The organism is Pinibacter soli (genome assembly GCF_029961145.1).
Taxonomy (GTDB): Bacteria; Bacteroidota; Bacteroidia; order Chitinophagales; family Chitinophagaceae; genus Pinibacter; species Pinibacter soli.
The window spans coordinates 403,701-461,371 of sequence record NZ_JASBRG010000003.1 but is presented as its reverse complement, the minus strand read 5'-3'; the positions used below and the strand labels follow the sequence as shown (position 1 = coordinate 461,371).

42 protein-coding genes (2 of these 42 cut by a window edge) are annotated in these 57,671 nt (G+C 41.0%); 26 read left to right on the top strand and 16 right to left on the bottom strand.

All coding sequences use genetic code 11. From position 1 onward, the window contains the following. From QJ048_RS06245 to QJ048_RS06235, 3 genes are all read left to right on the top strand, one after another. On the top strand, positions 1 to 258 hold the 3' portion of the coding sequence (locus QJ048_RS06245; protein WP_282333477.1) for a hypothetical protein. It extends 279 nt beyond the left edge of the window; only the last 258 of its 537 coding nucleotides appear in the window; its start codon lies beyond the left edge, outside the window; its stop codon occupies positions 256 to 258. A gap of 139 nt (positions 259 to 397) precedes the next feature. Next, a complete protein-coding gene (locus QJ048_RS06240; RefSeq protein WP_282333476.1) occupies positions 398 to 1,156 on the top strand; it encodes an oxygenase MpaB family protein in 759 nt (252 codons plus the stop codon). Positions 1,157 to 1,265: 109 nt separating this feature from the next. Next, the gene (locus tag QJ048_RS06235) at positions 1,266 to 2,315 is read left to right on the top strand and encodes a LacI family DNA-binding transcriptional regulator (RefSeq protein WP_282333475.1); all 1,050 of its coding nucleotides are present in this window, start codon (positions 1,266 to 1,268) and stop codon (positions 2,313 to 2,315) included. 124 nt (positions 2,316 to 2,439) lie between these two features. Here QJ048_RS06235 and QJ048_RS06230 read toward each other — a convergent pair whose 3' ends face one another. Further along, a complete protein-coding gene (locus tag QJ048_RS06230) occupies positions 2,440 to 5,427 on the bottom strand; it encodes a glycoside hydrolase domain-containing protein (protein ID WP_282333474.1) in 2,988 nt (995 codons plus the stop codon). A 495-nt stretch (positions 5,428 to 5,922) separates the two neighbouring features. Between QJ048_RS06230 and QJ048_RS06225 the strand changes: the two genes are divergently transcribed. The 4 genes from QJ048_RS06225 to QJ048_RS06210 all read left to right on the top strand — a co-directional run bounded on the left by QJ048_RS06225 (position 5,923) and on the right by QJ048_RS06210 (position 11,918). Next, entirely contained in the window at positions 5,923 to 7,278 is a 1,356-nt protein-coding gene (locus QJ048_RS06225) for a Gfo/Idh/MocA family protein (RefSeq protein WP_282333473.1), read from the top strand. Positions 7,279 to 7,291: 13 nt separating this feature from the next. Beyond that, complete coding sequence (locus QJ048_RS06220; RefSeq protein WP_282333472.1) at positions 7,292 to 8,392, top strand: phosphotransferase enzyme family protein; 1,101 nt, start codon at positions 7,292 to 7,294, stop codon at positions 8,390 to 8,392. A gap of 164 nt (positions 8,393 to 8,556) precedes the next feature. After that, positions 8,557 to 9,849: a DUF3472 domain-containing protein gene (locus QJ048_RS06215; protein WP_282333471.1), complete on the top strand. Its 1,293-nt coding sequence runs from the start codon at positions 8,557 to 8,559 to the stop codon at positions 9,847 to 9,849. A 167-nt stretch (positions 9,850 to 10,016) separates the two neighbouring features. After that, positions 10,017 to 11,918 (top strand): AAA domain-containing protein, encoded by a 1,902-nt coding sequence (locus tag QJ048_RS06210; protein ID WP_282333470.1) that lies wholly within the window; start codon positions 10,017 to 10,019, stop codon positions 11,916 to 11,918. 753 nt (positions 11,919 to 12,671) lie between these two features. Here the strand turns inward: QJ048_RS06210 and QJ048_RS06205 are convergent. Continuing rightward, positions 12,672 to 15,338 carry a putative LPS assembly protein LptD gene (locus QJ048_RS06205; RefSeq protein ID WP_282333469.1) on the bottom strand — a complete coding sequence of 889 codons (2,667 nt, stop codon included), beginning with the start codon at positions 15,336 to 15,338 and terminating at the stop codon, positions 12,672 to 12,674. A 167-nt stretch (positions 15,339 to 15,505) separates the two neighbouring features. Here QJ048_RS06205 and QJ048_RS06200 point away from each other — a divergent pair, with 167 nt between their 5' ends. The 6 genes from QJ048_RS06200 (at position 15,506) to argS (ending at position 23,466) form a co-directional block, all read left to right on the top strand. Beyond that, complete coding sequence (locus QJ048_RS06200; RefSeq protein WP_282333468.1) at positions 15,506 to 16,456, top strand: N-acetylmuramoyl-L-alanine amidase family protein; 951 nt, start codon at positions 15,506 to 15,508, stop codon at positions 16,454 to 16,456. Positions 16,457 to 16,647: 191 nt separating this feature from the next. Then, positions 16,648 to 17,634 carry an MlaD family protein gene (locus tag QJ048_RS06195; RefSeq protein WP_282333467.1) on the top strand — a complete coding sequence of 329 codons (987 nt, stop codon included), beginning with the start codon at positions 16,648 to 16,650 and terminating at the stop codon, positions 17,632 to 17,634. Then, on the top strand, positions 17,634 to 19,361 hold the full coding sequence (locus tag QJ048_RS06190; RefSeq protein WP_282333466.1) for an OstA-like protein: 1,728 nt from the start codon (positions 17,634 to 17,636) through the stop codon (positions 19,359 to 19,361). The genes QJ048_RS06195 and QJ048_RS06190 overlap by 1 nt, the downstream gene beginning before the upstream one ends. 94 nt (positions 19,362 to 19,455) lie before the next feature. Next, entirely contained in the window at positions 19,456 to 20,625 is a 1,170-nt protein-coding gene (gene nhaA / locus QJ048_RS06185) for a Na+/H+ antiporter NhaA (RefSeq protein WP_282333465.1), read from the top strand. A gap of 280 nt (positions 20,626 to 20,905) precedes the next feature. After that, the gene (msrA, locus tag QJ048_RS06180) at positions 20,906 to 21,508 is read left to right on the top strand and encodes a peptide-methionine (S)-S-oxide reductase MsrA (RefSeq protein ID WP_282333464.1); all 603 of its coding nucleotides are present in this window, start codon (positions 20,906 to 20,908) and stop codon (positions 21,506 to 21,508) included. A 179-nt stretch (positions 21,509 to 21,687) separates the two neighbouring features. Next, positions 21,688 to 23,466: an arginine--tRNA ligase gene (gene argS / locus QJ048_RS06175; RefSeq protein ID WP_282333463.1), complete on the top strand. Its 1,779-nt coding sequence runs from the start codon at positions 21,688 to 21,690 to the stop codon at positions 23,464 to 23,466. Between the two features lie 133 nt (positions 23,467 to 23,599). Here the strand turns inward: argS and QJ048_RS06170 are convergent, their stop codons facing one another. Beyond that, positions 23,600 to 24,784 carry a L,D-transpeptidase family protein gene (locus tag QJ048_RS06170; RefSeq protein ID WP_282333462.1) on the bottom strand — a complete coding sequence of 395 codons (1,185 nt, stop codon included), beginning with the start codon at positions 24,782 to 24,784 and terminating at the stop codon, positions 23,600 to 23,602. 314 nt (positions 24,785 to 25,098) lie between these two features. Here QJ048_RS06170 and QJ048_RS06165 point away from each other — a divergent pair, with 314 nt between their 5' ends. Then, complete coding sequence (locus QJ048_RS06165) at positions 25,099 to 25,485, top strand: BlaI/MecI/CopY family transcriptional regulator (protein WP_282333461.1); 387 nt, start codon at positions 25,099 to 25,101, stop codon at positions 25,483 to 25,485. Positions 25,486 to 25,490: 5 nt separating this feature from the next. Beyond that, on the top strand, positions 25,491 to 27,260 hold the full coding sequence (locus QJ048_RS06160; protein WP_282333460.1) for a M56 family metallopeptidase: 1,770 nt from the start codon (positions 25,491 to 25,493) through the stop codon (positions 27,258 to 27,260). Positions 27,261 to 27,452: 192 nt separating this feature from the next. Here the strand turns inward: QJ048_RS06160 and QJ048_RS06155 are convergent, their stop codons facing one another. The 3 genes from QJ048_RS06155 to QJ048_RS06145 all read right to left on the bottom strand — a co-directional run bounded on the left by QJ048_RS06155 (position 27,453) and on the right by QJ048_RS06145 (position 30,664). Beyond that, positions 27,453 to 29,003, bottom strand: a complete 1,551-nt coding sequence (locus QJ048_RS06155; RefSeq protein ID WP_282333459.1) for an FAD-dependent oxidoreductase — start codon at positions 29,001 to 29,003, stop codon at positions 27,453 to 27,455. A 112-nt stretch (positions 29,004 to 29,115) separates the two neighbouring features. After that, a complete protein-coding gene (locus tag QJ048_RS06150; RefSeq protein WP_282333458.1) occupies positions 29,116 to 29,772 on the bottom strand; it encodes a YgaP-like transmembrane domain in 657 nt (218 codons plus the stop codon). A 25-nt stretch (positions 29,773 to 29,797) separates the two neighbouring features. Next, positions 29,798 to 30,664, bottom strand: coding sequence for a glucose 1-dehydrogenase (locus QJ048_RS06145; RefSeq protein WP_282333457.1), 867 nt, complete (start codon positions 30,662 to 30,664; stop codon positions 29,798 to 29,800). Between the two features lie 257 nt (positions 30,665 to 30,921). Between QJ048_RS06145 and QJ048_RS06140 the strand changes: the two genes are divergently transcribed. Further along, positions 30,922 to 31,944 (top strand): hypothetical protein, encoded by a 1,023-nt coding sequence (locus QJ048_RS06140; protein WP_282333456.1) that lies wholly within the window; start codon positions 30,922 to 30,924, stop codon positions 31,942 to 31,944. 77 nt (positions 31,945 to 32,021) lie between these two features. Here the strand turns inward: QJ048_RS06140 and QJ048_RS06135 are convergent, their stop codons facing one another. After that, entirely contained in the window at positions 32,022 to 33,143 is a 1,122-nt protein-coding gene (locus tag QJ048_RS06135) for a 5-(carboxyamino)imidazole ribonucleotide synthase (protein WP_282333455.1), read from the bottom strand. Positions 33,144 to 33,336: 193 nt separating this feature from the next. Between QJ048_RS06135 and QJ048_RS06130 the strand changes: the two genes are divergently transcribed. Further along, positions 33,337 to 33,696: a carboxypeptidase-like regulatory domain-containing protein gene (locus QJ048_RS06130; RefSeq protein WP_282333454.1), complete on the top strand. Its 360-nt coding sequence runs from the start codon at positions 33,337 to 33,339 to the stop codon at positions 33,694 to 33,696. Between the two features lie 61 nt (positions 33,697 to 33,757). On the opposite strand, the gene pgi is transcribed toward QJ048_RS06130, so the two are convergent. The 3 genes from pgi to secDF all read right to left on the bottom strand — a co-directional run bounded on the left by pgi (position 33,758) and on the right by secDF (position 39,868). Continuing rightward, positions 33,758 to 35,413: a glucose-6-phosphate isomerase gene (gene pgi / locus QJ048_RS06125; protein WP_282333453.1), complete on the bottom strand. Its 1,656-nt coding sequence runs from the start codon at positions 35,411 to 35,413 to the stop codon at positions 33,758 to 33,760. 128 nt (positions 35,414 to 35,541) lie between these two features. Then, positions 35,542 to 36,561, bottom strand: a complete 1,020-nt coding sequence (gene ltaE, locus QJ048_RS06120) for a low-specificity L-threonine aldolase (RefSeq protein WP_282333452.1) — start codon at positions 36,559 to 36,561, stop codon at positions 35,542 to 35,544. A 193-nt stretch (positions 36,562 to 36,754) separates the two neighbouring features. Continuing rightward, the gene (secDF, locus tag QJ048_RS06115; protein ID WP_282333451.1) at positions 36,755 to 39,868 is read right to left on the bottom strand and encodes a protein translocase subunit SecDF; all 3,114 of its coding nucleotides are present in this window, start codon (positions 39,866 to 39,868) and stop codon (positions 36,755 to 36,757) included. Between the two features lie 161 nt (positions 39,869 to 40,029). On the opposite strand from secDF, the gene QJ048_RS06110 reads away from it, so the two are divergent. From QJ048_RS06110 to QJ048_RS06100, 3 genes are all read left to right on the top strand, one after another. Next, positions 40,030 to 41,358, top strand: coding sequence for a serine hydrolase (locus QJ048_RS06110; protein WP_282333450.1), 1,329 nt, complete (start codon positions 40,030 to 40,032; stop codon positions 41,356 to 41,358). Positions 41,359 to 41,627: 269 nt separating this feature from the next. Beyond that, entirely contained in the window at positions 41,628 to 42,419 is a 792-nt protein-coding gene (locus QJ048_RS06105; protein WP_282333449.1) for a hypothetical protein, read from the top strand. Positions 42,420 to 42,658: 239 nt separating this feature from the next. Then, positions 42,659 to 43,849, top strand: coding sequence for a pyridoxal phosphate-dependent aminotransferase (locus QJ048_RS06100; RefSeq protein ID WP_282333448.1), 1,191 nt, complete (start codon positions 42,659 to 42,661; stop codon positions 43,847 to 43,849). Positions 43,850 to 44,209: 360 nt separating this feature from the next. On the opposite strand, the gene trhO is transcribed toward QJ048_RS06100, so the two are convergent. The 4 genes from trhO to QJ048_RS06080 all read right to left on the bottom strand — a co-directional run bounded on the left by trhO (position 44,210) and on the right by QJ048_RS06080 (position 47,196). Next, positions 44,210 to 45,244, bottom strand: coding sequence for an oxygen-dependent tRNA uridine(34) hydroxylase TrhO (gene trhO, locus QJ048_RS06095; protein WP_282333447.1), 1,035 nt, complete (start codon positions 45,242 to 45,244; stop codon positions 44,210 to 44,212). Positions 45,245 to 45,538: 294 nt separating this feature from the next. Further along, entirely contained in the window at positions 45,539 to 45,748 is a 210-nt protein-coding gene (locus QJ048_RS06090; protein ID WP_282333446.1) for a hypothetical protein, read from the bottom strand. Between the two features lie 218 nt (positions 45,749 to 45,966). Further along, entirely contained in the window at positions 45,967 to 46,560 is a 594-nt protein-coding gene (locus tag QJ048_RS06085; protein WP_282333445.1) for a hypothetical protein, read from the bottom strand. A gap of 3 nt (positions 46,561 to 46,563) precedes the next feature. Next, positions 46,564 to 47,196, bottom strand: a complete 633-nt coding sequence (locus QJ048_RS06080) for a DUF4142 domain-containing protein (RefSeq protein ID WP_282333444.1) — start codon at positions 47,194 to 47,196, stop codon at positions 46,564 to 46,566. Positions 47,197 to 47,567: 371 nt separating this feature from the next. Between QJ048_RS06080 and QJ048_RS06075 the strand changes: the two genes are divergently transcribed. The 5 genes from QJ048_RS06075 to QJ048_RS06055 all read left to right on the top strand — a co-directional run bounded on the left by QJ048_RS06075 (position 47,568) and on the right by QJ048_RS06055 (position 55,083). After that, positions 47,568 to 47,885, top strand: coding sequence for a hypothetical protein (locus QJ048_RS06075; RefSeq protein ID WP_282333443.1), 318 nt, complete (start codon positions 47,568 to 47,570; stop codon positions 47,883 to 47,885). Positions 47,886 to 48,636: 751 nt separating this feature from the next. Next, positions 48,637 to 50,397, top strand: coding sequence for an ABC transporter ATP-binding protein (locus QJ048_RS06070; RefSeq protein WP_282333442.1), 1,761 nt, complete (start codon positions 48,637 to 48,639; stop codon positions 50,395 to 50,397). A 56-nt stretch (positions 50,398 to 50,453) separates the two neighbouring features. Further along, positions 50,454 to 52,220, top strand: coding sequence for an ABC transporter ATP-binding protein (locus QJ048_RS06065; protein ID WP_282333441.1), 1,767 nt, complete (start codon positions 50,454 to 50,456; stop codon positions 52,218 to 52,220). Positions 52,221 to 52,383: 163 nt separating this feature from the next. After that, a complete protein-coding gene (locus tag QJ048_RS06060; protein WP_282333440.1) occupies positions 52,384 to 52,776 on the top strand; it encodes an Hsp20/alpha crystallin family protein in 393 nt (130 codons plus the stop codon). A 276-nt stretch (positions 52,777 to 53,052) separates the two neighbouring features. Continuing rightward, on the top strand, positions 53,053 to 55,083 hold the full coding sequence (locus QJ048_RS06055) for a M13 family metallopeptidase (RefSeq protein ID WP_282333439.1): 2,031 nt from the start codon (positions 53,053 to 53,055) through the stop codon (positions 55,081 to 55,083). A 141-nt stretch (positions 55,084 to 55,224) separates the two neighbouring features. On the opposite strand, the gene QJ048_RS06050 is transcribed toward QJ048_RS06055, so the two are convergent. Then, positions 55,225 to 55,686 carry an Lrp/AsnC family transcriptional regulator gene (locus QJ048_RS06050; RefSeq protein ID WP_282333438.1) on the bottom strand — a complete coding sequence of 154 codons (462 nt, stop codon included), beginning with the start codon at positions 55,684 to 55,686 and terminating at the stop codon, positions 55,225 to 55,227. Between the two features lie 137 nt (positions 55,687 to 55,823). On the opposite strand from QJ048_RS06050, the gene QJ048_RS06045 reads away from it, so the two are divergent. Beyond that, the gene (locus QJ048_RS06045) at positions 55,824 to 56,972 is read left to right on the top strand and encodes a histidine decarboxylase (RefSeq protein WP_282333437.1); all 1,149 of its coding nucleotides are present in this window, start codon (positions 55,824 to 55,826) and stop codon (positions 56,970 to 56,972) included. Positions 56,973 to 57,152: 180 nt separating this feature from the next. On the opposite strand, the gene QJ048_RS06040 is transcribed toward QJ048_RS06045, so the two are convergent. Beyond that, a protein-coding gene (locus QJ048_RS06040) for an ABC transporter ATP-binding protein (protein WP_282333436.1) crosses the window boundary here: on the bottom strand, positions 57,153 to 57,671 show its 3' portion. The gene runs 1,236 nt beyond the window's last position; the window shows 519 of its 1,755 coding nt (coding positions 1,237–1,755); its start codon lies beyond the right edge, outside the window; it ends in the stop codon at positions 57,153 to 57,155.

Here is a 57,671-nt window from a genome sequence, read left to right as displayed (position 1 = left end):
GATCCTGTGAAAAATATATGGATCATACAATTTGGCTGTATCGCTTGTATTCTCATTTGGCCAACGGCTTTTATCGCAGGCTATGTAAGGCAAATTCCTTTCTACTGGAAGCTGATCGATTGTTCGTTTGGTGCGGTAGGTTTGATTCCTCTTTTAATTTGCTATAGAAAAATAAAACGTCTTGAAGTACTTGAGAACATCGAAAACCATGCGGCATTATACGAATATTCCAATAGAGAAATACAGGCCTTTAACTAAGTCAAAAGGAAGAAAGAAAAATTCAAAGGCTTTCGTGTTGATCTGCTTACAATTAGGCAATACCCGGCTTGTACGGCTTTTAACTTTTGACTTTCCCTTTTTGACTTAATACTCGTTATCGTTAACTTTAAAAGCAGTTATGGAATACTTTGTTGAACAAGATCATATTGTGCAAAAGATATGGGGCAAGGCAGATGTGATCCTGCTGATATTTGCCGGCGCTGCGGCTGAATTCGCCCTGAATAAGTCTGTTGACTGGCTTTACTTTACAGGTAAGCTCCCCTCCGATCCTTTGGGAAGATTATTTTCCACCGTGGGTTATGCACGACAAATCATTTTTTCGCCGAAAGAAAAAGCACATGCCGCTATTGATAAGATGCGCAAAATACACACAGGCGTTGAAACAGCTCGTGGGGCAGCAATTCCCGACTGGGCCTACCGCGATGTATTATACATGTTGATCCATTATTCGATTGCGTCGTTTGAAGTATTGGATAGAAAATTAACTGACCGGGAAAAAGATGATGTTGTGGAAGTATTTTATAGAATGGCGACACGTATGGGTTTAAGCAACATTCCTTCGAGCTATGCAACATGGCAAACGGAATATTCACAACAGCAGGCCAGCAATTTGCAATACAGCAAATACACCGCTGATCTTTTCAAACAATACAAAAAACATTTAGGCAGTTTCAGATATTTCATCTTGCTGGAATCACAAAAACTGGTGGCTAATGAAATTGTACTCGAAAACTTAAATCTAGGCAAAAGTTCGGTGATAAAGCCGATGGTTTATATCTACAAAATTGTCCGCAGAATGAATGCCGAATGGTTCATTCAATCCATTTTACTACCCGCACAGTATAAAACACAGATAAGACAAATGAATATGGTTTAAAAGTCTATTCAAAAAGCTTTTTGATATTACGCCGATAATTCCCAAATTGTCCGGCGAAAGGAAAAACTATAACCAAACTTTTGCTTACCTTGAGTGCTCTAAATTAGAGATGGAAAACAAACTGCCCACGATTAAAGAGATTGCCAAGCAACTCAATGTATCCGTGTCAACTGTATCCCGCGCCTTGAGCAATCACCCGAGTATAGGTTTGCGCACACGTACACGTGTTCAGGAATTGGCCAAAGAATTAAACTACGAGCCGAACACAAAAGCCATTTTTTTCAAGCAGCAAAAGACTTTCATCATCGGCGTGATTCTTCCTTATATTAAAGAAGAATTTTTTTCAGAGGCCGTTAGTGGCATTGAAACTGCAGCAATGGAGCATAATTATACCATTCTTTTCGGGCAAAGTTTTGATGGTACAGAACGTGAGAAAAAAGTATTGGAAGCAATGAAAAAACAACGCGTTGACGGCCTGATCATTTCTCTTTCAAAATACACCAACAACTATGATCACCTGGCAAGGTTGGAAAAATATGATATTCCGATTGTGTATTTTGATCGTGTACCGCCTTTTGACAATGCACACAAAGTTTACTGCAACCTATACAAGGGCACTATTGAAATGGTGAACTGGCTGTTCAGCCGGGGTTTTAAGAGAATCGGCTTTATTAACGGGCCCGATAAATTAATTGCGACACACGATCGTCTTAAAGGCTACATTGAAGGCATCTCGAAGAAAAAACTGAAGGTTGATATGCGATTACTTGAGCAAACAGACCTTTCCCGCGAGAGCACTTACAAGGCGATGGAAAAATTGCTTGCATTGAAAAATCCTCCAGAAGTTATTATCACTTTTAACGATTATGTGCATCTCGATGTGATGCAATATGCAAGACAACATAATCTGAAGATTAATGAGGACATTTTCTTTGCGAGTTATGCAAACCTGCCAATCACTAGCTACACAGCGTTTCCACCGATCGCTTCGATCGAGCAGTATCCTTATAAACAAGGAGAAAAAGCAATGGAGATTTTGATACGCATCATCAACGATAAACTACAGCGTACCGGTGTCACGGGGAACTATTATCAGGAGGAGATAGAAGGATTATTGATGATCAATAAAAGCTTCGAGTTGAATAAAGCCTCTTCATAGGCGCTTCGCGCCGGTTATTTTGCCACAGAGGCACAGAGGACACAGAAGAACTGAGTTTTTCAAATAAATCTTCTTTCCTCTGTGTCTTCAGTGCCTCTGTGGCAAAACAAGATGCGCAGCATCTTTATTCGATAATCAACAACCACCCTTTTCCCTTCTCAACACTTATCGCATCGCCTGCGGCAAATGTTTTAGCGGGTTGGAAATTGGTCACTTCCTTTGCGGTAATCGTCGCTTTTGACGGATCAATGCCAAGTGATTGCCAGTTAATTTTCAGATGAATATCCACATTATCTGCGGCCCAGCTCGCAACTGACACCAACGCTTTTCCCTTGCTTTTATAAACGGTTGCTTTTACTTTTTCATTGTCAGTTGTTACCGGGCAATTGGTACTCCAATAACCGATCATTTCAGCACCTTTGATGCCAAATTCATCCCACAATTTCCAGATTGGCCTTGGGTCGCTGTTGCTTGTCCACGGCATACGGTTGGTCATGCCATAGATCATTCCGCGCCACGGATTGCCTCCGCCTTCGAGCATTTCGCCCATTAAACCAAATGGGATACCACTTACTTCAGTTAAGAAAAAGTCCGGGGCATTTTTTTCGTAATCGAAATATTCACCAAACCACAAGCGATTGAGGTATGGAAAATGTTCCATGTACAAATTAGCGCTGTTATTAAATCCGTCGCTTTTGTTGTATTGATTGGCAGAATGCAAATCGATGATTCCGGGATGTCCGTCTTTTGTAAGCACTCGTTTGATGCGTTTCATCGTGATACGGTCAAATGCAACATCATCGAGATAGATGCCATCGATTCCAACATTTTGCGTGAGCCAGTTCATGCCTTCAACATAATAGTTGTGCCAACGGTTCATACCACTGTTGATGATGGCCGCATCTCTAATTTCAGGTACAAACCATGCAGCGATATAATCTTCTGCAGCATGCTCCTGCAGCCAGCTGTAGCCACCACCTTTACCAGGAGAATAAACTTCGTGTCCCAAACTTCTTAATGCAAATGTTTCGTATGCATGATTGGAAAGTTCGCGAACAGTATTGTAGATCTTCACCTTCATGCCTTTGCTATGCGCTTCATCAATATACGACTTCATTTTTTTCCACTCAATAAAAGGATAGTTGATCCATGGATTGATTGGCGTTGCGTGGTGAATATTGATCACTGTTGCACCCGTTCTTTTTATGCTGTCGATGTCATTGTATTGATGATAGAAGCGGGTGCTCCACTGAAACTCTGTATTGATGGGGTGAAACGGTGTTATGAGTAAATTGAAATTGTAATACAGCACCTCTCCTTTCTTCATGCGGCGTGCGCCGTTGTAAGCATTCACCAACATCGAAGAACCTTTAATGCCCACTTGTATACCTCCTTTGTTATCATTGCCCCAAGATGTAGGCAATTGCAATGGCTTTTGCAGATAGAAATTAGTATTGAGCGGTCGCACATATTTTTCATCTCTTAAAGAAAATTGCAAACCTGCGTTAACATTTCCTATCCATGCACCATCCTGATTTTTGTTTGCCACATCCCATTTCCAATCTACCAACTCAGGACGGTAACCGCCTTTTTGTCCCAATCCCATCATGTAAGTAGTCATATTTTTTTGGAAAGGAATATGCAGCACGATGTCCTTAAAATCCATGTCCTGTAAGGCAATTACTTTCACTGTATATGATAAGAAACCGTCAAACTCAAGTGATGCGTTTACATCCATTTGCAAAGAATCAGATGTATTTGTTGCCTGCCATTTTAGCGTGCCGGGTTTTATTTCTGTAAAGGAAAAACCGGCGCTTTTGAGGTCAATGTTTTTACCATTGCTTTGTCTGGTGAAATGAAAATGAATGCCTTCATACAGCAAAGAGTTCGGTGTTGTTGAAAGACCCGTCATTTCTTCTGTGAAAAAAGTTTGGATCTGTTTTGGAAAACCATCTTTATTAATGATGATTTTTCTGCCCAGCAAATTCACTGCTGTATCGCCAACAAGTTCAAGTGGTGTGTAAGGCGCGATAACGTCATTATCCTGTGCCAGTGTAGAATTTAACCATTGCAAACGTGTTTGTTTCCATGGCTCGTTAATGCCGCCATCTGCAAGGGTTTTGCTATTAACTGTCAGGTTGATATTTATGGTAACGGGCTTTGCATTGTTTGCAGTTACGGTTGCTTTCCCTGAATAAATTCCCGCATCAATATTTGCAGGCACTGCAATATCGCACCAAAGCGGCTGAATAGTATTTGCGGTAACATCTACATTTTGAGTAAAAGGTTTCGCATCGTATGAAACGCCTGTTGTGTTGATGCAAGTGATCTGTTTCGTGTTGATCGTTTTTCCGGCAGCATTTTTCAAATCACTAAAAGCTACCTTGACGTTTTGCAGATCTTTCAAAGCATATACACCTAACTGATAAGCATAGAATTCACCTTTTGCAGCTTCGCCCTGAAATGAACTTTGTGCTCCTTTTTGTATCCATCGGTAAGGCAAGTCATGCTTTATGCGAATACAGAACTGCCTATCTTCCGGAAACACAATGAACGGTTGTTTGGCATATTTTGCTTTCAGCACATTTGTTTCTTTTGCTGTCGCAATAACTTCCATCGGATAGAAAGTGTTGAAAGAATCAACCGCCTCAATCCTTGCCACGGTTGCGTTTGCAGCCGCCTTAGGGTTGATAGTTTTCAACCATTCTGCGGATGCAGTTTGTTCTGGCTTTAAATAAACGCCTTTGGGGTAATTGCTTTTACCTTCATTTCTGTAAGGTATGTAGTACACATTGTAAGTGCCTTTTCCGGAAACGGGTTCAAAATAAACGGTGCCATTTTCTCTTGAAATATCAACGGCATTTACATTTAATATTTTATTGCCTGTTTTGCTATCCTGCACTATGACTCGCTTGTCCTGCGGATTTTCGTCGTTTCTTCTCCACGGGATTATTGCTTTTGCAATTTTACCGGCGCCATTAAATTCTATGACCACTCTATGATTGCCGAGTGAATCACGGTTCCAGCAATCGTTGCAAACTGTATACTTTATTTGTTGAGCGATAGTTACCTGTGCAGATAGAATTAGGGCCGCAGCGAGAAGATGTTTCATTTTTGAAAGATATAAAAAAAACAAACTGAAGAACCGAATTATTGAATCATTGAATAATTAAGCTGCAAAACAATCTTGCGTTAAAACTCAATTATTCAATAATTCATTGATTCAACTACTCAGTTATTCAGTCATTCAATTATTTTGCTGTATTATTTTATCATCTTCATGGCAATCGCTATATTCAGCTGGCATTTTACTGAGTCAATCATTTAGTCATGATGATGGTTCGGATAAGAGCCTGCAAGGCTTTTCGTCGTTTCTAATTCTAAGCTACAACCCCCTTTTTTATAAAAATCACGCAACCGTTTGCGTGTATTTCGTAAAAAATATTGTTCTACTTTGATTCGCGAAAAAGACAGTTTTGAGTTTTGAGTAATGAGTTTTTGAGTAAGTTGGAAGATTCCTGCAACAATCAAAATATTCATTCTTAGACCTCGAAACTCACAACTTATAACTAATTACTCAAAACTTGTAACACATAACTTTCACTGCATGAACAGAAGAAACTTTGTACGCAACACCGGTTTGACTGCTGCCGGATTAGCATTGTTACCTTCCGCAAATTTATTTGCATCCGGTGTCGATGTAAAAGTTAAAATAGGACTTATTGGAACGGGGATGCGTGGTCTTGGCCATCTTGATCTGTTATTAAGAAGAGATGATGTTGATCTCGTCGCCATTTGCGATGTTGACGATCGTATGCTTGAGTTTGCTAAAAAAACAATTGCGAAGAGCGGAAAAAAATCTCCGGAAATTTTCACAGGTAATGATTACGCATGGAAAACAATGCTGGAGAAAAAACAACTTGATGGGGTTGTAATTGCTACTCCATGGGAATGGCACAAACCAATGATCATCGGTGCGCTTGAAAGGGGTATTAAATATGTGGGTACAGAAGTAATTCTTGGCATTACCCTACAGGACCACTGGGATGTTGTTAAGGCAGCAGAACAAAATAAAGCAAACGTGATGATGCTTGAAAACGTTTGCTACCGCAGAGATGTAATGGCTGTGTTAAATATGGTGAGGCAAGGATTGTTTGGAGAGCTGATCCATTTACAAGGCGGTTATCAGCACGATCTACGCGGCGTGAAATTCAATGACGGAAAAAGCGCATATGGCAATGGTGCTGAGTTTGGCGAGAAAGGATTTTCAGAGGCACACTGGCGCACAAACCACTCCTTGTTCCGCAATGGTGACCTGTACCCTACTCATGGCATCGGGCCAATCGCACATGCTATCAACATAAACAGGGGAAATAGATTTTTGTCGTTGTGTTCTTATGCTACAAAATCAAGAGGATTGCATGAACACATTGTGCAAGTTGGTGGTGAAAATCATCCGAATGCTAAAGTGAACTTTAAACTCGGCGATATTGTTACTACGATGATCGGTTGTTCAAATGGTGAAACGATCATTCTGCAACACGATACAAATCTTCCGCGTCCATACTCATTGGGCTTCCGCGTGCAGGGAACAAAGGGATTGTGGATGGATGTAAACAAGAGTGTTTATATCGAAGGTCAATCAAAACAAAACGATGTATGGGATGATGCAAAATCATGGCTCGACAAATATGATCACCCGTTGTGGCAGCGTTGGTCGAAAGAAACAGCCGGCGCGGGACATGGCGGAATGGACTTCTTCGTGATCCATTCATTCATTGAATCGATCAAGCGCAAAATACCTACCCCAATGGACGTGTATGATGCTGCAGCATGGAGTGCAATTACTCCTTTGAGCGAGCAGTCTATTGAACTTGGTCATCAAACAGTAGAATTCCCTGACTTTACAGGCGGTCAATGGATGTATAGAAAACCTGTATTCGCATTAAATGATGAATTCTAACAAACAGATTTTTATGCATCAACATGAAAAGCAGGCGATAAAGGATCGGCCTGCATCACTTGAAGAGTTCCTGCGCAGAATTTTCTTTGCTTACGGCATCGATCATGAAGTCACGCAAGCCCAACCTTTTGGAAACGGCCTTATTAATAAAACCTGGAAGGTGGAGTCTGGCCGCCGTAAGTTTATTTTGCAAAATGTAAACAGCGAAATTTTTAGTCAGCCTCAACTCATCGCCAACAATGTGAGAGCCATTGCTGATTTCATTCACGACCAACATCCTCACTATTTGTTTGTAACACCTGTACAAACGATTTGCGGCGAAGAAATGTTTTATGATGAAACGTTCGGCTATTTCCGCCTGATGCCTTTTATTCCTGATTCACACACGATTGATGTTGCTGAATCGCCGGAGCAGGCATACGAGGCTGCATTTCAATTTGGAAAATTTACAGGATCGCTTTCGGGTTTTGATGTAAACAAATTGAAAATCACTTTGCATGACTTTCATAATCTTTCGTTGCGTTATCAACAATTTCAAACTGCTCTAAAAAACGGCAATGCAGAAAGGATCAAACAGGCGCAGGAAAGCATTAAACTCATCAAGCAATTCGAAGCAATTGTAAAAGAGTTTGAGAGGATACATTCTGCCGATAGTTTCAGGCAACGTGTAACACATCACGACACAAAGATCAACAACGTGTTGTTCGACAAACAAGGTAAAGGCATATGCATTATTGATCTTGATACCATTATGCCGGGGCTTTTCATCAGCGATGTAGGAGACATGATGCGCACGTACCTGTCGCCTGTAAGCGAGGAAGAGAGCGACTTTAGCAAGATCCTTATTCGGGAAGATTTCTACCGGGCTATTGTGCAGGGTTATAATGAATATATGGCAAAGGAACTTACTGATGATGAAAAACAGCATTTTCTTTACGCAGGAAAATTTCTCATTTACATGCAGGCGATCCGCTTCTTAACGGATTACCTGAATAATGATAAATACTACGGCGCAAAATATCCTGAGCACAATTTCGTCCGGGCAAACAACCAGATCACGCTGCTGCAGAGGCTTACGGAGAAGGAAGATAAGCTTGGAGCAATCAGGAGCTAGTCAATAGATGCTTTGCATCTAAAGATTATAACTAAGTAACTAAGGCCACTAAACCACACTAAGGAAATTTCTTAGTGAACTTAGTGGCCTTAGTTACTTAGTGGTAAATAAATCTGCAACAATTTGAGTTCACTCTACAGTAAACAATTTCCAAATAACACTACATGAAAAAAACGCTTTCTTTATCACTACTTATCTGCTGTCTATTCAGCGTCATTTCGCTGCATTCATTTGCAACAGCAACCGACACATCAGTGGTTGTACCCGCTGGTGGTAACACTTTTACTAGCAATAACGAAAACATAGTAAAGAAAAATGGTGTTTCCGGATGGAACAATGAAAACACTGTACTTGAAATATATGTGCGTGTTACGCAACCAGGCACTCTCAAGTTGTTGTTAAATGCATCTACAGATGACAAAAGCACTATTACTGCTGCCATTGGCAATCAGTCGAAGAAAATAAAACTTACAAAGAACGATACACTTGTAAATGCAGGTGAATGGCGCGTGAAGGATACTGGCTATATAAAACTGGAATTGAAAGGAGTTGAGAAAAGCGGGAACGCCTTCGCGGATATCAGGAGCTATACTGTTTCCGGAACTGCCGTTAATTCAAAAACTGTTTTCGTAAAGAACAATGAAGGCAATTTCTTTTACTGGGGACGCCGCGGACCTTCTGTGCATCTTGGTTATACATTGAGCAACGATATTAAGGCCGAGTGGTTCTACAATGAGATCACAGTTCCGGTTGGTGAAGATGTAATAGGCTCTTATTACATGGCCAATGGATTTGCCGAAGGCTATTTCGGTATCCAGGTAAACTCAGCTACAGAAAGAAGAATTTTATTTTCTTTATGGAGCCCCTATTCTACCAATGATCCTAAACAAATTCCGGCTGATCAGCAAATAGTAATGCTTCGTAAAGGAGAAGGCGTTCATACGGGTGAGTTTGGCAATGAAGGCTCTGGCGGACAAAGTTATTTGCGTTATGACTGGAAAGCTGGTAACACCTATAAGTTCTTATTACACGCTCAACCCGATAACAGTAACAACACAACAACTTACACGGCTTATTTCTTTGCACCGGAAAAAAATGAATGGCAATTGGTTGCCTCATTTAAACGACCAAAAACAGCCACATATCTAAAGCACCTCCACTCCTTTCTGGAGAACTTTAATCCTGAGCAGGGTAATAAAACAAGAAAGGTTTTGTTTGGCAACCAGTGGGTATGTGATGCAAACGGCAAGTGGATCGAATTGACGGATGCGAAGTTCACAGGTGATAACACGGCACACAGCGGCTTTCGCATGGATTATGCAGGAGGCCTGGATAAAAGCGGTTTGTTCTATTTGCAAAACTGTGGCTTCTTCAGCAACTACACTCAGCTTAATGGCAATTATAAACGACCTGCGACGTCTAAACAACCGGTTGTGGATCTTTCGAAATTACCGTGATACAATTGAAAATTGAGAATGGAGAGTTGAGAGTTGTTGGAGCTATTTGATGGTAAGTTGGGGCTGCTAAAAACGAACAACCTTCATTTTCAATTCTCCACTCTCAACTCTCCATTCTCCCCTAACCGCACTGCAGGGCGAATGCGATTCGCCCCTACCTTTGCCGGATGGATTATTTCAAGAAGCTTCAGGACCTGCTGAAAATTGAAAGGCAACACGACAGTGATATATATAAAGAATTGATGGAACGCTCTTCTGTAAATGCACGAAGAGAGGAAGGCATTACATGGTATCCTATTGCCATCAGAGATACGGAATTGGGTCGAGGTGACTATTTGAATGTTGAGGTTGAGCGCACCACGCATCAGGATGTGATGCACCAGCTGAGAGCCGGCGTTCCGGCTGCGCTATTTTCCAATCATGATCCTAAGAATGACAGAGTAGAAGGCGTGATTACTTATCAGGGTGGTAACCGCTTAAAAATAAACCTGCGCACGGATGAACTTCCCGACTGGAGCCGCGATGGAAAGTTGGGCATTGATCTATTGTTTGATGACAACAGTTACGATGAAATGCAGAATGCCCTGAAACTGGCGGCAACACTGTATGACAAGGATCAGAACAATCTCGTACAAATTTTGACCGGTAAAAAATCTGCCACTTTTAATACTGGCGAAGGTTCATACCAAAACAGCAAACTCAATCCATCACAACAGGAAGCGGTCAACAAAATTCTCGACGCAAATGACGTTGCCATTGTACACGGCCCTCCCGGCACCGGTAAGACAACTACGCTTGTTCAGGCAATCAAAGCATTGAACAAAAAAGACCACCATCAAATTTTGGTGGTTGCTCCAAGCAATACAGCTGTTGATTTATTAAGTGAAAAATTATCGGAAGAAGGGCTGAATGTTTTACGTGTCGGTAACCCTGCACGCGTTTCACAGCGTTTGCAATCACTCACGCTCGACAACAAAATTTCGGAACACAGCAGCAACAAGGAAATTAAACGACTCAAGAAACAAGCGGCCGAGTTCAAAAACATGGCGCATAAATACAAGCGCAACTTTGGCAAAGCAGAACGTGACCAAAGAAAAGCTTTATTTGACGAGGCGAGAAAAATAATGAAGGAAGTTGAAAATACAGAACAGTATATCATCAACGATCTCATTGCAGGTGCAGATGTAATCACAGCCACGCTTGTTGGAGCAAACCATTATACCATCAGGGATTTGCGTTATGGCACCATAGTGATCGACGAAGCAGGACAATCCATAGAACCTGCCTGCTGGATCCCCATTCTGAAGGCACAAAAACTCATTATGGCGGGCGACCATTTGCAGTTGCCGCCCACTATAAAATCTGAAGAAGCAGCGAGAGGCGGATTGAGTACAACACTGTTAGAAAAATGTGTTGAGCTGCATCCGGAAGCAGTTATTCTGCTTCGTGAACAATACCGCATGCATGAAACGATCATGGGATTTTCTTCACAAGAATTTTATCACAACAAACTCATCGCGCATGAATCGGTTGCAAAACATGCCTTGCTTGCTGATGACAGCGCTTTACTATTTATTGATACAGCAGGATGCGGCTTTGATGAAAAAATTGAAGGCACCAGCGCCACCAATCCTGAGGAGGCTGCATTTGCATTCAAACATTTGACCAACTTCGTTACCAGATTAAGCAATCATTATACAACTGAAAATTTTCCTTCGATCGCTTTCATTTCTCCGTACAAACAACAGATTGAAATTTTGCGTGAGCAATTACAACATTCCGATCTATTGAAAAAATACGGTGACAAAATTTCTATTAATACCATCGATAGTTTCCAGGGGCAGGAACGTGATGTTGTATACATCAGCATGACAAGAAGCAATTCAGAAAATAAAATCGGTTTCCTTTCAGATGTCCGACGCATGAACGTTGCCATGACGCGTGCACGTAAAAAGCTCGTTGTTATTGGTGATAGCGCTACACTGGCACAATTTCCTTTTTATGCTGACTTCATTGGTTACTCGGAAAAACATGATGCGTATAAAAGTGCGTGGGAATTTATGGAATAATTGAAAATTGAAAGTTGAAAATGAATACTAGACGAAGAATGAAAAGAGACAATACATTTATCAAAGATTTTCAATTTTCAACTTTCAATTAACTCTCAACTAACTAAATGGGGGAAAAAGAAGGTAAGTAACAAACAGAAAAAGAAGGGGACGGATACGGAAGGAGAAAAATATACTTGATTCGAATTAGTGTTCATCGGGTAGATTAATAAAATCTCTTCGATACACCAGTACCTCTCAGCTATGGCTTTAAAAGGATTGTTGGATTTTTTACCTTAAAATTTAGATTTCACGCTAAATCCGTTCATAGTTTTCTCTTGTTCCGTATGTCAAAATTAGCGCAGGTGGCTATTAGTCTCCGTGAGGATTTACACTAAAATAATGTGACATACATCACGCCTTTTTTGCAACGCACTGATAGACAGGAATTAGGAGTAACGAATTAGGAATTTAGAAAGACAGATCAGTGAGGAAATATTTTGCCAGATTGGGGTTATCGCCAAAAACTGCATGAATGTTGTTTGCGGGGCACTAAAGACAATGGCACGCTGATGACGCTGATTGGACTGATTTACGCTGATTTCTTTGATGATTAGCATTACTACTGCTGCAGTGTGCGACGCAACGATGCCCAATTGAAATACCGCCGTCGATTACCCAAATAAAAAAACCTGACAGATTTAAAACCTGTCAGGTCATGTATTGAATGTCGCACTATTTTATTTTCTAATTCCTAATTTCTGATTGGTTAGGTTACGTTCCTCCATAGAACGAGTTCCTCTTATTCACTTTCAGGTCGCGCAGAATGCTTGATTTCGGGTTGATGGTAATATTGAAATACCTGGTGATACCAACAGGCACCACGTTGATCGACATTTGCCAGCAGTGCATTTCCCTGGATACAAACATGGTAAGCTGTTGAATAGAGCTGCCTTTAAAATCATAGTAAGTATTCGCACCCACCTTCCATTTTGGCGTCAGGTTAAAGTCTCCACCCAATGTTATGCTGGATGTAACATGGGTTTGGTAACCGCTAAAATCGTATTTCAGCGCCCTTATGAAACTCAGTGAATAGGACACGTTGATGTTCCATGGAATATCGAAATCAGCAAATTCCGCTGGATTGTTTCTTATGTAATCGATCTGCGACTGCTGCTCTTCCATCGTCATTGGCAGGCCCATATCCGGATTGTTTTTCAGCGCCTTTTCTTTTTGTTCTTTCTTCTTACTTGAGAAACTTGTAGAAAGCGCAATGCTTCCGTTTGTTATCTGACCAAGGGAAAACTTGCCTCCGCCCTGCCATGCGTATTTGTCAATTCTGTATCCACGGTCATTTGTCTGGTAAGGATCGAGCACAGCGTTTGCAGTCAGGTTCACTTTCTCAAACAGTGTGCTCCTCATATAGAAGCTCATGGTGGAAAGTTTAAACGAATCTGCCATGAGGTTATAGCTGCCGTTTACGCCAAATCCGTCAATAAGTTTTACTTTTTTAATACCTCCGTTGGTGGAATCCTTTTTGGAGCGCACTTTCATTTCAAGGTTGTTGTCCAAACCAAAGTTAATACCACCGAATGTTCCCTCGGAGAATGGGCCATTAATCGTTCCTGTATAATAAGAATAACGTTGACGTATCGTGTCCCTGGTTTTATTTACCTGGTCCTCAATCACGTTCACAATGGTGGAGTAATAATCTTTGGCGGCGAGATCAGGCTTATAACTAACACCCAGCGTTGGCCGTATCACGTGGCGGATCGCCTGTAGTTTACTGTTTTTACCAAACTTATTGTAGGTCCCAAACAACGCTGTACTTAACGACAAACTAAACGAAACATCGTTTGCCAGATAGAATCCTTTGTTGTGTGTAGTGCGCAAAAGGTTGTTAGTGGAATCCCATTGGCGGTAAATGCGTTCGCCATACCATTTCTGTTGCAAACTCACACCTGGTGCCACTGTAACGGCTCCCCCCAATATTGGCGGCAATGCCAGTGAAATTGGAATATTATGGGAAACGCCCCACTGCATTGTATCCAGCAATTTAGTCATGCTAAATGCAGTGTCGTAAAATGATGTCTGGTTGGTGAATGTTGTGTTCAAACCTATACCAAGTTTTTGGTACCATTTAGGCGTACCCACAAACTCTTTCGGCTGGAACGGATAAAAATTGTTTACCGTAAAGGCACCGTTGGGCAGGCGGATATTGTACAAACGTGTCACGTTGTTCTGATCGTGACCCGCACTCAACGAAAGGTTATACTTGTTGTTCCAGTTTTTTGTGTAGGCAATAGATGAATACAACTGGTTGTTGAAGTTCACCGTTGGGTTGTATGAATACTGGTTGTACTTCGAAGACGAAATGTTTACGCTCGCCATGAAAGTTGTTCCCGGCCTGGCTTTGCTGTCTACCGTGTGGCTCCACATCAGGCTCCAGAGTTTGCTGCTGGTAAATTCCTTGGAACCGGCATTGCTCAACATGCGCATGTTGTTGTATGAAAAACTCATCTGACCGGAATATTTGTATCGTACCCGGTAAGTAGGTGTAACGGTTGCCAGCCAACCTCCGTATGAATAGATGTTGGTACGCAACAATACATCAAAATGTTCGTTCAATACTTTATAGTAACCCAGGCCCTCCAATCCCAAACCATATTGCTCATTGCTTACAAATTGTGGCGGGAGCAATCCGGAGTGACGGCCCTGTGAGAGCGGGAAAAATCCGAATGGTATATATATAGGTAAGGGAACGCCTTCAAACTCGGGGTGCACGGGACCTGTAATCGCATATTTTTTGTTGATCAGTTCCATTTTGTTTGCACGAAAGGCAAAGTGCGGAGTATCCAAATCGCAGGTTGTAAAGCGGCCGCGATAAGCGTAGTAAATTTGTTTGGATACTGCTTTCGCCTTTTCACTATTCATGAATATTTCTCCCTGGTTCATGTAGGTGTTCCTGGTAAGCCCCTTCATCGTTTTCATGTCGAAAGCCAGTGAGTCGGATTCGGTCTTGCTATCGGCCTGTGCAAATTTCGGCTTCTGCACCATTTGATTAAGCGTGTCGAAAGTGTGTGTGGCCGTAATGATCTGCGTTTTCTGGTCAAGACCTATCTGATAAGCATCCAGCGTAATGTCATTATACTTTACGTGGGCCTTATTATAGAGATATATTTTTTTAGTGGGAACATCGAGCACCATGGAATCGGATGCGGTATAGCTTATGGGTGCATCCAAAGTATCCTTAGATACTTTCACGCCGAAAGTATCAACCTTTGTAACAAGTTTTGACGTATCCCTTTTCGTTGTGTCTCTTCCGGTTGTATCAAGGCCCCGCCCTTTTAGTGTGGTATCACGGCCATTAACAACAGGTACAGTATCTGTCAATTTTGCTGATGAGTCATTAAAAACATTAGTTTCGGAATAATTCCCCATCGCTATTAACGTTAATACAGAAAACATTAACGTGAAAAAGGATGCTGAAAAACTTTTTAAACTAAATTTACCGCCGTTAATCATATAATAGTGTGGGCAAAAATAGTGATTCACCGTTTACAAAAATCCTAAAAGATCATCGGAAACAGTTAAATAATTCGATTAGTATGTTGAAAAAACTCTTTTTTGTTGTTGGTATTATCGGTCTATATCTTTCAATGGTGTCTTTGAAGAAGCAAACACCCGCAACTGATCAGCAACAGGAACCTGTTACTAAGAAAAATACTGTACGCACTTTAATTATCGATCCAGGCCATGGCGGAATTGACCCGGGATGTCATGGACTTTTTTCCAAAGAGAAAGAGGTGGCCCTGCAAATAAGCCTGAAACTGGGCAAGGCTATCCAGGAAGAGTATCCGGAGATGAAAATTATTTTTACACGCACAACCGATATTTTGCCGGGCAACTTCAATAACATTGGCCAGTCGCTTCGCTATCGTGCAGAGCTTGCCAATAAATCAAAAGCCGATCTTTACCTGTGTATCCACTGTGATGCAGCGGGTCACGCACCGGGCGGCTGGTATGAAAAACGCGTAATTGGTCACAAACCCAAAACCGTTTATGTAGGAAAGGGCAAACACCGCAAAAAGAAAGTGGTGAACGAACCTATTTACGAAAGTTATTATGTAGAAAATAGAGTGAACGGGCCTTCAACTTATATATGGGCTGCCGACAGAAGTGACATTAAAAGCGACAACATCGATATGAGTGAAGAAGGTGGCGAAAACGTTGTGGACTCCTTAAACGTGCTTGACCTTAACTCTCCTGAGGCGAGAATTCGTGCTCAGCTCTATACAAAATACTTTTTTAAAAATAGCTATACTATTGCCAGCTATGTGCAGGAAGAATTTAAAAAAGCAGGCCGTAATGATAAAGGCGTTTTGCAAAGAAACAACAAAGGTATCTGGGTATTGCAGGCAACAGGCATGCCAAGTATCCTTGTAGAAACAGGTTACCTAACCAATAAAGAAGAAGAAAAATACCTGAACAGTGAAGATGGTCAAAACGAAGTCGTTTCTAATATAGTCTCTGCACTGAAACGATATACCGGCAACTAAGCAGGAACTAGGAATCAGGAATTAGATTAAGCCCCCCTAACTTCTAATTCCTAATTTCTAATTCCTATAACAATCTACGTTCTCAACCGTTTACCATTCACAAACAGATTGCATACATTTGCGGGGTTATGTCGTCATGGCACCAATTTTTTGAACATGAACCATAACGTTTCCGGAATAAATTAATACGAATGAAAATCGCTAACGAAACTAAAATTGGCATTCTGGCTGCAGCAGCATTGGCAATACTTATCCTCGGCTTTAATTACCTGAAAGGCAAAAACCTGCTTGATCCAAGCAAAAAGATTTACGCAATATTTTCAAAAGTAGATGGCATCAATACTTCTAACCCAGTAATGATTAACGGTTTACAGGTTGGAACTATTTATAAATTGCAGGAAAAAGATAAGAATCTCTCAGGCATTATAGTGGTAATAAACCTTAGCAAAGATGTAAATATTCCAAACAACTCCGTGGCTGCAATCAGCCAAAGTCTTTTGGGAACACCTTCAATAAATATTACCATGGGTGATTCCAAACTATACCTGCAAGACGGCGACACACTGCTTTCTAAAGATATTCCGGGACTGGTTGATCAGTTGCAGGCCACTCTTTCCCCAACATTGGAAAGCGTGAACGGCACATTGAAATCCCTGGATTCGGCGATCGAGGTGATCGGTGGTTATTTCGATCCCAAAACAAAAAACAATTTCCAGACAATTATCGGAAACCTTTCTATAGCCTCGGCTTCATTGGACAAACTTCTGAATGACCAGTCCGGCGCATTGGCAAAATCACTTACGAATCTGAATTCCTTTACCGGAAACCTTGCCAACAACAACGACAAGATCACCGGTTCTTTAAATAATCTTGAAACGGCAACTAACAAATTCGCCAATCTCAAATTGGACGAAACGTTAGCCTCTTTGCAAGGAACAATTAACCAGCTAAATGCCGTTGTTAAAAAAGCCAACAGTAATGATGGCAGCCTTGGCCTGTTGATGAACGATCCTAAACTGTACAAGAATCTTGAAAACACAACCCGCAGTCTTAATATATTATTAGATGATTTGCGTGTACATCCAAAACGTTATGTGAACGTTTCTGTATTTGGCAAAAAAGATAAAAGTACACCTTTGTCAGCGCCGTTGGCTGATTCTACCAAAGCAACCAATTGATGAAATATTTTATTACAGGCATCCTGCTATGTGCGTGTGGTTTGTTGTTAATGCAAAATTCAGTAATGGCGCAGGAGCCGGCCGGTAACCGTTCTGCTGGAGGCGATTCTACAAGACCCATACATTCTGATGGCGACAGATTGACCAATACAAAGCTTGATTCGGTTAGAGAAAATACTATTATGGTAGGCAAGGTCATTATTATTGACGGCGCCACCAGATTTTATTGCGACAGCGCAATCTACCGCAAACCGGAAGAGGTTGTAGAGGCTTTCGGACACGTGCACATCATAGACAGCGACACCGTGCATGCATGGGGCGATTACATGATCTATTACAAGAGCACAAGAATTGCCACGCTGAAAAAAAATGTAAAGATGACCGATGGTAAGGCCACGCTTACTACTGATGAGTTTGAATACAATGCAGCCTATAAAACCGGCACTTACAGAAACGGCGGAAAACTGGTAAATGGCAAGACCGTGATGACCAGCACCGACGCTATTTATTATTCTGAACTAAAGGATGTATATTTCAAAAACAACGTAAAGCTCCGCGATCCACAGTACAAGCTCGATTCAGATTCTTTGCTGTACAACACGCAATCGCAGATCGCAACCTTCATTACTAAAACATACATAGAGGATAGCGCCAAAAGAAAAATCACCACTACGGAGGGCTTTTACGACACGAAAAATAAGGCGGCGCATTTTACAAAAAGAACAACTACAGTCGACGGATCTTCCACAATCACGGCCGACGATCTTAGCTTTGATGATCAAAGCGGAAAAAATCTTGCAACGGGAAGGGTTGTCTTTAAAGATACTGCTCAAAACATTATGATTCTTTCCAACAGAATGGAAGGCAATCGTAATACGAATACGATGGTGGCTACAGAGCAACCTCTGGCAATCATTAAGCAGGATAAAGACTCGATCTATATTTCAGCAGATATTCTTTTTTCCGGTATGCTGGATGATACTACCGGTAAAAAAGATACGCTGATGATAAAAAACGTTAAGCAGTCAAAAGCTGATGACGTGAAAAAAGATTCAGCCAACAACGGTAAAAGATATTTGCTGGGCTATTACAATGTGCGCATTTACTCAGACTCAACTCAAGCGATATGCGATAGTTTGTATTACTCTGGGGCAGATTCTATTTTCCGCCTTATCACCCACCCGATCGTTTGGGCAAGCAAGAGCCAGGTCACAGGCGATACCATTTATTTGTACACACAAAATAAAAAGCCTTCACGTTTTTATGTATTTGAAAACGGAATAGTGATCAACCGGCTGGACGAAGGCGGATATTACAATCAATTGCAGGGTCACACGATCGATGGCTATTTTAAAGATGGGGAGATCGATTATGTGCGTGCCAAAGGAAGTGCTGAAAGTATTTATTACGCACAGGATGAGCAAAAGGCATTTGTTGGAGTAAACCGCGCAACCGGTGACATTATTGACATTCGCTTTTTAAATAAAGAGGTAAACAAAGTTGTTTTCATCAGCGAAGTAAGCGGCACAATGTATCCTTTCCGCCAGGTCAACAATGATGAAATGCGTTTGAAAAATTTCAAATGGATGGATGACTATCGTCCGAAAACGAAATTCGAATTGTTTGAACCACCGCAAAAGAAATTCAAACTCAAAGAGGGCAACAATGAGGATGACGAAGAGGAAAATAACAAAAAGGAAGAGACTAAACCCGTTACTGCCAAGTAAGAATTAAAAATAAAAAGTCAAAAAAGAGTGGTTAATAGTCGACCACCTTTTTTTGACTTTTCACTTTTTACTTTTGAATTGTATCTTCGATTACATGGGGTCAATAAAGAAGATTTTAAAGGAAGGCATTGTTCAGCCAATTTCAGATTTTATTGAAGACAGCAGAGCGGTTGGCATCACATTGCTGGCGTGTACCATTATTTCAATGATATTGTCCAACTCCCAGTTTGGCCAATCCTATATTTCTTTTTGGGAAAAACCTTTCCATTTTCCGCTAGATCTTCATCTGCCCCATCACCTGCTTCACTGGATCAATGATTTTTTAATGGCCATCTTCTTTTTTTTAGTGGGCATGGAAATCAAGCAGGAGTTGCTGACCGGAGAACTATCCACCTTTCGCAAAGCCATTTTACCAATAGCGGCCGCACTTGGTGGCATGCTGTTTCCTGCAGTTATTTATTCATTTATCAATAAAGGAACACCCTACATACACGGCTGGGGCATTCCGATGGCAACAGATATAGCTTTTTCTTTGGGTGTAGCATCGCTGTTAGGTTCCCGGGTGCCTGTTTCCTTAAAGATATTCCTCATGGCGCTCGCCATAATTGACGATCTCGGCGCCATACTGGTCATTGCATTGTTTTACGGCGGTGCCATCCAGTGGAACTATCTCTTGTATGCAGCATTAATTTGCGGAGTGCTGGGCTTCCTTTTTTATTTCAAGAAACTAAATATCTTCCTATCGATCATTCTCGGGTTGCTGTTGTGGTATTGTGTGTTTAACTCTGGTATTCATGCAACCATAGCCGGTGTTGTAATGGCAATGTTTATACCTGTTGGCAAACTGGAACATTATATGCACAAGATCCACGTGCCGGTAAACTTTGCCATCCTGCCATTATTTGCTTTGGCAAATACGGCGATAGTTATTCCGGAAAATTTCATTGCCAACCTGAACACTACCCTCAGCTGGGGCGTGATGCTGGGACTACTTCTTGGCAAACCATTAGGAATCAGTATCTTATCTTTTATTGCCGTTAAATTAAATTTAGGAGAAATGCCATCAGGCACTTCGTGGGGACAAATGATCGGAATTGGATTATTGGCGGGAATCGGTTTTACGATGTCGATTTTTATCACCATGTTGGCTTTTGATACCCAGGAATTTCAGGACATTTCAAAAATTGCTGTGCTAATTGGTTCGTTTGCAGCTATTTTGAGTGGTTTTGTTGTCTTGTATTTCTGTGGGAAGAAAACGATTTGAAATTTGAGATTAAAAGTGCGAGAATACTATCTTGAGGGACAATTTGAAATTTCAAATCTCAAATTTTTAATTTTAAAATCTCCCTCCGTTAAGGGTTTCTTAAAAAGAGACGCTTAGCTAAAAACCATCAATCTAATTGTTTAATACCAACGTAACTTAGATACTTATTTCAAAAAAGGAGTATAGTATGATAATGAAGATGCCGATAACTACAAATTTACTTTCGCTGTTATTCTTTTCACTTTATTCGTGTGCTCCGAAAGAAAATATTAATAATGCTATGGGTAATAATCTTACAACAACAAAAAACTCGATAGTTGCAGCATCGGCGAGCGATACTGTAACAGATACCGCCACCTTTGGCGCTGGTTGCTTTTGGTGTGTGGAGGCTGTATTCGAGCAGCTTGATGGCGTTTTAAAAGTCACGTCCGGCTATTCCGGAGGTCATGTTGCAAATCCTACTTACGAACAGGTTTGCGAAAAAAATACCGGCCACGTGGAAGTTGCACAAATTGTATTTGACCCTTCAAAAATTTCATACGACGAGTTGCTGGAAGTTTTCTGGCAAACGCATGACCCTACCACACTTGACAGGCAGGGAAATGATGCAGGTCCGCAATATAGAAGTGTGATCTTTTACAACAACGAAGAACAAAAAAACAAGGCAGAACATTACAAGGCAGAGCTGGATAAAAGCGGCGCATGGAGCAAACCGATCGTGACCTCTATAGAACCACTTAAAAACTTCTATCCCGCTGAAAACTACCATCAGAACTATTATGTAAATAACCAGTCTCAGCCGTACTGCTACTACGTGATTAGGCCAAAAATGGAAAAGTTCGAGAAGGTGTTTAAGGATAAGTTGAAGAAGAAAACGAATTAGTGAAGTTTTGAGTAATAAGTAGTAAGTTTCAAGCTACTTCCCTCTCATCAAAAGGCGGCCTAAATGGCCGCTTTTTAATTGTTGTATTTGCCAGGACCTGTTGATTGAACTTATAACTCACTACTTAAAACTTACAACTCAAAACTTATAACTATTTTTGCCGTCCTTAATTACATTTCATGGCAATAGTTCAGCATTTACAGCAGGCAGTTATCGAAAGTCTGGGAAAGTTATACGGATCAACATTTACAGAGAAAGATTTTCAGATAAACCAAACAAAACCCGAATTTGAGGGCGACTACGCCGTGGTGATGTTTGCTTTGGTAAAACAATTGAAAAAATCACCAGACGCCATTGGAAATGAGTTAGGCGAACACCTGACCGCAAATTATCCTCAATATTTTTCTGCATATAATATCATCAAAGGTTTTTTGAACCTTACCGTTTCCGATAAATACTGGCAAGATGTTTTGCTGAAAAATTATGAGAACACCGTTTATGGCAGAAAGCCATCTAACGGGCAACGTGTTGTTATAGAATATTCTTCTCCCAACACCAACAAACCATTGCACCTTGGGCATTTGCGCAACAACTTTCTTGGCTGGAGTACTGCGGAAATTCTGAAAGCAAACGGTTATGAAATCATAAAGACCTGCATTGCAAACGACCGCGGAATTCACATTTGCAAAAGCATGATTTCCTGGCTGGAATTTGCCAACGGCGCCACGCCACAATCAACAGGCATTAAAGGCGATCATTTCGTGGGTGACTACTATGTGATGTTCGGCGATGTACAAAAAAAGCAGATGGCCGAGCTGATGGAAAAAGGCATGTCCAAAGAAGAAGCCGAAAAAGAAGCACCGATCATGAAGGCTGCTCAGCAAATGCTGATAGACTGGGAAGCAGGAAAGCCAGATGTAATGGAGCTTTGGAGAAGAATGAACAGTTGGGTATACGAAGGTTTTGACATTACTTATCAACGCATCGGCACCGATTTCGACAAAGTATATTACGAAAGCGAAACCTATATTCTTGGTAAAAAACTCGTAGAACAAGGCTTACAAAAAGGTGTTTTCTTTCAAAAAGAAGATGGCAGCGTGTGGATCGATCTTACTGCTGATGGCCTTGATGAAAAAATTGTGCAGCGTCGCGATGGCACTTCTGTATATATTACACAAGACATTGGTTTAGCCGTTGAAAAATACGAGCAATACAAATACGATCAGAGCATTTACGTAGTGGCGGATGAACAAAACTATCACTTCAAAGTGCTGAAATTGATCTGCCAAAAGCTTGGCCTGCCTTCCGCTGATGGCATTTACCACTTGAGTTATGGAATGGTTGAACTGCCTACAGGTCGTATGAAAACACGTGAAGGCACTGTTGTCGACGCTGATGATCTTGTGGAAGAGATTGTAAAGGTGGTAGAAAAACACACGGAAGAGTTGGGCAAAGTAGAAGGCTTTACAGCAACTGAATTAAAAGAACTGTACGATACAATCGGATTGGGTGCTTTGAAATTTTATCTTCTTCGCGTAGATCCGAAAAAACGCATGATCTTTAATCCAGAAGAGTCAATCGATATTCATGGATATACGGGACCGTTTGTTCAGTATTCTTATGCAAGGATTAAATCAATATTGAGAAAAGAAGGTGTTGATGCGAACTTCAAACTTGAAGGTTCTCCTCTGCTGAAACATGAAAAAGATATTGTAGTAATGCTGGAACAATATCCGGGCATTATTGCACAGGCAGCGGAAGAGCACAACCCTTCTGTTATTGCAAGTTTTGCATTTCAATTGGCGCAAGCTTTCAACTCATTCTACAATGTTCACTCTATCGCGAATGCAGAAAATGAAGAAAAGAAACAACTTCGTTTGCGCCTTGCAGTAATGACGTCGAATGTATTGAAATCTGCCATGCATTTGCTGGGCGCAAGAGTACCGGAGAGAATGTAAGACAATTAATAATTAATAATTAATAAGGCCGCATTCAATCATGAATGCGGCCTTTACATTGGTGTTAAAAGAAAAGTATTTTGCTCTTTTACTTTGGTGCAACACCTATTAATTATTCTTTATTAATTATTAATTACTTCCCCACTACCACCGTCTGCCTCAACTTCATCGGAACGTTTTGTTCGAGACGAATCGCTGGTGTCCACACCGGCATATTTTCGAATGCGTCGAGGATGACATCATTCGCTTCATCATTACCTCCTTTTACTACACGGGGATTAATGACCTTACCCGCTTTATCAACGATAAATTCAACCTGTACGTAGGCTGTATGTTGTTCTTCGGGCAAAAATATCGCAGCATCCTTTCCGGTTGTTTGCAGGAATGTTTGGAACGCGTCATTACCACCTGGATAAACAGGTAATTTATTTACCGATGTTGGAATTTCTTTCTCATCAAAAGGCACTTGAGTGCGGATTTTTTTCTCGTATTTCTTTTTCTCAACTTTTACAGGAGCTGTTACTATAGAAGCCTTTTTCACTTCATCATCCACCACATAATCGCCCTTGCTATCCACCATGATCAAAGGCACGTCATGATGTTTGTCGAAATAGTAATACACAGCTTTCAACGTATTTGCCAAAGGATAATAAGAAGGAAAACTTTTGAGATAGTTGTCTAAATAATCTGAGCTTCTTTTGTTTTTAAACTGGATAGGAAAAATGTGCACTGGAATAAAATCCTGCCCTTTGTTTTTCGCATTTGCCGCCAGCACATACAACTCTTCCACCTGGCTGTCAGTAATAGGAATACAGCCGGTCGTTACACAGCTTCCATGGATGTAAATATCGCCGCCCGGTTGTGCAGAATCGCTCAAGAGCTGGTCAGAAGGATTGGGGTAATTCAAGCCCAGAGAAAGATGATACAAACTTTTAGGATTAAACTCGTTAATGTAATAAAATCCTTCTGGAACCTGGTAATCACCCTGGATGCGCTTTGGCCCCAATGTTCCGGCCATCGCACAAATCTTATAGGTCTTGAATAACTTGTACTGATCCTTTTTATTGTTCTTTACCCACACTTCCATTTGACTATCGTATTTAAAAGAACGGATATAAATATACGAAGCAGGCCAAATCAACCCTTTCTCTGCAAACTGTTTTGCAAGCGTATCTTCTTTCCTTTTAATGATGTCATTTATTTTAGGAAAGGAGCGTTGATAGTTGATAAAAGTGGGTTGAAAACTGTTTTGGCTCGTTTGCGATTGGCCAATTACTATTGCTGATATGAAACAGAAAAGTAGAAATATTTTTTTCATGGTACTAACACGCTTTGCCACCTCTTTAAAACGAACCTGTGGTCGATTAACGTGCAATTTCGACAAAAAACCTTGAAACTGATAGATGCATGACCTTTTTTTTGAATAGAGGCTTCAAGACTGTGCTTTATTTGAAAAATCTTTCCCTGTAATTTTTCATTTTTCAAATTAACTCTCGAAATATCAGGTGAGTAAGTAAAAAATTCAAAAGGATGAACACAGCGCATTTTCAAATTTTCAAATCCTCAAATTTTCAAATTGGTTTAACAATTATTTACGAAAAGAATCGTATTTTAGAGCTAAATATGGTTCATATGTCTGTTCAGAAATCTATAAAACCTACTGAAAGTGAACTGGAAATCCTGCAAGTGATTTGGGAAAAAGGCTCTGCCAGTGTGCGCGACGTGCATGAAGCATTGTCTGCCACAAAAGATGTTGGTTACACCACCACTCTCAAATTAATGCAGATCATGCACGAAAAAGGTCTCGTAAAAAGAGACAATACTTTCAAAACGCACATATATCAACCAGCCGTTACCCGTGAAAAAGCACAAAAGCAATTATTGGGGAAAATGATCAATGGTTTGTTTGGAGGCTCCTCCACACAGCTTGTAATACAGGCATTGGGCAGTCATAAAGCATCCAAAGAAGAGCTTGATCAGATTCAACAATTACTGGACGATCTTAAAAAAGAAGCCTAAAACATATGTCTCCCTTGAGCCATTCTGCTTTTTTACAACAGCTTGCATGGAGCCTGCTCAGCAGCCTCTGGCAATTTGCTGCACTTTGGCTTGTGTACATTGGTTTTTCATTTTCCTTCAAAAAAGCCAGTGCCGCCGTTAAGTACAATATTGCGTTGACGCTTTTGTCTGCTGGGACACTAACCGTGGTGGGCAATTTCATTTTTAGGTATTGGTTCCTGCCGGATGCTTCGTTTTCCATTATCGGCTACGCACATGAGCATTACAGCACGCTATATCAGCAATCGCTGAACTATTTCAACGCAGTTCTGCCGTATATTTCTATTATTTACCTCGGAGTTGTATTCTTTCTTTCGCTGCGCTTTTTATTTTTCATAAGAGCATCTTATCTGCTCAACAAAAAGGATTTAGTAAAAATCTCTCCCTTCTATAAAATATACATCCAGGAACTTTCAATGCGCATGAGCATTAAGAAAAAAGTATCTGTATGGATTTCCAAAAATGTAGATGCTCCGCTATTGATCGGTTATTTTAAACCTGTTATACTGCTTCCGCTAGCCGCAATCAATCAGCTGACAACGGAACAATTGGAAGCTATCCTGTTACACGAAATGGCACATATTCAAAGGAACGATTACTTTGTAAATGTGCTTTTAGGCTTAGTAAACATCATGCTGTTCTTCAATCCTTTTGCGAAACTGTTCATCAAAGTACTGGAAACAGAAAGAGAAAACAGTTGTGATGACTTCGTTCTTCAATTCAGATATTCGCCTGAAATATATGCGAAGGCGTTGCTCACCCTGGAGCAAAACAGATCCAACGTGCTGCCTTCCCTCAGCTTATCTTCCAATGGTAAAAATGAAAAGCACTTGTTGACACGTGTTAAACGCATTATGAATGTGCCCGTTGATACGAAGATCAACAAACAGCAACTTGTTTTTCCGTTACTTCTTTTGCTTTTTTCGTCTGCATTGTTTGTGCAGCCAACAAATAGGGAGACTATTACGCCGCTGACGCCAACTATGCAAACAGTATCATTCAGTAGTGCCGAAGCGAGTGGTTTACCTTATAATTACTTGCTGCGAAACAATAAGCCTGTGGCGGAAATGCAAGGCAATATTCAGCAAACGAGAATGGCAGCGAATACATATAAACAAGAGATCAGGGTAACTGTACAAAATGTTCTCGTTGCAGTTAAAATCAAAAGAAGCAATTCATTAGAAACAAAACAGGCAGATGAACTTGCGCCGCCGCCACCACCCGTTCCGCAGCTTGTAGCGGTTTCATATAGCGCACCAAATGCAGAACCGATACATGTTGAAACGGTGCAAACGATCGAAAAGCGGGATTTTGTAATTCCGGCTGCACCACAGCCTAACGTGAAAATAAATATCAGCACGAATTCACCATACGTTCCGGGATCAAGCTTTAGTTACTACAATATCCAGGACTCTATCAATGCTTTAAGCTCAGAGGACCATGCGCTTAAACTGGCCCTGGTTAAGGCCTCTGTCGCATTGGATATGGCCAGGCAGGCAAATATTTGCAATGAAGAAAAGCTTTTGCTAAATCTTGAGCAATCCCTTTCCTGCATGCATTATTACGAAAAAGATAATGTTGCAAAAATCATCGACATGCAATCCACAGCACTTGTACAAATGTTGGTTGCCAAGGCAGATAAACAACAGCAACTCAGAGACAGACATGTAATGAAGATTGACTCTCTGCAAAAGGAAATCAAGGTGGTTAGGAAAAGAGCGGTTGTTTCATTGTAATTAATAATTAAGAGGCCAGTTCAAAAGTATGAGTCAGCCTCTTTTTATTCGGGCTCACCACGGAGCGTTGTAGCCGTTTAAGCGATTCTCAGTGCTCATTTTTACTTTTGATACAACCTCTTTTTTTTCGATCACTAATTCACTTCTATTTGCGGTTACCTCTATTAATTATTAATTTATAACGACGATCCTTCACTCCTTAGCCACAAGCTCATCCACAATAATGTAATCAAGATCTCTATTGGCCGGACCTGTTAATACTTTTCCATCGGTGCTGTAGCGTGCACCATGACACGGACAATCCCAGGAAAGCTCAGCATCGTTCCACTTTACTTTGCATTGCAAATGTGTGCATGTTGGATTGACCGCGTGCAATTTCCCTTCACCATCCCTATACAATGCCACATCTTCATGATTGTATTTTACTACTTGCGCCTCACCTGGCGTAATGCTCGCAAGATTGTCAATCGAATGACTGGTGAGATGTCCGCCTAACCATTTTGCAGCTACATCTGCTCCTTCTTTTACAAAATTGCTAAACCCTGCTACAAGCTTTAACCTGTTAGGATCGAGTAATTCTGCCAAAGGGTATTTATAGTTGTTCCTCACGATCAACTCAAACATGATCATCGCAGCGAGTGTACCGTAGATCATGCCATTTCCACCAAAACCCGTTGCCACAAAATATCGTCCGTCATGTCCAGGCAAGTTGCCGATATAAGGAAGCCCATCCGCCGGTTCAAAGTATTGCGATGACCAAAAATGTTTGATTGACTTAATGGAAAAAAATTGATTGAGGTATTGCTCCAATTGTCTGAACCTGTCTTTTAGATTTTCTTCATGTCCTGTCTTATGATCTTTTCCTCCAAATATCAAATGCTTTTTCCCTTCTATTTCCTGTGTGCGATAATAGTTGTACGGCTCCTCCATGTCATAGATCAGTGCGTCGGGATAAGATTGTTCATTTTCCAATTCCACCGCCAAAACATAACTCCTGTAAGGTGCGCAACGCAAATGCAGAAGATTCACCCCTGGTGGGATATGTGTGGCGTAAACGATCTTTCTTGCCCTTATTTTACCCCGTGTTGTTGTAGCCAATAATGTATCTTCTGTCTCTTGCTTTACATCAGATACAAAGCAATTTTGCAACAGCACACCTCCTAAATTTCTGAAGTCGTCTGCAACACCGAATAAATATTTGATTGGATTGAACTGCGCCTGGTTTTTGATTATTGCCGCATTGTCGAATGAAAGGGGCGCAGGAATTTTATTTGTATAATCTATGTCAATTCCCAGATCTTTTGAAACAGAAACAATATTATCAAGTTCTTTCGACTGATCATCATTATTGGCCAGCAAGTAAGCATTTTTGTATTCAAAGTTGCAATCAATACGAAGCGTTTTCGTAGTGGTTTCAATAAAATGAATCGCCAGCATTGTGCTATCGGCAATTGTTTGCGCAGCATGTTTATTGAACTTCTTTTCTATTTCAGGATACGAAGTATCCATGATGGTGTTCAAGTGAGCTGTTGTACCACCTGTTGTTCCAAAGCCAAGCGTAGCTCCTTCTGCGAGTATGCAGGACATTCCATTCTTTTGCAAAAGATACGCAGTGCTAACGCCAGTAATTCCTCCGCCAACGATCAGCACATCATAAATTTTATCTTCTATTTTTTTATCATCATTCGAATAATCCGGTTGATCATGTTGCCATAGGCTTTCTCTTGTTCCATCTCTTTGCATAGTTTTTTTAATTGAAAATTGAAAATTGAAAGTTGAAAATTGAGGCTGATATTAATCGATAGAGGCTGTTAACTCCGGCCATTTTCAATTTTCAACTTTCAATTTTCAATTGTTAAACATATTGTCCCTTCTCAAAGTGCCACTTAAAATTCTCGAGGTCCTTACGCACTTGTTTTTGGAATACCGGTGTGAACAACTGCGCGATGCCTTTTCCTATTTTGCCGCCCGGCGCCTGGTAGCTAAACAGAATATCGATTTTTGTTGAGTCCGCTCCTGCATCTTCAAACGTAACTTTTCCCACATGCTCTATAGGTGCCCCTGGCAGCGACTTCCAGCCGATCATTCGTCCTTCTTCTTCATGAACGATCGCGGTATCATATTGTATCGTTCCTATATTACCTGGCAGTGAAATGAACCAACGTGAATTGATTGGATTCAATACTTCTACCCCACTCACATGGCTCATAAATAAAGGCATGTTTTCAAGATGTCTCCAATAATTGTAGACTTCAGTGCGTGGTCTGTTGATGATCGCAGAGACGCGAATATTTGACGGACTCAATGACTTCTTATAAGTGGTGTCAATGTCAAGCGCTCTGTAAACCGGCGAATTGCCAGACATTCCCCGATAAAGGAGGATTGATCCTGCAATCATCTGAATAAGTTTTTTGCGTTTTCTCAGCAATCCGTCACCCAACAATATTGCGCCGACTACTACAGAAGCTATCCTTTCTTTCTTGTTAATGTTTGGATTCATTGTGTGTAGCATAGATGTATGTTTTAAAATTTTAGAATTATCCGTTTACTATTTCACCGCCATTTGGATGTATGACCTGTCCTGTAATGTAGGCGGCATCGTCACTTGCCAGAAACACATAGGCGTAGGCAACCTCAACAGGCTGACCCGCACGCTTCATGGGTACATTTGAGCCAAATGTCGCTACTTCTTCAGCATCGAAAGTGGTTGGAATCAAAGGGGTCCAGATTGGTCCGGGCGAGACTGCATTTACACGAATTCCTTTCTCGGAAAAATAGCTGGAAAGCGATCGGGTGAAAGCAAGTATGGCACCTTTGGTTGCCGAATAATCCAGCAAATGACCGCTCCCTCTGTACGCGGTTACGGATGTTGTATTGATAATTGAAGAGCCTTTCTTTAAATATTTTTCAACTGCTTTGCTCATGTAAAATTGTGAAAAAATATTCACTTCAAAAGTTCGCGTTAGTTGCTGCGCAGAAATCTTTTTTAACTCATCCTGAGGTGTTTGCACAGCAGCATTATTGATCAACACATCAATCTTACCAAAGGTTTTGATTGTTCTGTCGATAATCTTCTGGCAATGATTTTCCCTACTCACATCACCACCTATCAATAAGTATTTTCTTCCGTTTTTTTCAATCTCTGATGCTGTTATTTTGGCGTCCACGTCATCTTTTTCGTAACAGATCACAACATCTGCTCCTTCTTTTGCGAACGCTATGGCAATGGCCCTTCCTATGCCGCTGTCCCCTCCTGTGATGATGGCGACTTTATCGCGCAATCGAAAGGGTATTTTTTCCTTTTCATATACAGGCATGGGCTGCATTTTCTCTTCCTTTCCCTTCTGCGCTTTCCCCACCTTTTGAGGCTTTCTCACCTTCTTTTTGGGAATCGTTTGTGGCATACGCTGTGTTTGGTATTGCTATGAAAAAAGCGTTCCCCGAAGGGGAATTAATAATTAATAATTAAGAATTAAGAAGCAGTTACTCAACATTGAACAAAACCTGAGCTAGAAGCAAGTCGCTTTTTGTAATGACTACCACCCCTATTAATTATTCATTATTAATTATTAATTACGCTGCAAATGAATGTTTTAGTAGGTTTACAGCCTGTTAGGAACTTCCAATTCCTACAGCCTAATTTCTAATTCCTAATTCTACTATGAAGAAGCAGTGTTTTTGCCTTTTTATTTGTTGCACATTGTTCTTTATTGATAAGGTTTTTGCACAGGAAAAAAAATTTCAGCAGATCCAACTGCCTGAGGAAATCAGCGGGGTTGCGGAAGAATTTTCCGGAATGGCGCTGTGGAACAATCGCGTATACCTGCTTCCCCAATATGGTGACCAGCAAAAGAAAGAGCGCCTTGTGGAAGACAATTTCTTTATTTACAGCATCCTTATTGACAGCATCAATCTTACTCTGGATAATAATATTCCGCTCACGAAATTTCAAAAAATCAAGGTAAAAAATCTGGACAAACTACAACAGGAGGTAAAAGAAGGATATGAAGGTTTTGAAGCCATTTTAATTATGAATGGTACGGTTTTCATGAACATTGAAACGCATGATAACTTCACCAACTGTTATATGCTCAAAGGAAATCTTGACACGACGACCAACGAATTAACGATCGACACCGGTAAAGTAATGCGTCTTAAACGTTGGTTTAATTGGGAAAACGCCGGTTTTGAGTCTATCGCTTATATACCTTCGGAAAATAAATTATTAACTGCATACGAGGCCAATTTTCACACCGTCAATTATGCCTATCTCGTTGATACCGGCTTTGCTTCAGAGTCTGTTAGAACGCAGATCCCGATGCTGCCGTTCCGTATTACCGATCTTTTTATGGGTGACAAAATTTACGCACTTAACTATTATTACCACGGCGACCATGCAATCTATGCGGACTCAACGATCAATGATATTAAAACAACAATTCCCGAGCTCGCTGAGCAGTTGAATACAGATCCTGACTATCTGAAGGAAAAGAACCACGAATATGCAAGGATCGTTTCACTGGATAGTCTCAGCGATACAAAATGGAAACAGGTCGCTACATTTCCTGGAGTGAAAAACAATTGGGAAGGCATGGTTTTATTCCGCAAGGGCGCATTAATCGTCAGCGATGCGAATAATAATGCGCCACACCAGGTGACGACGTTGGCATACATTGAGTTCTGACTTAATTGAAAATTGAAAGTTGAAAGTTGAAAATGACGGTAATTCAACCTGATGCATTTTCAACTTTCAATTTTCAATTAACTAATAACCTTAAGCGTTCTCTTCACCAGGTTTGCCCGATGAATCAATTCTTGTTTGTCGTTTGCGATAACTGTAACGTGGCCCATCTTGCGGCCAGGCTTGGTTTCTTTTTTTCCGTACAAGTGAACAAACACGTTGTCCATTTTTAATACTTCATCAAGGCCTTCGTATTTCACTGTACCGCTATGTCCTTTTTCTCCAATCAAATTCACCAGCGACGACGGAAGAATAGCAGCTGTGTTACCTAATGGATAGCCCAACAAAATGCGCCAAAGCATATCGTATTGAGAGCTGTAATGCGCCTCAATCGTGTGGTGACCGCTATTGTGTACACGCGGAGCAGTTTCATTTACAAATACATTGCCCGAACGATCAACAAATAGTTCAACAGCAAAAAGTCCCGGAGAATTAAGACTTCTCGCTACTTTCAGCGAAATGGCTTCTACGCGCCATAAAATTTTTTCAGGAATATAAGCAGGAGCCAATTGAAAATCCAACAGGTTCAGTTGCGGGTCAAATAACATTTCCACTGGTGGGTAAAGTGCTGTTTCGCCCTTCGCATTCACAGCCACGATCATGGCGATCTCCTTGTCTATGTCCACCATTTTCTCTACCACGCTTGGTGCATCAAAACCCTGTTCAAAATCGTTTCTTGTTTTCAGCACCTGTACGCCTTTTCCATCGTAGCCACCTTCGCCGAGTTTTTGTACAGCTGGTAACCAATCCTGTACGTTTCCCAGTTCCAGTTTATTCTGTACCACTTTAAAAGCTGGGCTTGGAATTTCGTTGTCAGCGTAAAATTGTTTTTGTAAGATCTTATTCTTGATAATGCGAAGAGCTGCCGGTTTGGGATAAACTCTTACTCCTTCAGCTTCCAGTTTCTCCAATGCATCGATGTTTACGTTCTCTATTTCAATAGTTATGGCATCGAGGTTTTTACCAAAATTGTAAACAGCGTCAAAATCGCGGATGTCGCCTAAAACAAAATGATGACACAAATGAGCGGCGGGGCATTCTTTATCATTCTCAAGCACATATGTTTCAACCGTATAGTTTGCCGCCTGTTGAAGCAGCATTCTGCCAAGCTGCCCGCCTCCTAGTATTCCTACTTTTTGCATCATCGTAATTTTGCGCAAATATAATATGTTGCGGCCGATGCCTAACAATTTGTTAATACATTGTTGCCCACAGGGCTATGCAATACAACCTGCACTCCTTCATTTTCAAATTTTCATGTTATCAAATTTTCAAATTCACAAGCACTTAACAGCCATAGGTATTACTTTTGCAACGTCTAAAAAAATGCATGTTATGAAAGCCTTATTAACAGGGATATTTTTGAGTGGATTGGCGGTGTTTGGCTTCGCAAAAGTTAATACGCAGTGCAATGGAACCGTGGAGGATAAAATAACCGGGCAACCGGTGGAAGGTGCAGTGGTAATTTTGAAAAACAAAGCTAATAACCATGTGTTTAAAACCATGACAGCAGCCAACGGAAAATTCATTTTTCCAAACATAAAAGCTGGCAATTACGAGACCATCGTCAACTTTCTCGATTACAATAAAAAGCAAAAAGACATTCTGGTTAAAAGCGGCGCCGAAAACAGACTTGACCTTAAGGTGTCGCTAAGTGCGTATGCGGAGATAAAAGAGATTAGCCCGATCAAATAACAGGAAATAGGAATTAGAAATTAGGAGCGATTCTGAACTCCTAATTTCTAATTCCTAATTTCTAATTCCTAAGTTTCTTCCAAGTATTAATCAATCCATTCGTAGATGAATCATGCGATGTAACCTCTGCATCGTTTTGAAGCTCAGGTAAAATTTTATTCGCTAATTGTTTACCAAGCTCTACGCCCCACTGATCAAAGCTGTAGATATTCCAGATCACGCCTTGTACAAATATTTTGTGTTCGTATAAAGCGATCAACTGGCCCAGAGTAAACGGAGTGATCTTTTTGATCAGTATAGAATTTGTTGGTCTGTTGCCTTCAAATACTTTGAAAGGAACCAGTTTTTCGATCTCTTCAGCGGATTTGCCGGACTTTTCCAACTCAGCTTTTGCTTCTTCTGCAGATTTTCCATTCATCAAAGCTTCTGTTTGTGCAAAGAAGTTTGACAACAATTTCGCGTGATGATCGCCAATTGGATTGTGGCTGATCGCAGGCGCAATAAAATCACAAGGAATAACAGGTGTTCCCTGGTGGATCAATTGATAGAAGGCATGCTGGCCGTTTGTTCCAGGCTCACCCCAAATGATCGGACCTGTTGCGTAAGTAACATGCTTGCCGTTTCTGTCGGTGCTCTTACCATTGCTTTCCATATTTCCTTGCTGGAAGTATGCGGCAAAACGATGCATGTATTGGTCGTATGGTAAAATTGCTTCGCTTTGTGTACCGAAAAAGTTAGTGTACCAAAGACCCACAAGCCCCATCAAAACCGGAATGTTTTTATCAAGCGAAGTTGTTTTGAAATGATTGTCGGTTTCATGCGCACCTTTCAATAACAATTCGAAATTATCATAACCGATGGTCAAAGCAATTGACAAACCGATAGCGCTCCACAAAGAATATCGTCCTCCTACCCAATCCCAGAACTCAAACATATTCGCTTTGTCGATCCCGAATTTCACTACGTCTTTTTCATTGGTAGAAAGTGCCACGAAATGTTTTGCCACAGCCGCTTCATCTTTCGCTGTTTCCATGAACCATGCACGTGCCGTAAGTGCATTGGTCATTGTTTCCTGCGTTGTAAAAGTTTTAGATGCGATAAGGAAAAGCGTCTCTTCAGGTGTTACTTTCTTAAGTGTCTCAGCGATATGTGTGCCATCGACATTTGAAACGAAGTAAGGCTGCATGCCGTCTTGCCAATAAGGTTTCAATGCTTCTGTAACCATCAAAGGGCCAAGATCACTACCACCAATACCAATATTTACAATGTATTTTATTTTTTTGCCAGTATAGCCTTTCCATTCGCCGCTGTGCACTTTGTTGGAGAAGGTTCTCATTTGCGCCAGCACTTGCTTAACCTGCGGCATCACGTCTTTTCCTTCAGAATAAATAGGTGTGCCGGATAAGTTTCTCAGCGCAACGTGCAGTACAGATCTGTCTTCAGTCGCGTTGATCTTATCTCCTTTGAACATGGCCTCTATTCCTTGCTGTACGCCGGTTTCGGTAGCCAACTGCAAGAGAATTTCCAATGTTTTATCAGTAATAATATTTTTAGAAAAATCAATTACAATATCGCCAAATGTGTGGGACAATTTCTTAAATCTGTCGGCATCCTTTGCAAACAGCTCCTTCATCTTAATACTCTTAATGTCGTTATCCTTGTGTTGTTGAAGTGATTTCCATGCATTTGTCTGCGTTGGTGATACTGTAGGTAACATAACTATGATAGTTTTTAAGTTTTAAGTTGTGAGTTAGAAACGTCCCTGTAAATTTAGAAATGTCTTCCCATAGTCTCTCTCCACATCATCCATTTTGTTGCTGATTATTATCAATATCTGCACCAAATTTATAGAGTAATTGTATTGATCACATCTAAAGTCTGGCGTACCATGGCTTCAGATACGTCGAGGTGTGTAACGATGCGTACATGCGTTTCCGATATTGGAATGCAGGCGATCTGATGTTGTTTTAACGCATCGGTAAAAGCCTTTGCGGTAAAAGGTTTCTTGATTTCGAAGATCAGGATATTCGTTTCAACCGGCATAATGTTGCCAACGAAACTTTTGCTACTGAGTGCATTTGCAATTTGTTTGGCATGTGTATGATCAAGCTCCAGCCTGCTGACGTTGTTTTTCAAAGCATATAAACCTGTCGCTGCCATATAACCTGCTTGCCTCATGCCTCCACCCAGTACTTTTCTAACGCGTCTCGCTTTATTTATAAATGTTTTGGAGCCTATAAGAATACTGCCAATCGGGCAACCCAACCCTTTATTCAAACAAACGGAAATGCTGTCAAATACTTCTCCGTATTGTGCTGGGGTTTCTTTTTTTGCGACCAACGCATTAAAAAGCCTTGCGCCATCAAGGTGTAGTTGCAGGTTATGATCGGTACAAACTTTTCTGACCTTTTTAATTTCTTCAAAGTCATAGCAGGAGCCGCCACCTCTATTGGAAGTATTTTCAAGGCAAACAAGTGAAGTTCTTGCTTTATGCACATCGTCCGGATTGATTGCTTCTGCAACCTGCTCAGCTGTTATTCTTCCGTTGTTGCCTTCTATTGGCCTTGCTTGTGAAGATGAATTAAAGGCTATTCCGCCGCCTTCGTAAATATAAACGTGTGCATTTTTCTCACAAATTACTTCGTCGCCGGGTTGTGTGTGACATTTGATGGCGATCTGGTTACTCATTGTTCCTGACGGACAATACAGCGCAGCTTCCTTTCCAAAAAGTGTCGCCGCATATTCCTGTAATTCGTTTACGGTGACATCTTCTCCAAACACATCGTCGCCCACTTGCGCACTCATCATCGCATCTATCATTGCAGGTGTTGGCTTCGTAAAAGTATCCGAACGAAAGTCTATCATGGTGTGAGTTGTTATGGAGACACGAAAATAAACTGAATAACTGATTAACTGAATAACTGAGGGTCGAATTTCAATTTTGCATTACAAATATCAAACATTCAGTTATTCAGTCATTCAGTTATTCAATTATTATAAACAAAACAGCCCCCGAAAACCGGAGGCTGATTTGTTATATAATCTCTCTAAAAGATAATTATGATTTTGCTGTAGTCGCTGCAGGCGCAGTAGTCTTAGGTTCGTGGTGAATCAAGTCAGCTTCTCCTAAAGGTTTGTTTTTGCCGAAATCCACAAGGATCGGAGCGGCAACGAAGATAGAAGAATATGTTCCTGTGATAACACCGATCAACATTGCGAACGCAAATCCTTTTGTTACTTCACCACCTACCAGGAACAGGATCAGGATGGTTAAGAATACAGTTAAGGAAGTCATGATCGTACGGCTCAATGTATCGTTGATTGATTTATTGATGATCTGACCTCTTGTTGCGCCTCTCATGTTCTTCGCATTTTCACGCACACGGTCAAATACGATTACCGTATCGTTCATTGAGAAACCAATCACCGTAAGGATTGCAGCGATAAAGTGCTGGTCAATCTCCAATGGGAACGGTACAATGTTTTTAAAGAATGAGAACACCGCCAATGTTACCAATACGTCGTGCAACAAAGAGAAGATTGTACCCAAAGAGAATCTCCAGTCGCGGAAACGTAAGAAGATATAGAGTGCAATGATCAGCAATGACCAAAAAGTTGCCCATTTAGCACCGCTCTTTAAGTCATCAGAGATCGTAGGACTTACTTTTTTAGAACCTTGCAGGTTTTTCTTTACGAAATCATCGTGAGAAACATTGTTTCCAAGGAATGGTTTCAAACCTTCGTACAATTTAGTTTGTACAAGTGTGTCTGTGCTCAAACCTTCTTGATGAATCAGGTAGTCTGTTGTGATGTCCAAATGGCTGTTGTCACCATAAGTTTTGATCAACGGGAACTTACCGAATTCTTTATCCAATGCATTTCTTACATCATCAGCGTGAACTGGTTTGTCAAATTTCACGATGTAGCTACGACCACCGCTGAACTCAACACCTTCGTTGAAGCCATTGAAGACAGCACTAACACCAAGAATCAATACTACAATAGAGATACCGTAAGCAACTTTTCTGTACTCAACAAATTTGTAAGCCGCGTGCTTGAATACTTTGCGGGAAACATTTGTAAAGTAGTTGAAGTGACGTTGTTTCTGAGTATAGAAATCAGTGATCAAACGTGATACAAGGATACCACAGAACAACGATAACAGGATACCAAGGATCTGTGTAGTCGCGAAACCTTTTACCGGACCCAAACCAAAGTAGAACAATATTAATGCAGTCAGCAAAGTGGTAACGTGCGCATCCAATACCGGAGGTAGTGAACGGCGGTAACCATCTTTTACAGCCTGGTGATAGTTTTTACCTTTTGTAAGCTCTTCCTTGATACGCTCAAAGATGATTACGTTTGTATCCACGGCCATACCGATGGTCAATACCAGACCGGCAATACCAGGAGCAGTCAACGTAGCACCCAAAGCGCTCAATACACCAATCGTGAACAACAAGTTCAGGATAAGGGCGATGTTAGCCACCCAACCTGCAGTGTTGTAGTAAATCAGCATCAACGCGAAGATTACTATAAATGATATAGCGAAAGCCATAGTACCACCTTTGATGGCTTCTTTACCCAAAGTAGGTCCTACAACTTGTTCTTGTACGATTTTAGCAGGAGCATCCAGCTTACCACTCTTAAGAATGTTTGCCAAATCCTGACCTTCAGCAGCAGTGAAGTTTCCAGAAATAGAAGAACGGCCGCCTGTGATCGGTTCGTTTACATTTGGAGCGGAATAAACGATGTCATCCAGTACGATAGCAATAGAACGGCCAACGTTGTCGCCGGTCATTTTCGCCCATACTTTCTCACCTTGTTTATTCATGTCCATGCTAACAGTAACCTGGCCTGCGCTCATTGGATTGTAATCCTGATTGGCATCAGTGATCACTTCACCTTCCAATTTAGCTTTGGCTGTACCAGGAACAGTTTTGATTGCATATACAGGTACATATTCAGAAACTTTACCGCTCTCTTTATTTTTCTCCTGCATACCATAAAGGAATTTCAAATCAGCAGGCAGGCTGTTTTTTACTGCAGGGCTGTTGAAATATTCATTAGCTTTTGAAGTATCCTTAACACTCACCATCGCTACATATGGAGCCATGTCAATTTTGTCGCCTTGTTTTTGAGGGAACAAGAACTGAACTGAAGCAAACAAAGGATGCTCTGCTCTTAACTGTTCAGGCGTTTTTGCCGCAGCAGCGTTGTTCGCAGCACCACCTTTCAATTGTTCAGACAAAGACTTAGTTGTATCGTGAGCAGCAACGCTTGAATCAGCTTTTGCAGCAGTAGTGTCAGCAGCTTTGCCACCTTTTAGCGAAGTAGCCAGTGCCTCATCTGCAGCAACAACTGAATTTGCGATCTCGCTCAGTTTGTAAACTTCCCAGAACTGAAGATTCGCAGTGCTTTGCAGGTATTTTCTAACCCTGTCAGGATCAGTTGCACCAGCAAGCTCTACAGTAATGATACCTTTATTCTCGTCAAGGTTGATGTTAGGCTGAGCCACACCAAATTTGTCGATACGTTTGCTTAATACCTGGAAAGTCTGCTTCATAGCAGCACTTGCCTGATCGCGTATATAGCTGATCGTTGCATCGTCAGATGCATTTGCTTTTAATTTGTTACGAGTACTGTTGGAGAACAAAGGAGCAAGGGGTTGACCCGGATTTTGCTCTTTGTACACCTGTGCAAAAAGAGTAATGAAGTCGGTAGCACTAGTAGATTTCTGGTGTACGGCTTCTCCAATGGCTTTTTTCAATGCAGGATCACCCGGATTGTTGCTTAAACCTTTGATAAGGCCATCCAAAGCGACATCCATTGTTACGTTGATGCCACCTTGTAAGTCAAGACCAAAAAGCAATTCACTTTCTTTTGCTTTCTGATAGCTTTGACCCCACCAGGTAATTTTTTGATCACGGGTACTGTCTAACAAATGTTGCAATCGTTCTTTCTTAATATCATCCAGTGAATCCTCGTAAAGAGCTTGCGCCTCTTTATTTCCAGGATATTTTGCGTCAGCCGTTTGGTAATTGGTTTTTACATAACGGGATGCCTTTTCTTCCATGGCTTTTTCGTGACTGTTCACAAACCACGTAAAGGAAAGCTGGTAAAGGGATATTAAAATCAAAAAAGCAGCAAAAATGCTTACCAAACTTCTCATTGAGATTCTTTGTTACGTTTACGAATTTTTTAAAGAGTGGCAAATATAGGATTTACAATGAAATTTTGACATATACAACCAATATTCTTATTATACCGGCGTAATGCCCGGGAATAGGTATTTTTGAAAGAGGACCATTCTTTTTTTAAAAGAACAACAAAATGAACCTGATTCTTAAAATTTATCTGATGGCCGTGCTGGCTTTTTGCTGCGCCTGCGGTCATGCCAAAAAAGCACAATCTGTTGAAGTAAAAGAGCCCGTTGCCGATAGCAGTTTGGCTGATGAGGCTCAAACAATTTTCCCAAATTCTTCAGATAAGTTAATAGAAAATATATTAAAAGCTTATCCACAATATTTTGACACCATTCTTCCCAGAAAGAAAGATCTGAAGCTCCAGATTATTTATACCGCCATTGATAGAAACAAAAATAACAAGCCCTCCTTTACCGCTCATTATTTTAATGTAAATGCAGACAATTACTTCTACCCGGCATCGACGGTAAAAATGCCCGTTGCCCTTCTGGCGCTCCAGAAAATCCACGAGCTAAATATTAAAGGTGTGGATAAAAATACCAGCTTTATCACCGAAACAGGCTTCAAAGGTGAAACACCGGTTTATAACGATCCGAATTCCCCCGACGGCCGACCAACAATTGCTAACTACATTCGAAAGATTTTCCTGGTAAGTGACAATGACGCCTATAATCGCTTATACGAATTTCTTGGACAGGAATACATAAACGACCACCTGCATGCGATGGGCTACAATAGCGCAGCCATTGTTCACCGCCTCGAGGTTTCCATGAACGAGGAGCAGCACAGAAATACGAATCCTATCATGTTTTTAGATACTGCCAATAATATTTTGTATTCGCAGCCGCTGCAAAGAAGCAATTTTGCTTACCCGGACAGGCATGACTCCGTTGCCAATGCTTACTATAAAAATGGAGAGTTGATCAATCAACCGATGAATTTTTCCCGCAAAAACAAAGTGAGCCTGCAAGACCTTACCAATATTTTAAAGAGCGTTCTCTTTCCGGAGGAAGTTGCGCCAAACCAACGTTTCAACCTGACGGAAGATGATTATTCTCTTGTTAAAAAATACATGTCGCAATTTCCGGGCGAGACGATCTTCCCGCAATATGACACAACAGAATTTTATGATGCCTACGTAAAGCTTTTAAAATATGGTAGCGGAAAAGGAAGCCTGCCAAAACAAATCCGCATATTTAATAAGGAAGGCGATGCGTATGGATTTCTTACTGACATTGCCTACATCGCAGACTTTGAGAACAAGATTGAATTCATGCTAAGCGCCACGATATATTGCAACAGCGATGGTGTAATGAACGATGATCATTACGATTACGATTCTGTTGGCTACCCTTATCTAAAGCATCTCGGCGAAGTCTTTTACAACTACGAACTGCAACGTAAAAGAAAACACACACCGGATTTGTCAACGTTCAAAATAACATACGACAAGTAGCGGTGTGTTTCACGCAATGGCGCAAAGGGAAAACAAAGGGCGCAAAAGGGATTCGTTTCACGCGGCGGGGCAACGATGAAGCGAATTTTTATCTAAGAGTACTGGTATAATTAGTGTCGCGTAAAAATTTCGGAGACCTTTTGCGCTTTACATGAAATGCGCTACGTCGCCGCTTTGTTGCGCTTGCCGCGAGAAATCTTTGCGCCCTTTGTGTTTTCTTTGCGCCTTTGCGTGAAATTTTTCGCGTGAAATTCCCATAACTTGCAGCTATGAAGTCGCTATTATCTATTCTTTTGGTGGCCATTGTAATATGTTCATGCAATAAGGAAACCGACCAGGTTTCTGAGGGCTCGAAAGCTAAATTAACAGTGGGCAATTTTATTCTGAACGGATTTCCTATCAATGCCAGCGTGAGCGGCCAGCTTATTACTGCCCAGCCGGTAAGTTTTGGAAATTTTTCCGGGTCGCAAACTAATCCTTATACCCTGTTCATTCCAGGTTTTAGCAACATTAAATTAAGCCCGGCAAACCAGGACACCAATTTATTGGGAAGTAAAAGCAATTTCGTTTTTGGTACCGCCTCTGCATTCAGCTTTTTTCTGTTTGACTCGATAGATCGGGCAACGGCTTATGTGGTTCAGGACTTTTTTGCACCGGTCGATACAGCAGCTAAAGTTCGCTTTTTCAATTTTGTGCCGGGAACAAACAAGGATTCTCTTACTGTGTACCTGATCCGTCATATGTTGATAGGAAACAGGCTGGATACAGTGAACTTGACAAAATGGCTCACAAACACGTCGAATAAACCGAACCAACTATCCAGGGTCTATCAGGGAATTGACGATATCGACTACAGCGGTTTCAATACCAACGTATATGCCGATACAGCTTATCACGTGCACATCTATCACAATAAAACAGAACTTATTGACAGTAGTCAAACCATCGCCATCAAAGTAAGTTCCCAATACTCATTTTTCGCGATTGGTTCCTACTATTACAAAAATTTTACCGATCCTGCTTTATACAAACCCACGATAAAAGTGATTAAGAATTACTAGGATGTGAATGGAGAATCGTGAATGCAGGCTCTTTGGTCGGTCGGCATGAACTCAAAACGCGATCAGAGTGTAGAAACCGAACAATAAAACGTCATTCACGATTTACGATTGACGATTCACCATTCGCGATTGACGATTCCCGCTAAATATTATCTAATTTTCTCAGTTAAACCTTGTTTTATTTTTTATTAAAACAGCGATTCCTTTAATTTTGCTCACCAAAAATATTTATATCCATTATGCAATTATCTTCAAGACTTGCTCGCTTTAATGAGCCGGAAACACTAAAAATGGCCAAACTGGGCAGAGAACTTAGGGCTCAGGGCATTGATGTTATTGACCTTAGCGTAGGTGAACCGGATTTTGACACACCTGAGCATATAAAGGAAGCTTTGCATAAAGCGATCGATGAAAATTTCTCTCACTATACGCCGGTTGCAGGTTATCCTGATTTGAAACAGGCGATCTGCACAAAACTGAAACGCGATAACAACCTGGATTACAAACCAGAGAACATCATCGTTTCCAATGGTGCAAAACACAGCATCGCAAACCTTATCATGGCGCTGATCGATAAGGATGATGAGGTGATCATCCCTACTCCTTATTGGGTTACCTACTCCGAGATCGTTAAACTTTGCCAGGGTAAAGTAGTGCTGGTAAGAACAAGTTTTGAAAATCGCTACAAAATCACTCCGGCAGAACTGGAAGCAGCGATCACTCCAAAAACAAAGCTTTTCATGTTTTCTTCGCCAAACAACCCAACAGGTTCTGTTTACAGCAAAGAAGAATTGACTGCTTTGGCAGAAGTTTTCAAAAAGCACCCGAACGTCGCTATCATGAGCGATGAGATCTATGAATACACCAACTATGTTGGCAATCATGAAAGCATTGCACAGTTCCCTGAATTGAAGGATCGCGTGGCAATCATTCACGGTTTGAGTAAAGGTTATGCAATGACCGGTTACCGTCTCGGTTACCTCGCCGGTAACGCGGACCTGGTAAAAGGTTGCGAAAAACTACAAGGTCAGTTTACCAGCGGTATCAATGCTGTAACTCAACGTGGTGGCATCATTGCTTTGACAGCAGATTTGAAACCAACTGTTGAGATGGGTAAAGAGTTTGAAAAAAGGAAACAACGCGTATTGGAACTGCTGAAAGAATTGCCCGGTGTTAAATGTGTAATACCAGATGGCGCTTTCTATGTGTTCCCTGTTGTGAAAACATATTTTGGCAAAACCGACGGCGAAGAAACCATCAACAATGCAGATGAGCTTTGCATGTACCTTTTAAACAAGGCACACGTTACAACTGTTACCGGTAGTGCATTCGGAGAACCAGATTGTATCCGCCTTTCTTTCGCAAACAGCTTACCGAGTATCGAGAAGGCGTATGCGAGAATTAAGGAAGCGTTGGCGAAACTTCATTAATTGAAAATTGAAAATTGAAAGTTGAAAGTGGGAAACCAAAATCAATCGACTTTCCAAAATCGATAACAAAAAGAGGCTGTCTCAAATAAAATACACTGCCCCCAAAAAGTTAGACACTTTATGGGGGCAGTGTAAAAGTATGAGTCAGCCTCTTTTTATTAGGGTACCTGATGGAGCGTTGTAGCCGTTTAAGCGATTCTCAGGGCTCATTTTTACTTTTGATACAACCTCTTTTATTTATATGGTTTGACTATAAAAAATGCGTGGGCCTTGCGTTTTTCTCTTGCACGCGTTGGGTGTTACAGGGGCGAATGCGATTCGACCCTACACGTTTTCAACTTTCAATTTTCAACTTTCAATTTATTCCCCCAGTTTCGGTCTCAACCTAGCCCTCGACTTATTAAAAATGTTTCTTCCTTTATCAACGCCTTTACGGAGTTCTTTTTGTTCTTCTACTGGCAGGTGAATAAAGTCCTGGCATTCTTTGCTGCAGCATTTATCGTATTTCGCAGCGCATTCTTCGCATTGAATGAAAAGCAGGTGACAGCCGTCATTGGCGCAGTTCACGTGTGTGTCGCAAGGTTTGCCGCACTGGTGACATTTGGCAATAATTTCATCGCCAATCCTTTCTCCCAGCCTGTCGTCAAACACAAAGTTCTTACCGCGGAACTTATTATCGAGCCCCTCTTCCTTTATCTTATTGGCATAGTTGATAATGCCACCTTCCAGGTGAAAAACATTTTTGAAACCACTGTGTAGCATATACGCACTTGCTTTCTCACAACGGATACCGCCGGTACAATACATAATAATGTTTTTGTCCTTGTTCTCCTTCATCATGTCAACCGCCATCGGCAGTTGCTCACGAAATGTATCGCTGGGAATCTCGATGGCATTTTCGAAATGCCCCACTTCGTATTCGTAGTGATTGCGCATGTCGATCACTATCGTCTCGGGATCCTTCGTTAGTTCGTTGAACTGTTCGGCATTCACATATTTCCCCTTGTTTCTCATATCAAAAGAGGTGTCTTTGATACCATCAGCAACGATCTTGTCGCGCACTTTGATCTTTAGTACCCAAAATGATTTACCGTGATCATCCACCGCGAGGTTCAAACGCAAGTCCTTAAGCGGTTCGATTGAATTCAGATAACTTGTAAATGCATCGAGATTTGCCGTCGGCACACTTATTTGGGCATTGATGCCTTCGTGCGCCACGTAAATGCGACCAAAAACCCTCAGGGTGTGCAGGGCCTTGTACATTTCATCGCGAAATGCTTTCGGGTCACCAATATGGAAATAATTATAAAAGGAAATTGTAGTACGGGATTCCGTTTCTTTCAATAGCTGTTCCTTCAGCTCTTTTTGTGAGACGCGATTGTGTAATACTGCCATAATTCGAAATTTGAATCCCGCCTTCCGGGATAATCTTTTAATAAATGATTGGACACTTGCAGGGTGAACCAAATTTCATTTTCGCGGCAAAATTAAGAATTTCTCCAGAGAGAGGGAACGCAGATTTTCATGATTGTCAGGATTTGTCATGATCTAAATAAAAAAACATCATAATAAATCATGAAAATCTTGATGATCTGCCTGCCCAACTACTCATTCAGGCGGGCGTTCGTTTTTTCGTAAATAAAAAATCCCCCGCTATGCGGAGGACTTTTATATCTTATAAGTTGACGCTTATTTTTTTACAGTAGAATCAACTTTTTTCACAGTAGTGTCAGCTTTAACTGTAGTGTCGCCAGAAGCTTTAACTGAAGTATCAGCTTTAACTGTAGTTTCAGTTGTAGTTGTGGTAGTTGAGTCACCTTTAGATTCAGTTTTCTCAGCAGCGTTGTTACAAGCGGTCATAGCACCTGCGATAGCAAGGATAGCGAAAATTTTTTTCATTGTTATTTTTTTAAGGATTGTTAAAACCGGGGGCAAAACTAGGCGCTTTTTTGAAAAAACCAAATTTTCGTTATTAGAAAAATGAAAATCAGCGAGTTTGCAGATTGGAAGAGGTATGATGTCCAGTGTGTACGATGAACGAAGTACTGTGTACGACATACATCAAAGTGCCGCATCCGAATAACTTTCATACATCGTACACCGTACTTTGTACATCCCTAGTCCGTATCCAACACTCCTTTCACCAACTTGTGCCATTGAAGATTGGCAAATCCCGCAATGGCTGTTTTGCCCACAACGAAATTTCTTATTTTATCAAAGAAGTTATGGACCTCTGTGTTTGGCTTTTCATTTCTTCCGTGAACGGCGGCCAACACATCTTTATCGTTAAGACTGATTTCAAACGTACTCGAAGCATCCTTGTCAAAGAAATGTGTGGTATCAGTCGTTGCTACATTCGGATCGCTCGCCGGTTTTACGGTCATTGTAAATAAACCATCCTTGTTTTCAATGTTAACTATTTTCACCCAATCATAACCTTTGCCTTCATTAGAGCCAGGTCCAGGGATATCGATGCGAATAAAATCGCCTACGTCAGCAATCCCTTCAAGATTTTTGCCTGTTTCATCCATCAGGCAAAAATCTGCGCCGTCATTGTCGCACCACTCGTTCCAGTTGTTTACATTCAACAACTTGTACCTTCCCTGGTTAAAGAGCCGCATTGCTTCATCAGGCGTTTTGCAATGTGCCACTTCTTTAATGTCCTTTGACGAGCCTTTCGTTTGTTTAGGAATGTCTTTTTCGTCTGTCATATCCTAGCTTTTTTGTTTAATGTTTAGCAACATCTTTTTATGATCCTTTACGAGAGGAAGTGTTGCTTCCAGAAAATTTTTCATTTTATCACTAGCCGTTGGCAAAGCAGACTCATATAAGCCGATTGTCTTGTCGTGACCGGCTATCATCGCATCCAGCCATTTGTTGTCAAAAACATTTCCCGACGCTGAAGAAAGATCCCTGATAGATGTAGAGGCATCTGTTGAGATAGTCGTATCCGATTTTGCAGCACTATCCGCAATTACTTTAAGCTGCATCAAAAAACTGCTATGATCCTTTATGAGATGATTGGCAACTTGTTTTATATCAGCATTGGGACTTTTGATTAGTGCGAGTTTTGCCATTTTTATTTCTGCTAAATTTCCTTCAATGGCTGCCTTATAAAAAGCTGCGCTATTGTTGCTGTTTCCTTTGCCTGAGTCATTATTGTTGTTAGGTTGAGTACCCGTAACTCCGCTAGTGGTTGATTCGCTTCCTTCTTTCGAAAGATCAGAAGTATCGCCGATCAGTTTCTGTTTTTCTTTTTGCGTTTTGGTAACGTCACCGCTCGGGTTGTGATTTCCGCATGCGACGAAAAGTCCACACCCCACAATGCATAGATATAAGATTTTCATAACAACGCTCTTTTGGCTTCGGTATCTGATAAAAGAATCATTCCCTTACAACCCGGATTATTAAGTGCAAAAAAGGCAACAATTCACCTTATATCCCACATCACACCTGAGTTTCGAGGAATGCTTTTTATGAGGTTCCCTTTCTTGGCTTTCCATAACCAGTGCCAAATCCATTATCGTTGGCTTTAGCCAATGACCTTTATAAAGCTATAAACTGCCATTAACCATTCATTAAAAAATCCGAAGCAACATTCGGGGCGGCGATTACGTTAGTCGCCGCGTGAGCGAAATATTTTTTAACGGATTTAAACCCGGCAAAAAATTTATCGTCTCATATGCAAACACATTTACAATTTTTAAAACCGTACACAATGAAAATTAAAGCAGTTACACTCGCCGCAGCAATCGCAATTACAAGCGCCACATTTGCCCAAACGAAAACACCTGAAATAAACAAACGCCAGCATAATCAGCAGGAAAGAATTGCAAGAGGAATCGATTCAGGTCAGCTTAACGCTAAAGAAACAGCTAGACTTGAAAAACGTGAAGCGAAAATCCAGTCAGATAAAAAAGAAGCAAAGGCAGATGGAGTTGTTACACAGAAGGAAAAAGCAAAATTGAACCGCGAGGAAAACAAAACCAGCAAAGCGATTTATAATCAGAAACATGACGCTCAGAAGGGCAATTGATGATAAATGCTGAACGCTTAACGCTCAACGTGGAAAACCCTGCGTTGGGCGTTAAGCATTAAGCAAAAAAATCCCGGCCAAAAGCCGGGTTTTATATTCAATGAGGTTTCAGATTATCTACAAAAGAGGGATCAGAATATTTTCATTCAAGTTTTGGAAAGTTATGGGCACAAAAAAAGCCACACTGTAGAAACAGATGGCCTCTAACGATTGCTTGCCATATGAAAAAGAGTTCTAAATATCTTGTTTGTGAAAGCGATTTTGTTGTTTTTCGTGACCCTCTATCCTATCGTCTCTATCATCATCGCTTTGATATATCAAAAGTACGGTGCCAATTAAGCGTGTGCAAGACAATTAATGATTGTTTTCATTATGGCAAAACACAAAAAAAAATGTTAACACCCTCTACCACAAAGCATTTCATCGATTTTTTAAATAATGCCCAACGCTTTTTTTACCTTGAATTTTTCTTGATTTTTCTGCAAAAAACTGTCAAAAACGACATTATTGTGGCCTATGCTCCCCATTTACCCTCTGTACATTTCCCGTCACCCATTCTTTGAAAAAGCTCTATACTTGTAAAATATTTCCCTGACTCAACCGTCTACCTTGCGAGAAGCATAATGAAACGCCGAACGCCTAATGCCTAACGCGGTCGCCTGGCGTTTTGCATTGAGCGTCTTTCACATTTTCTAACTCATTGTTTTGCTTAGCATTACAATACCAACTGACTTTATTGAGCCCAACAGCTATGAAAAAAGAATCTGAAAAAACACCTGCGAAACCAAATATTTTCAAAATCCTGACGCCATACAGGCGCATGATCTTCCTTTTGATTTTTCTTGCCCTGTTAAGTAATGGCATTAACCTTATCATACCCAGGCTGATTTCCAGGGGGATAGACGACTATACCCACAATGCGCTTGTGATGAAAAACCTGATCTTCATGTTTGGCGTAGCCACATTGCTGATCTTCTTTTTCAACTACCTGCAAACAATCGTCCAGACCTACACATCCGAAAAAGTGGCAAGGGACATGCGTGAAAAACTTTCTGACCGCATATCGAGACAGAGCCACGTGTACATACAGGAAACCAATCCTGCCAAACTGCTCACCAACCTGACCTCGGACATTGACTCCATCAAAATGTTTGTGTCGCAGGCCATCGTTTCCATTGCGTCTTCTATTGTCATCATTGTGGGAGCAAGCGTCTTATTAATAATGATCAACTGGAAACTGGCGTTGGCTGTGCTTATGATCATTCCAATTATTGGTGGCGCTTTCTTTTTTGTATTGAAAAAAGTGCGTCCCATCTTCATGAAAAGCAGGCAGGTAATTGATAAACTCAACAAAGTAATCAATGAAAGTATTTTGGGAGCCGCACTAATCAGGGTTTTAAACTCACAGCAACCTGAATATGAAAAATTCATTGAAGCCAATGGCGAGGCCCGCGACCTTGGAATGAGCATCCTCCGCATGTTTGCCGGATTGATTCCGGTTATCACTTTTGTTGCCAACCTTGCAATGCTTACCATTCTTGTATTAGGGGGCCACTTTGTAATTAACGGCTCTATGACAATTGGTAATTTCGCTGCATTCAACGGCTATCTTTCCCTGCTGATTTTCCCCATCCTTGTGATCGGTTTCATGAGCAACGTAATTGCACAGGCTTCCGCATCGTATGGCCGCATTGCCGAAACGCTCAACTCTCCTGACACAGAAGATACAGGTACTGTAGCAAATCCTTTAACCGGAAAAATCACATTGAAAAATATAACCCTCGCTTATGGCGAAAAACCAGCATTGAAAGATATTTCGCTGGATATACAATCAGTCAGCAGAACAGCGGTCATTGGTCCAACAGCTGCCGGCAAAACACAATTACTGTATCTGCTTACGGCATTGATCAAACCAAATGAAGGACAAGTTACTTTCGATAACATTCCGGTTGATGATTACAACAAAGAAAAATTTTATAGCCAGGTTGGATTTGTTTTTCAAGACAGCATCATTTTCAACATGAGCATCAGGGAAAATATTGCTTTCAGTAATACCGTTACTGATGAAGCTTTGGCAAAAGCGATTGAAACAGCTGAGTTGAAAAACTTCATCGACTCATTACCCGGCCAGCTTGATGCGGTTGTTTCAGAAAGAGGAACGAGTTTATCGGGCGGACAAAAACAACGTATTATGCTTGCCCGTGCGCTTGCGATCAATCCTACTATTTTATTGCTGGATGACTTCACTGCACGTGTAGATTCAAATACGGAGAAAAGAATTTTGAACAACCTGCGCAAAAACTATCCTGGCCTTACACTCGTTTCCGTGACACAAAAAATAGATGCGGTAAAGGATTACGACCAGATCATTTTACTAATGGAAGGAGAAGTCATCGCGTCTGGTGTACATGACGAACTGATGCACAGCAGCCCGGAATATGTACAGATTTATGAATCGCAGAAAAGCACTAATGTGTACGAAGAACCTGCATTAGCAAATCGCGAATCGTGAAAGGTGAATCTCAGCGATCCTGACTCATAACTCATAACTCAGAACTCACAACTCGAATGAACTACAATCTTCTTAATACATCCACGACAACACCAAAGCAAAAAAATGCTACTTATACAGCATTGAAGAAATTGCTTGCGATGATGTCAAATGAAAGAAAAACATTGATCATGGCTTTCTTTGCCATTATTATAAATTCATCGCTCAACCTGGTTGGCCCATTGATCATTGGCCACACGATTGATAAATATGTTCAAACAAAGCAATTCCACGGCGTGCTTGTTTTTTCAGGCGTGTTGCTGTCGATTTATCTATTTGCATTTGGAACAAGTTATTTGCAAAGCAAATTGATGGGTGGTTTTGGCCAGCGCATGCTGTTTCAATTGCGCAATGCGGTCTTTAATAAACTACAGGAGCTTCCTGTTGCATTTTTTAATCAGAACAAAGCAGGCGACCTTATATCAAGGGTAAACAACGATACAGACAAACTCAACCAGTTTTTTTCTCAATCACTCATGCAGTTTGTAGGCAGTTTGTTCATCATGACGGGTGCAGGCATTTTCCTGTTGTCGATCAATTTTAAACTGGGCGCAGCGGCGCTTTGTCCTGCGCTATTACTTTTCATTTTTACACGCACCATTTCTCCATGGGTGAAAAGCAGGAATGCCATCAACATGAAAAGTCTTGGCAACATGAGTTCTGAGATCCAGGAGAGCCTTAACAATTTCAAAGTGATCATTGCTTTTAACCGACGCGATTATTTCAGGCAGCGATTTAACGAAGCAAACAAACAACAATATACTACGGCCGTTAGCGCGGGTCTTGCAAACAACCTGTTTATGCCTGTGTTTAGTTTCACTTCAAATCTTGGGCAACTGATTGTTTTGTCATTGGGCATTTACATGATCGCATCGGGTGCATTTACAGTTGGTTTACTGATTAGCTTCCTCGCGTATGTTACCAATTTTTATAACCCGCTAAGACAGCTTGCTGCACTGTGGGCAAACTTCCAGGTGGCAATGGCGGGCTGGGATAGAATTTCACAAATACTGGCCTTACAAAACAATCTTGAACCCATTCCGGATAGCGCCACAAACAAAAGCGATTCTTTGCTGGAATTTAAAGACGTGCATTTCGCCTATCCTGATGGTAAAGAAGTAATTCACAACATCAATTTCAAACTGGAAAAAGGTAAAACATATGCATTGGTAGGACCAACCGGAGGCGGTAAAACAACTACGGCTTCTTTGATCGCAAGATTGTATGATGCAACAAGTGGCACTATTTACTTAAATGGGAAAGACATTCGCTCATACGAAGCAACTGAACGAACAAAGAAGATCGGTTTCATTTTACAAGAGCCGTTTTTATTCACTGGAACAATCAAAGACAACATTTTATACGGCAATGAAAAATATGCTTCGTACTCTAACGAAGCATTGATAGAGGAATTGAAACAGGCGGGTTTGGAACAATTGCTTAATCGCTTCGAAAAAGGTTTGGATACTCCGCTTAAAACAGGTAGCGACAGTTTAAGTCTTGGCCAGAAGCAGTTGATAGCATTTATCCGTGCGGTTTTACGCAATCCTGAAATTCTAATTCTTGATGAGGCAACCGCCAATATCGACACTATAACCGAACAATTACTGGAAGATATTTTGCAAAGACTTCCCTCTTCTACCACCCGTGTAATTATTGCGCACAGACTTAACACCATCGCCAATGCAGATGAAATATACTTTGTCAACAGCGGCCAGGTGATCCGCGCAGGCTCACTTGATGATGCGATGGAAATGCTGATGCATAATAAAAGAGAAAGCTAGAGCGCCTTGCGGCGCTTTTTTTTGCCACAGAGGCACAGAAGAACAGAGATTTATTTTCTCCTCTGTTCTTCTGTGCCTCTGTGGCAAAAATCCCCTAAAATATTTTCCCTGCTCATTCGTCTACCTAATCAGGTATTTATTTTTTCATTTCAAAATTGACAACATGTACTACAATCAGTCATGCGCCGCAAAAGGCAACTACGGGGGCAGGGAAAGACTGTTCAACCGTTCGATGGAAAGGGCTGCTGTAAACATTTACAGAACAGCCAACAGCTTTGAAATGCTCGTGTTTGCACCCGGCCGCATCAAAGAGCATTTCAAACTGGATGTAAAGGGTAATGAACTTACCATTTCTTACACGCCGCCGGAAGGATTTCCAAGGCCCGAATGGATCCGACGTGAATACAGCCGCGGAGGTTTTGTAAGAACGTTCCAACTCGATGAAACAATTGATGCAGGCAACATCTCGGCGAAGTACGTAGATGGCGTACTGGAAGTAAGCCTGCCGATTATTCCCGGAAAAGAGGAATCAAAGCACAATATAACGGTCAACTAGAGTAGTCGATGAATCAAAAAACGGGCTGTCTTAACAGGCAGCCTTTTTTAATTTGAAAATGTGAAAATGTAGTAATTTGAAAATTCCTTCTGTACATCATGAGTACTTCATTTATTGTCAGCTTTAAAGACCTGAAATTTTACAATGCAGAATGATCGACCTAACGCATTTTCAAATTACCACATTTTCAAATTTTCAAATTCGTCACTTATTTCCACAAACGGCTTTATTTCTAAAAAAGGTTTTTCTATTTTGAACCCTTAAACTAAAGCCAACATGAAACGAAGCAACTTCGTGGTCGGTTCTTTGATCACAATAAGTGCATTGACTGCATGCCAAACACCCGATAAACCGGTAGCCAAAAGTCTGATCAATTTTCAGTACATGGATTCCGCGACTAAACCGGGCGATAACTTTTACAGATTTATAAACGGTAAATGGCAGGATACCGCAACGATCCCCGGCACCGAAACGGGTGTTGGAGGTTTTCTTGACGTTGAGAACAGAAAAAAGGACCGATTAAAAGAGATTGTTGCCAGCGTTGCTGACGGCAAACAAAAAGACGGATCGATAGAACAAAAAGTGGGTGACTTCTACTTGTCAGGAATGGATTCTACAACGATTGAAGGCCGCGGCTACGACCCTGTAAAGCCAACCCTGCAACAGGTTTTCTCACTCACGGGCCCAAAAGACATTATGAAGTTTGTTGCTGAGCAACACACGCTGAACAATAATTTCCTGTTTAACCAGGGCTTTGGTGCCGATGACAAGAATAGCTCGATGAATATCGCAGTTTACGGCCAAGGTGGCCTGGGCCTGCCTGAGAGAGACTATTACTTCAAAACAGATGCTGCAACGCAGAACGTTGTAAATGCATATAAAGCTTTTGTAAGCAAAGCATTTGAACTAACCGGCGACGATTCACTAACTGCAAACAAGAAGATGAATGCAGTATATGATCTTGAAAAGAAATTAGCAGCAAGCCACCGCACTGCTATAGAACTTCGCGATCCGCAAAGCAACTACAACAAATTTGCCGTAAAGGACCTTAATAAAATGGAGCATGCATTTGCATGGGAAACAACACTGGCGGACATGGGAGTGAAAACAGATTCTGTAAATGTGCAACAACCTGCTTTCTTTAAAACCGTTGATCAGTTACTAACATCTGCGCCAATCGATACATGGAAAGCATATTTCCAATTTCACGTAATAGAAAACGCAGCTCCCGCATTGAGCAGCGCATTTGTAAATGCAAGATTTGCGTATGTAAAAGCGCTGACCGGTCAGCAAGCAATGAAGCCCCGCTGGGAAAGAATGGTCAGGAACCTCGATGGAAACCTTGGGGAAGCTTTGGGTGAATTGTACGTGAAAAAATATTTTACAGAGGCCGATAAAAAACGGATGCTTGAACTGGTGAATAACCTGCAAATTGCATTTGAAAACCGCATCAACAAACTTGATTGGATGAGCGACAGTACCAAAGCTGTTGCAAAAGAAAAACTACACGCCTTCCTGAAAAAAATCGGCTATCCTGACAAATGGAGAGATTACAGCAAAGTAAACATTGACAAATCTAAATACTTTGAGAATCTTGTTTCCTGTGGTAAAAACGAATATCAATATCAATTGAACAAAGTGGGTAAACCAGTTGACAGAACGGAATGGGCAATGACGCCGCCAACAGTTAACGCGTACTACAATCCTACTTTTAACGAGATTGTTTTCCCTGCGGGTATTTTGCAGTTTCCTTTCTTTGACCCTCAAGCAGATGATGCTATTAATTACGGAGGCATAGGCATGGTCATCGGACATGAAATGACGCACGGTTTCGATGACCAGGGCGCTCAGTACGACAAAGACGGTAACATGCGCAACTGGTGGAAAAAAGTTGATGCTCCGAAGTTCAAAGCAAAAGCTGATCTTGTAAATACACTGTACGATAGTTTCACCATACAGGATACTATTCATCTTCAGGGTAAATTGACAACCGGCGAAAACATGGCGGATATTGGCGGTATCGCGATTGCGTACGATGCCTTCAAATTGACCAAACAGGGGAAAGACACAGTAAGAATCGATGGCCTTAGGCCTGACGAAAGATTCTTTGTTTCGTTTGCACAATGCTGGAGATTCAAACTGAAACCGGAAAGCGAAAGAATGTATGTGAACATTGATCCACATTCTCCATCAATGTATCGCGTTAATGGCCCGTTGATGAACTTTACTCCGTTCTATACTACATTCAATCTACAACCAGGAGAAAAAATGTTTGTACCGGAAGACAAGAGAATTAATATCTGGTAGTTTTATTTAATTGAAAATTGAAAATGAGTTTAACCGAGAGTTTTCTTTTAATATCTAAGCAGCACGTTTGTGCTGCTTTTTTCATTTACGAAATGCTACACAAAAAACATTTTCAACTTTCAACTTTCAATTTTCAATTAATTAAAGTTTATATGCCGTTTCCCGCTTCAACTCCTTCATCACAAACGATGTTTGCAAATTCGCAATGTTGGAAAGCTTTGCCAGCTTGCTTTCTATAAAATCGTGATAGGTGGACAAATCCTTTGTAACAATCTTCAGCATGTAATCGTAGTTGCCCGACAGTTTCACAATTTCCATGATCTCTTCAAAAACAGTGATCTGCTCTTCAAAAGCTGATGAAGTTTGTGTAGAATGACTTTTCAACGACAAGTGGCAATAGGCAATAACTCCAAGCCCTATCTTTTCCCGGTTTAAGAGAATAACGTTTTTCTCGATAATGCCATTTGCTTTAAGCTTGTTAATACGATCGTACGTTGGCGAAACTGACAAGCCTATTTTGTCGGCGATGGCTTTCGCACTGAGCGCCGCATCTCTCTGAAGCATGTTTAAAATCTTAATATCAATCAAATCAAGCGCAACCATATTTCACTGTATTTTTACTTATTAACAGTAATTTTATCTGCAAGTTACTCTAAAACAGAATAATATTCCTGAGCCTGACGAAAATCATAGGAACGCCTAAAGCGAGTTATACTTTTGCATCAAGAAAAAGTACCCCCATGTCACAAGGTTTAAGCAAAAATGACCGCAGAAGATTTGAAGACAAGCTGAGCAAAATAATCCGTGCCAATGAAACTATGCTCGGCTATCCTCTTGCCCGCGATTTTGACTACAGCGAAATTCTTCCCCTGATAGCTTATGGCCTTAACAACATCGGAGATCCTAAAGTGGAATCAACGTCTGTGATCAATACAAGAGAGGAAGAGAATGAAGTGGTAGATTTTTTTGCTGACATTTTTCGCGCTCCAGCAAATAATTATTGGGGTTATGTAACAAACGGTGGAACAGAAGGAAACCTGTATGCACTTTATCTTGCCCGTGAATTGTACCCTGATGCAATGGTTTATTTTTCTGAAGCAACCCATTACAGCGTTCAAAAAAATCTGCACCTTTTAAAACTCGACAGCATTACTATCAGATGCCAGGAAAATGATGAGATGGATTACGAAGATCTTGAAGAAGTTATGTCGCAACACCGGCACAGACCAGCCATTGTGTTTGCAAACATCGGCACTACGATGACTGAAGCAAAAGATAACGTAGCGACAATAAAAAACATCCTGAAAAAATTGGCCATCCGCCAACACTACGTACACGCCGATGCGGCACTGGCAGGCACTTACACCGCTTTGGTAGAACCACATCATCCCTTTGATTTTCAAGATGGAGCTGACAGTATTTCAATAAGCGGTCACAAATTCATTGGTTCTCCGATACCATGCGGAGTGGTTATTGTAAAGAAAAACTACAAAGAGCGCATTGGCCAGCTCATTCCTTATATCGGCACGCTTGATACTACCATTACAGGATCACGCAACGGCCACACGCCAATGTTCCTTTGGTATGCCATAAAAAAATGGGGCAAAGAAGGTTTCTTACAAAGAGCGGAGCACGGCATGGAACTGGCAAAATATACAAGAAGAAAACTAAACTTGATGGGCTGGAAAGCCTGGATGAATCCTAACTCGCTCACCGTTGTAATTGACAAACCAGCCGATGAATTAATTGCCAAATGGCAGATAGCCACTCAGGGCAACATGGCGCATATCATTTGTATGCCGGGCGTTACAAAAGAACAGATTGATTTATTCTTAGCAGATATGTTGAAGTTTTACGGTAGCAGAGTTGCGCCGATTTCTGTCAATTAAGAATTAAGAATTAGGAATTAAGAATTCTTTGTATGCTGCAGCGCATCGTTTACTCCAACATCTTTATGTTCGAGAAAAAAAAGTGTGATTGCCAATAAGGCATTCTTAATTCTTAATTCTTAATTCTTAATTCTTAATTCCTAATTCCTAATTCCTAATTCCTAATTCCTAATTCCTAATTCAGTTCTTCTGGTGCCTCCACAATTCCTGAAACGCCACGCTGTTCTGCATCAAATGCTCAAACGTTCCTTCATCCTGCACGCGACCTTGATGAAGAATGTAGATGTAGTCAAACTGATGAAGCAAATGCAATCTATGCATTGAGGAAATGATTGCTTTATCAGGAAATGCTTTGAACATATTGCTGTAGATCATCGCTTCTGTTTTGGGATCTACACTACTTGTGGGCTCGTCGAGCAAAACAATACCGCTTTCTTTTGCGGCGAGAAAGCCTCGTGCCAAAGCAAGTCTTTGCTTTTGTCCGCCAGATAAGTTAACGCCCTTTTCCCTAATATCAGAAGACAAGCCTTCCGGCAAATTATTTACCACCTCTAAAAAGTGAGCGCTTTTACAGGCTTCTATCACTTCTTCTTGTGAAAATGGTAAGCCGAGTGTGATGTTGTAGGAAATGGTGTTTTCAAAAATTTCAGGTTCTTGAGGAAATAACGTGATAGATTCATTTAATGATTCCATTGAAAA

Coding starts and splice junctions, on each gene's coding strand:
- QJ048_RS06240 (WP_282333476.1), top strand. CDS start 398: ATGGAATACTTTGTTGAACAAGATCATATTGTGCAAAAGATATGGGGC.
- QJ048_RS06235 (WP_282333475.1), top strand. CDS start 1,266: ATGGAAAACAAACTGCCCACGATTAAAGAGATTGCCAAGCAACTCAAT.
- QJ048_RS06230 (WP_282333474.1), bottom strand. CDS start 5,427: ATGAAACATCTTCTCGCTGCGGCCCTAATTCTATCTGCACAGGTAACT.
- QJ048_RS06225 (WP_282333473.1), top strand. CDS start 5,923: ATGAACAGAAGAAACTTTGTACGCAACACCGGTTTGACTGCTGCCGGA.
- QJ048_RS06220 (WP_282333472.1), top strand. CDS start 7,292: ATGCATCAACATGAAAAGCAGGCGATAAAGGATCGGCCTGCATCACTT.
- QJ048_RS06215 (WP_282333471.1), top strand. CDS start 8,557: ATGAAAAAAACGCTTTCTTTATCACTACTTATCTGCTGTCTATTCAGC.
- QJ048_RS06210 (WP_282333470.1), top strand. CDS start 10,017: ATGGATTATTTCAAGAAGCTTCAGGACCTGCTGAAAATTGAAAGGCAA.
- QJ048_RS06205 (WP_282333469.1), bottom strand. CDS start 15,338: ATGGGGAATTATTCCGAAACTAATGTTTTTAATGACTCATCAGCAAAA.
- QJ048_RS06200 (WP_282333468.1), top strand. CDS start 15,506: ATGTTGAAAAAACTCTTTTTTGTTGTTGGTATTATCGGTCTATATCTT.
- QJ048_RS06195 (WP_282333467.1), top strand. CDS start 16,648: ATGAAAATCGCTAACGAAACTAAAATTGGCATTCTGGCTGCAGCAGCA.
- QJ048_RS06190 (WP_282333466.1), top strand. CDS start 17,634: ATGAAATATTTTATTACAGGCATCCTGCTATGTGCGTGTGGTTTGTTG.
- nhaA (WP_282333465.1), top strand. CDS start 19,456: ATGGGGTCAATAAAGAAGATTTTAAAGGAAGGCATTGTTCAGCCAATT.
- msrA (WP_282333464.1), top strand. CDS start 20,906: ATGGGTAATAATCTTACAACAACAAAAAACTCGATAGTTGCAGCATCG.
- argS (WP_282333463.1), top strand. CDS start 21,688: ATGGCAATAGTTCAGCATTTACAGCAGGCAGTTATCGAAAGTCTGGGA.
- QJ048_RS06170 (WP_282333462.1), bottom strand. CDS start 24,784: ATGAAAAAAATATTTCTACTTTTCTGTTTCATATCAGCAATAGTAATT.
- QJ048_RS06165 (WP_282333461.1), top strand. CDS start 25,099: ATGTCTGTTCAGAAATCTATAAAACCTACTGAAAGTGAACTGGAAATC.
- QJ048_RS06160 (WP_282333460.1), top strand. CDS start 25,491: ATGTCTCCCTTGAGCCATTCTGCTTTTTTACAACAGCTTGCATGGAGC.
- QJ048_RS06155 (WP_282333459.1), bottom strand. CDS start 29,003: ATGCAAAGAGATGGAACAAGAGAAAGCCTATGGCAACATGATCAACCG.
- QJ048_RS06150 (WP_282333458.1), bottom strand. CDS start 29,772: ATGCTACACACAATGAATCCAAACATTAACAAGAAAGAAAGGATAGCT.
- QJ048_RS06145 (WP_282333457.1), bottom strand. CDS start 30,664: ATGCCACAAACGATTCCCAAAAAGAAGGTGAGAAAGCCTCAAAAGGTG.
- QJ048_RS06140 (WP_282333456.1), top strand. CDS start 30,922: ATGAAGAAGCAGTGTTTTTGCCTTTTTATTTGTTGCACATTGTTCTTT.
- QJ048_RS06135 (WP_282333455.1), bottom strand. CDS start 33,143: ATGCAAAAAGTAGGAATACTAGGAGGCGGGCAGCTTGGCAGAATGCTG.
- QJ048_RS06130 (WP_282333454.1), top strand. CDS start 33,337: ATGAAAGCCTTATTAACAGGGATATTTTTGAGTGGATTGGCGGTGTTT.
- pgi (WP_282333453.1), bottom strand. CDS start 35,413: ATGTTACCTACAGTATCACCAACGCAGACAAATGCATGGAAATCACTT.
- ltaE (WP_282333452.1), bottom strand. CDS start 36,561: ATGATAGACTTTCGTTCGGATACTTTTACGAAGCCAACACCTGCAATG.
- secDF (WP_282333451.1), bottom strand. CDS start 39,868: ATGAGAAGTTTGGTAAGCATTTTTGCTGCTTTTTTGATTTTAATATCC.
- QJ048_RS06110 (WP_282333450.1), top strand. CDS start 40,030: ATGAACCTGATTCTTAAAATTTATCTGATGGCCGTGCTGGCTTTTTGC.
- QJ048_RS06105 (WP_282333449.1), top strand. CDS start 41,628: ATGAAGTCGCTATTATCTATTCTTTTGGTGGCCATTGTAATATGTTCA.
- QJ048_RS06100 (WP_282333448.1), top strand. CDS start 42,659: ATGCAATTATCTTCAAGACTTGCTCGCTTTAATGAGCCGGAAACACTA.
- trhO (WP_282333447.1), bottom strand. CDS start 45,244: ATGGCAGTATTACACAATCGCGTCTCACAAAAAGAGCTGAAGGAACAG.
- QJ048_RS06090 (WP_282333446.1), bottom strand. CDS start 45,748: ATGAAAAAAATTTTCGCTATCCTTGCTATCGCAGGTGCTATGACCGCT.
- QJ048_RS06085 (WP_282333445.1), bottom strand. CDS start 46,560: ATGACAGACGAAAAAGACATTCCTAAACAAACGAAAGGCTCGTCAAAG.
- QJ048_RS06080 (WP_282333444.1), bottom strand. CDS start 47,196: ATGAAAATCTTATATCTATGCATTGTGGGGTGTGGACTTTTCGTCGCA.
- QJ048_RS06075 (WP_282333443.1), top strand. CDS start 47,568: ATGAAAATTAAAGCAGTTACACTCGCCGCAGCAATCGCAATTACAAGC.
- QJ048_RS06070 (WP_282333442.1), top strand. CDS start 48,637: ATGAAAAAAGAATCTGAAAAAACACCTGCGAAACCAAATATTTTCAAA.
- QJ048_RS06065 (WP_282333441.1), top strand. CDS start 50,454: ATGAACTACAATCTTCTTAATACATCCACGACAACACCAAAGCAAAAA.
- QJ048_RS06060 (WP_282333440.1), top strand. CDS start 52,384: ATGTACTACAATCAGTCATGCGCCGCAAAAGGCAACTACGGGGGCAGG.
- QJ048_RS06055 (WP_282333439.1), top strand. CDS start 53,053: ATGAAACGAAGCAACTTCGTGGTCGGTTCTTTGATCACAATAAGTGCA.
- QJ048_RS06050 (WP_282333438.1), bottom strand. CDS start 55,686: ATGGTTGCGCTTGATTTGATTGATATTAAGATTTTAAACATGCTTCAG.
- QJ048_RS06045 (WP_282333437.1), top strand. CDS start 55,824: ATGTCACAAGGTTTAAGCAAAAATGACCGCAGAAGATTTGAAGACAAG.